The sequence below is a fragment of the Loktanella sp. SALINAS62 genome, from assembly GCF_018263905.1.
Taxonomy (GTDB): Bacteria; Pseudomonadota; Alphaproteobacteria; order Rhodobacterales; family Rhodobacteraceae; genus Loktanella.
Genome location: NZ_JAAFZU010000034.1, coordinates 19,079 through 76,749 on the forward strand (window position 1 = coordinate 19,079; position 57,671 = coordinate 76,749).

51 protein-coding genes, 1 other RNA gene and 1 pseudogene (1 of these 53 cut by a window edge) are annotated in these 57,671 nt (G+C 61.1%); 25 read left to right on the forward strand and 28 right to left on the reverse strand.

Annotation, left to right across the window (positions count from 1 at the left end):
* The 3 genes and pseudogenes from GZH79_RS19055 to GZH79_RS12150 all read right to left on the reverse strand — a co-directional run.
* Positions 1–139: pseudogene (locus GZH79_RS19055) on the reverse strand (microcin ABC transporter permease); the annotation flags it as partial.
* Between the two features lie 2 nt (positions 140–141).
* Positions 142–2,043, reverse strand: coding sequence for an extracellular solute-binding protein (locus GZH79_RS12145; RefSeq protein WP_211644050.1), 1,902 nt, complete (start codon positions 2,041–2,043; stop codon positions 142–144).
* A 153-nt stretch (positions 2,044–2,196) separates the two neighbouring features.
* A complete protein-coding gene (locus GZH79_RS12150; RefSeq protein WP_211644051.1) occupies positions 2,197–2,724 on the reverse strand; it encodes a cytochrome c family protein in 528 nt (175 codons plus the stop codon).
* A gap of 136 nt (positions 2,725–2,860) precedes the next feature.
* On the opposite strand from GZH79_RS12150, the gene GZH79_RS12155 reads away from it, so the two are divergent.
* On the forward strand, positions 2,861–3,703 hold the full coding sequence (locus GZH79_RS12155; protein WP_211644052.1) for a prephenate dehydratase: 843 nt from the start codon (positions 2,861–2,863) through the stop codon (positions 3,701–3,703).
* Here GZH79_RS12155 and GZH79_RS12160 read toward each other — a convergent pair.
* Both GZH79_RS12160 and nudC read right to left on the reverse strand, forming a co-directional pair.
* Positions 3,696–4,169, reverse strand: coding sequence for an SRPBCC family protein (locus GZH79_RS12160; RefSeq protein ID WP_211644053.1), 474 nt, complete (start codon positions 4,167–4,169; stop codon positions 3,696–3,698). The two genes, GZH79_RS12155 and GZH79_RS12160, sit on opposite strands and share 8 nt — an antisense overlap.
* Before the next feature lie 48 nt (positions 4,170–4,217).
* Positions 4,218–5,162: an NAD(+) diphosphatase gene (gene nudC / locus GZH79_RS12165; RefSeq protein WP_211644054.1), complete on the reverse strand. Its 945-nt coding sequence runs from the start codon at positions 5,160–5,162 to the stop codon at positions 4,218–4,220.
* 92 nt (positions 5,163–5,254) lie between these two features.
* Between nudC and GZH79_RS12170 the strand changes: the two genes are divergently transcribed.
* The 7 genes from GZH79_RS12170 (at position 5,255) to recR (ending at position 11,718) form a co-directional block, all read left to right on the forward strand.
* The gene (locus GZH79_RS12170; RefSeq protein WP_211644055.1) at positions 5,255–7,123 is read left to right on the forward strand and encodes a 5'-nucleotidase C-terminal domain-containing protein; all 1,869 of its coding nucleotides are present in this window, start codon (positions 5,255–5,257) and stop codon (positions 7,121–7,123) included.
* 45 nt (positions 7,124–7,168) lie between these two features.
* An RNA gene (gene ffs / locus GZH79_RS12175) (signal recognition particle sRNA small type) lies at positions 7,169–7,266 on the forward strand.
* A gap of 88 nt (positions 7,267–7,354) precedes the next feature.
* Complete coding sequence (gene rsgA, locus GZH79_RS12180) at positions 7,355–8,386, forward strand: ribosome small subunit-dependent GTPase A (RefSeq protein WP_211644056.1); 1,032 nt, start codon at positions 7,355–7,357, stop codon at positions 8,384–8,386.
* Positions 8,387–8,465: 79 nt separating this feature from the next.
* Positions 8,466–8,852, forward strand: a complete 387-nt coding sequence (locus GZH79_RS12185) for a DUF202 domain-containing protein (RefSeq protein ID WP_211644057.1) — start codon at positions 8,466–8,468, stop codon at positions 8,850–8,852.
* A gap of 47 nt (positions 8,853–8,899) precedes the next feature.
* Positions 8,900–10,651, forward strand: coding sequence for a DNA polymerase III subunit gamma/tau (locus GZH79_RS12190; RefSeq protein WP_211644058.1), 1,752 nt, complete (start codon positions 8,900–8,902; stop codon positions 10,649–10,651).
* 55 nt (positions 10,652–10,706) lie between these two features.
* Positions 10,707–11,051, forward strand: a complete 345-nt coding sequence (locus GZH79_RS12195) for a YbaB/EbfC family nucleoid-associated protein (protein WP_211644059.1) — start codon at positions 10,707–10,709, stop codon at positions 11,049–11,051.
* A gap of 73 nt (positions 11,052–11,124) precedes the next feature.
* On the forward strand, positions 11,125–11,718 hold the full coding sequence (recR, locus tag GZH79_RS12200) for a recombination mediator RecR (RefSeq protein ID WP_211644060.1): 594 nt from the start codon (positions 11,125–11,127) through the stop codon (positions 11,716–11,718).
* 97 nt (positions 11,719–11,815) lie between these two features.
* Here the strand turns inward: recR and GZH79_RS12205 are convergent, their stop codons facing one another.
* Positions 11,816–12,613 (reverse strand): cell cycle transcriptional regulator TrcR, encoded by a 798-nt coding sequence (locus tag GZH79_RS12205; RefSeq protein ID WP_211644061.1) that lies wholly within the window; start codon positions 12,611–12,613, stop codon positions 11,816–11,818.
* A 128-nt stretch (positions 12,614–12,741) separates the two neighbouring features.
* Between GZH79_RS12205 and GZH79_RS12210 the strand changes: the two genes are divergently transcribed.
* Positions 12,742–13,368, forward strand: coding sequence for a ribonuclease T2 (locus GZH79_RS12210; RefSeq protein ID WP_211644062.1), 627 nt, complete (start codon positions 12,742–12,744; stop codon positions 13,366–13,368).
* A complete protein-coding gene (locus GZH79_RS12215) occupies positions 13,368–13,739 on the forward strand; it encodes a cupin domain-containing protein (protein ID WP_211644063.1) in 372 nt (123 codons plus the stop codon). Before GZH79_RS12210 ends, GZH79_RS12215 begins: the two co-directional genes overlap by 1 nt.
* Before the next feature lie 37 nt (positions 13,740–13,776).
* On the opposite strand, the gene fmt is transcribed toward GZH79_RS12215, so the two are convergent.
* The 3 genes from fmt to GZH79_RS12230 form a co-directional block, all read right to left on the reverse strand.
* Positions 13,777–14,679, reverse strand: a complete 903-nt coding sequence (fmt, locus tag GZH79_RS12220) for a methionyl-tRNA formyltransferase (RefSeq protein WP_211644064.1) — start codon at positions 14,677–14,679, stop codon at positions 13,777–13,779.
* A 76-nt stretch (positions 14,680–14,755) separates the two neighbouring features.
* Entirely contained in the window at positions 14,756–15,721 is a 966-nt protein-coding gene (locus GZH79_RS12225; RefSeq protein WP_349291195.1) for a TIGR01620 family protein, read from the reverse strand.
* Positions 15,722–15,729: 8 nt separating this feature from the next.
* Positions 15,730–17,154, reverse strand: coding sequence for a YcjX family protein (locus tag GZH79_RS12230; RefSeq protein WP_249219148.1), 1,425 nt, complete (start codon positions 17,152–17,154; stop codon positions 15,730–15,732).
* Between the two features lie 92 nt (positions 17,155–17,246).
* Here GZH79_RS12230 and truA point away from each other — a divergent pair, with 92 nt between their 5' ends.
* From truA to GZH79_RS12245, 3 genes are all read left to right on the forward strand, one after another.
* Entirely contained in the window at positions 17,247–18,020 is a 774-nt protein-coding gene (gene truA, locus GZH79_RS12235) for a tRNA pseudouridine(38-40) synthase TruA (protein WP_211644067.1), read from the forward strand.
* Between the two features lie 130 nt (positions 18,021–18,150).
* Positions 18,151–19,953: a BamA/TamA family outer membrane protein gene (locus GZH79_RS12240; protein ID WP_249219149.1), complete on the forward strand. Its 1,803-nt coding sequence runs from the start codon at positions 18,151–18,153 to the stop codon at positions 19,951–19,953.
* A complete protein-coding gene (locus GZH79_RS12245) occupies positions 19,950–24,737 on the forward strand; it encodes a translocation/assembly module TamB domain-containing protein (RefSeq protein ID WP_211644068.1) in 4,788 nt (1,595 codons plus the stop codon). Before GZH79_RS12240 ends, GZH79_RS12245 begins: the two co-directional genes overlap by 4 nt.
* Here the strand turns inward: GZH79_RS12245 and GZH79_RS12250 are convergent.
* The 5 genes from GZH79_RS12250 to GZH79_RS12270 all read right to left on the reverse strand — a co-directional run bounded on the left by GZH79_RS12250 (position 24,734) and on the right by GZH79_RS12270 (position 30,314).
* Positions 24,734–25,744: an oligopeptide/dipeptide ABC transporter ATP-binding protein gene (locus GZH79_RS12250; RefSeq protein ID WP_211644069.1), complete on the reverse strand. Its 1,011-nt coding sequence runs from the start codon at positions 25,742–25,744 to the stop codon at positions 24,734–24,736. The two genes, GZH79_RS12245 and GZH79_RS12250, sit on opposite strands and share 4 nt — an antisense overlap.
* Positions 25,741–26,709, reverse strand: coding sequence for an oligopeptide/dipeptide ABC transporter ATP-binding protein (locus GZH79_RS12255; RefSeq protein ID WP_211644070.1), 969 nt, complete (start codon positions 26,707–26,709; stop codon positions 25,741–25,743). The genes GZH79_RS12250 and GZH79_RS12255 overlap by 4 nt, the downstream gene beginning before the upstream one ends.
* Positions 26,710–26,734: 25 nt before the next feature.
* Entirely contained in the window at positions 26,735–27,661 is a 927-nt protein-coding gene (locus tag GZH79_RS12260; RefSeq protein WP_211644071.1) for an ABC transporter permease subunit, read from the reverse strand.
* Positions 27,662–27,672: 11 nt separating this feature from the next.
* Positions 27,673–28,596, reverse strand: a complete 924-nt coding sequence (gene oppB, locus GZH79_RS12265) for an oligopeptide ABC transporter permease OppB (RefSeq protein ID WP_211644072.1) — start codon at positions 28,594–28,596, stop codon at positions 27,673–27,675.
* An 86-nt stretch (positions 28,597–28,682) separates the two neighbouring features.
* Positions 28,683–30,314, reverse strand: a complete 1,632-nt coding sequence (locus GZH79_RS12270; protein WP_211644073.1) for a peptide ABC transporter substrate-binding protein — start codon at positions 30,312–30,314, stop codon at positions 28,683–28,685.
* 257 nt (positions 30,315–30,571) lie between these two features.
* Here GZH79_RS12270 and GZH79_RS12275 point away from each other — a divergent pair, with 257 nt between their 5' ends.
* Positions 30,572–31,144, forward strand: a complete 573-nt coding sequence (locus GZH79_RS12275) for a hemerythrin domain-containing protein (protein ID WP_211644074.1) — start codon at positions 30,572–30,574, stop codon at positions 31,142–31,144.
* A 4-nt stretch (positions 31,145–31,148) separates the two neighbouring features.
* Here the strand turns inward: GZH79_RS12275 and GZH79_RS12280 are convergent, their stop codons facing one another.
* From GZH79_RS12280 to GZH79_RS12310, 7 genes are all read right to left on the reverse strand, one after another.
* A complete protein-coding gene (locus tag GZH79_RS12280; protein WP_211644075.1) occupies positions 31,149–32,618 on the reverse strand; it encodes a mannitol dehydrogenase family protein in 1,470 nt (489 codons plus the stop codon).
* A gap of 20 nt (positions 32,619–32,638) precedes the next feature.
* Positions 32,639–33,409, reverse strand: coding sequence for an L-iditol 2-dehydrogenase (locus GZH79_RS12285; protein WP_211644076.1), 771 nt, complete (start codon positions 33,407–33,409; stop codon positions 32,639–32,641).
* Positions 33,406–34,410, reverse strand: a complete 1,005-nt coding sequence (locus GZH79_RS12290; RefSeq protein ID WP_211644077.1) for an ATP-binding cassette domain-containing protein — start codon at positions 34,408–34,410, stop codon at positions 33,406–33,408. Before GZH79_RS12290 ends, GZH79_RS12285 begins: the two co-directional genes overlap by 4 nt.
* Before the next feature lie 48 nt (positions 34,411–34,458).
* On the reverse strand, positions 34,459–35,289 hold the full coding sequence (locus tag GZH79_RS12295) for a carbohydrate ABC transporter permease (protein ID WP_211644078.1): 831 nt from the start codon (positions 35,287–35,289) through the stop codon (positions 34,459–34,461).
* A gap of 13 nt (positions 35,290–35,302) precedes the next feature.
* Positions 35,303–36,169: a sugar ABC transporter permease gene (locus GZH79_RS12300; RefSeq protein ID WP_211644079.1), complete on the reverse strand. Its 867-nt coding sequence runs from the start codon at positions 36,167–36,169 to the stop codon at positions 35,303–35,305.
* A 137-nt stretch (positions 36,170–36,306) separates the two neighbouring features.
* Positions 36,307–37,629 carry a sugar ABC transporter substrate-binding protein gene (locus tag GZH79_RS12305; RefSeq protein WP_211644080.1) on the reverse strand — a complete coding sequence of 441 codons (1,323 nt, stop codon included), beginning with the start codon at positions 37,627–37,629 and terminating at the stop codon, positions 36,307–36,309.
* A 115-nt stretch (positions 37,630–37,744) separates the two neighbouring features.
* Positions 37,745–38,782, reverse strand: coding sequence for a LacI family DNA-binding transcriptional regulator (locus GZH79_RS12310; RefSeq protein WP_249219150.1), 1,038 nt, complete (start codon positions 38,780–38,782; stop codon positions 37,745–37,747).
* Positions 38,783–38,953: 171 nt separating this feature from the next.
* On the opposite strand from GZH79_RS12310, the gene speB reads away from it, so the two are divergent.
* On the forward strand, positions 38,954–39,931 hold the full coding sequence (gene speB / locus GZH79_RS12315; RefSeq protein WP_211644081.1) for an agmatinase: 978 nt from the start codon (positions 38,954–38,956) through the stop codon (positions 39,929–39,931).
* Between the two features lie 7 nt (positions 39,932–39,938).
* Here the strand turns inward: speB and GZH79_RS12320 are convergent, their stop codons facing one another.
* A complete protein-coding gene (locus GZH79_RS12320) occupies positions 39,939–40,964 on the reverse strand; it encodes a LacI family transcriptional regulator (RefSeq protein WP_211644082.1) in 1,026 nt (341 codons plus the stop codon).
* A gap of 165 nt (positions 40,965–41,129) precedes the next feature.
* Here GZH79_RS12320 and GZH79_RS12325 point away from each other — a divergent pair, with 165 nt between their 5' ends.
* From GZH79_RS12325 to GZH79_RS12365, 9 genes are all read left to right on the forward strand, one after another.
* Complete coding sequence (locus GZH79_RS12325) at positions 41,130–42,359, forward strand: ABC transporter substrate-binding protein (RefSeq protein ID WP_211644083.1); 1,230 nt, start codon at positions 41,130–41,132, stop codon at positions 42,357–42,359.
* A gap of 101 nt (positions 42,360–42,460) precedes the next feature.
* Entirely contained in the window at positions 42,461–43,384 is a 924-nt protein-coding gene (locus tag GZH79_RS12330) for a sugar ABC transporter permease (RefSeq protein ID WP_211644222.1), read from the forward strand.
* A 49-nt stretch (positions 43,385–43,433) separates the two neighbouring features.
* Entirely contained in the window at positions 43,434–44,321 is an 888-nt protein-coding gene (locus GZH79_RS12335; protein ID WP_249219172.1) for a carbohydrate ABC transporter permease, read from the forward strand.
* 4 nt (positions 44,322–44,325) lie between these two features.
* The gene (locus GZH79_RS12340; RefSeq protein ID WP_211644085.1) at positions 44,326–45,414 is read left to right on the forward strand and encodes an ABC transporter ATP-binding protein; all 1,089 of its coding nucleotides are present in this window, start codon (positions 44,326–44,328) and stop codon (positions 45,412–45,414) included.
* Positions 45,411–47,795 (forward strand): glycoside hydrolase family 2 protein, encoded by a 2,385-nt coding sequence (locus tag GZH79_RS12345; protein ID WP_349291196.1) that lies wholly within the window; start codon positions 45,411–45,413, stop codon positions 47,793–47,795. Before GZH79_RS12340 ends, GZH79_RS12345 begins: the two co-directional genes overlap by 4 nt.
* A 10-nt stretch (positions 47,796–47,805) precedes the next feature.
* Positions 47,806–48,549 (forward strand): sugar phosphate isomerase/epimerase, encoded by a 744-nt coding sequence (locus GZH79_RS12350; protein ID WP_211644086.1) that lies wholly within the window; start codon positions 47,806–47,808, stop codon positions 48,547–48,549.
* Between the two features lie 12 nt (positions 48,550–48,561).
* A complete protein-coding gene (locus tag GZH79_RS12355; protein ID WP_211644087.1) occupies positions 48,562–49,695 on the forward strand; it encodes a Gfo/Idh/MocA family oxidoreductase in 1,134 nt (377 codons plus the stop codon).
* 3 nt (positions 49,696–49,698) lie between these two features.
* Complete coding sequence (mgrA, locus tag GZH79_RS12360; protein ID WP_211644088.1) at positions 49,699–50,742, forward strand: L-glyceraldehyde 3-phosphate reductase; 1,044 nt, start codon at positions 49,699–49,701, stop codon at positions 50,740–50,742.
* A gap of 3 nt (positions 50,743–50,745) precedes the next feature.
* Positions 50,746–52,332 carry a glycoside hydrolase family 43 protein gene (locus GZH79_RS12365; RefSeq protein ID WP_211644089.1) on the forward strand — a complete coding sequence of 529 codons (1,587 nt, stop codon included), beginning with the start codon at positions 50,746–50,748 and terminating at the stop codon, positions 52,330–52,332.
* Between the two features lie 43 nt (positions 52,333–52,375).
* On the opposite strand, the gene GZH79_RS12370 is transcribed toward GZH79_RS12365, so the two are convergent.
* The 6 genes from GZH79_RS12370 to GZH79_RS12395 all read right to left on the reverse strand — a co-directional run bounded on the left by GZH79_RS12370 (position 52,376) and on the right by GZH79_RS12395 (position 56,526).
* A complete protein-coding gene (locus GZH79_RS12370; RefSeq protein WP_211644090.1) occupies positions 52,376–53,134 on the reverse strand; it encodes an ABC transporter permease in 759 nt (252 codons plus the stop codon).
* Positions 53,134–53,922, reverse strand: coding sequence for an ABC transporter ATP-binding protein (locus GZH79_RS12375; protein ID WP_211644224.1), 789 nt, complete (start codon positions 53,920–53,922; stop codon positions 53,134–53,136). The genes GZH79_RS12370 and GZH79_RS12375 overlap by 1 nt, the downstream gene beginning before the upstream one ends.
* Positions 53,923–53,974: 52 nt before the next feature.
* Positions 53,975–54,982: an ABC transporter substrate-binding protein gene (locus GZH79_RS12380; RefSeq protein WP_211644091.1), complete on the reverse strand. Its 1,008-nt coding sequence runs from the start codon at positions 54,980–54,982 to the stop codon at positions 53,975–53,977.
* Positions 54,983–55,290: 308 nt separating this feature from the next.
* Positions 55,291–55,803, reverse strand: coding sequence for a MarR family transcriptional regulator (locus GZH79_RS12385; protein WP_211644092.1), 513 nt, complete (start codon positions 55,801–55,803; stop codon positions 55,291–55,293).
* A 58-nt stretch (positions 55,804–55,861) separates the two neighbouring features.
* Positions 55,862–56,140, reverse strand: coding sequence for a succinate dehydrogenase assembly factor 2 (locus GZH79_RS12390; protein ID WP_211644093.1), 279 nt, complete (start codon positions 56,138–56,140; stop codon positions 55,862–55,864).
* Positions 56,137–56,526 carry a helix-turn-helix transcriptional regulator gene (locus GZH79_RS12395; protein ID WP_349291197.1) on the reverse strand — a complete coding sequence of 130 codons (390 nt, stop codon included), beginning with the start codon at positions 56,524–56,526 and terminating at the stop codon, positions 56,137–56,139. Before GZH79_RS12395 ends, GZH79_RS12390 begins: the two co-directional genes overlap by 4 nt.
* A 78-nt stretch (positions 56,527–56,604) precedes the next feature.
* Between GZH79_RS12395 and GZH79_RS12400 the strand changes: the two genes are divergently transcribed.
* Positions 56,605–57,671 carry the 5' portion of a pyridoxal phosphate-dependent aminotransferase gene (locus GZH79_RS12400; RefSeq protein ID WP_211644095.1) on the forward strand. Its footprint extends 136 nt past the window's final position, so the window shows 1,067 of its 1,203 coding nt (coding positions 1–1,067); its start codon is at positions 56,605–56,607; the stop codon falls past the right edge of the window.

The following is a 57,671-nucleotide window of genomic DNA, read 5'->3' on the forward strand; positions in this document are numbered from 1 at the left end:
CACCGCCGCCTTCCATGCGGGCGATGATCTGTTCGATCGGACCACCGGGGACGAACTGGATCAGGGCAAAGTTGATGATCATGATCCCCAGCAACGTGGGAATCACCAGCAACAACCGTCTTAGGATATAAGCGCCCATCGTTACTGGGTGTCGCTGCCGGTCATGATCCCAAGCTCTGCCGCGCGGTCGCTGTCATACCACCAGAAATCAAGCTCTCCGAGCGCGAAGGGGGGCAGTTCGTCGGGGTGATCGTAGATGTCATAATAGGCGACCGTATGCACCGGTTTGAACCATTGCGGGACATTGAACCGCAACGACCGCAACGCGCGGTCCAGCGCATGCACAGCGGTTGTCATGTCTTCGGTTGTCTGGGCATCCACGACCGTCTTTATCACCGCGTCGATGCCTTCGTTTTTGAGGTACATCAGGTTGCGGCTGCTGTCTTCGGCGGTTTCGCTGCCGAACCATTGATACAGCCCTTGCGACGGCTCCAGCCCCATCTGAATCCCGTGTGTCACCATATCCCAGTCACCCGACCGGCGACGTTCGGTTTCCTGTGGCGGATCAACCCGGTTCAACACCGCGTCAATACCCAGCCGCTTCAGGTTCTGGATGTAGGGGTTCAGGATGCGGTCCCAGCTGGGGCTGCTTTCCAGAAATTCGACGCGCAGAACTTCGCCATTCTTGCGCCGCATCCCGTCATCGCCCGCGATCCAGCCTGCTTCGTCCAGCAAGGCAGAGGCGCGGCGCAGGTTTGCGCGGTCCAACTGGCGGGTGGATGATGTGGCGGGCATCGTGACCTCTTCGGTCAGGATGCTGGCGTCGAACAGGCCCTGATCGACCAGCGGCTGCAGGATCGCACGTTCGCCATCGGACGGGACGCCGGTCGCTGCCAGATCGGAATTGGACCAAAATCCAGTCACACGGTCATAGATGCCGTAGAACAGCGTTTCGTTCGACCATTCGAAATTGAACATCAGGCCCAAAGCTTCACGCACCAGCGGGTCCTGAAATTTCTCGCGCCGCAGATTGAAGATGAACGATTGCGCCGAAGCAAGGCTGCCGTCGGGCAGTTCGGTCTTTATCACGCTGCCGTCCTGCACGGCTGGAAAATCATAGGCCGTGGCCCATTGCAGCGACGAAAATTCATTCCGGAACCGGTAAACGCCGGCCTTGAAACCCTCTAGCGCGACCGATGCATCCGCGAAATATTCAAAGCGGATGGTATCGAAATTGTGCCGACCCACGTTCAGCGGCACATCGGCCCCCCAGAAATTCGGGTTGCGGACGTAGGTGAACCGTTCGCCATAGCTGAAATCACCCAGCATATAGGGGCCGGTGCCCATCGGCGGGGTTTCCCATTTTTCATCCAGCCTGCGACCTGTCCGTTCCCATTCCGCCTTGGAAAATGGCGAAAAGATCGACGCCAGCCCGACACGGTCGCGCAGCGGGGCTTCGTCCGTGAACGTGTATTTGAACCGGTAGGTATCCAGCACTTCCAGATCGGAAATCTGGTCGCTGACCACGGCCAGAAATTCCGGCAGTCCCTGTTCCATAAACACGTTGTAAGTGAACGCCATGTCTTCTGCCGTCAGCGGCGTGCCGTCTGAAAACGTGATATCGTCCCGCAGGTTTATGATGATGTAGGACAGATCTTCGGGGTATTCGATCGTGGTGCACAGGTAGCAATACAGCGTCGTCGGATCGTCTGCCGTGGCGATCATGATGTCTTCGAACGGCAGGGTCGACAGCACGGCGGCGTCGCCCTTGCGCGTGAAAGAGTTGAAGCTGTCAAAGGTGCCCAGACCGGCTTGCGACATTTCGCCGCCCTTTGGCGCATCGGGATTAACATAGTCCAGATGCGTCATGTCCGGACCGTATTTGTAGTCACCGAAATACGAATAGGCATGGGTTTTGATCAGCGTATCATCCTGTGCCGCAGCATCCCCGGCCGTCAGGACGGCCCCCAGCAACAGCGTAGACCCCAGCAGGATACCGCGGGTCCGGTTGAACTGACGGCGAAGGCAGATGGCATCGGTCATTGAAATCTCCGGTCAGGGCATCGTTTTGTTACGCTAGCCCTACGGCGGTGCAGGCTTCAAGTTGAGAATATGTAATCTATCTACAAGGTGATCGGCGCACAAAAAAACCGCGCCTTGCAGGGCGCGGTTTTCGAAATAAGGTCGCGGATAAGATCAGCTTCCGGGGTTTGTCGCCAGATAGGCGATCAGATCGGCGCGATCGGCTGGGTCGGACAGACCGGAATACGACATTTTGGTGCCCGGTGCATAACCTGCCGGGTCTTCAAGGAACGCATACAGTTCTTCTTCTGACCAGACGTCGGCCGCTTCTACCAGCGCACCGGAATAAGCGTAGTCACCCACTGCGGCGACGTCACGGCCGACCACGTCGTAAAGGTGGGGGCCGACACCGTTCACACCGTCGTCCAGTGCGTGACACGCGCGACAGTTGCGGAACACGCCTTCACCAGCGGACGCGTCGGCCACAGCGAACGCTTCTTCGAACGACACGGTGACGACTTCTTCTGCGGGTTCGCCATCGCCGGCTTCGGGCACTTCAATCACATAGCCTTGTGCGTGATCTTCGCCGTGGTCGCCGCCACCGGAATAGATTGCCTCGGCAGCCCAGCCACCCAACAGGAAGACCAGTAAAGTGCCACACACCCCGCCAAGGGCCTTCGTCATCGTCATTGTGTCGAACATGTCGCGTTCTACCTCGCATTAAGTCGTTGCCGCCGTGTAGCCGTTTTCACCTCGTTAGTGCAAGGTATACTGGCGCGTCGAAACGCCCCAAACGGCGTAAGCACGTCACGCTTATCATTGCAGGAAAGATCACATCATGGCGCAGAAAATCGCGTTTCAGGGCGAATTGGGCGCCTATGGGCATCAGGCCTGCCTGGAAGCCCGCCCCGATTTCACCCCCCTGCCCTGTGCCACATTCGATGACACGCTTGCAGCCGTCAGGGACGGGCACGCCGATCTGGGCATGATCGCAATCGAAAATTCGACCTATGGCCGCGTCGCCGACGTGCATTCGCTGCTGCCCGAAAGCGGGCTGCATATCGTCGATGAAACCTTTGTGCGGGTGCATGTGAACCTGCTGGGCGTGCCGGGGGCCACGGTTGCGGATGTGAAACAGGCATTCGGTCACGTGGTGATCCTGCCGCAATGTGCGGGTTTCCTGCGCGAACATGACATCAAGGGCATCGTCAGTTCCGACAACGCCCGCGCCGCGCGTGAAGTGGCCGAAGCCCGCGATCCGTCCCGCGCCGCACTGGCATCTGCACTGGCCGCCGACATCTACGATCTGGACGTGCTGGCCGCCCATATCGAAGACCACGACCGCAACACGACACGATTCGTCGTCATGTCGCGCGACCCCGACCACACAAGACGCGGTGATGGTGTCATGGTCACGTCTTTCGTGTTTCGCGTCCGCAATATTCCTGCCGCACTTTACAAGGCGATGGGCGGTTTTGCGACCAACGGCGTCAACATGACCAAGCTGGAAAGCTACATGGTCGGCGGCACGTTTCTTGCCACGCAGTTCTACGCCGAAATCGAAGGCCACCCCGAAGACCCTGCCGTGGCCCGCGCGCTGGAAGAGCTGGATTATTTCACCGACCACCTGCGCCTGATCGGCGTCTTTCCCGCCGCGCCACGCCGGTTCGAGGTCAGCTAAGCGTCGGCTTGTCGCGGCTTTCGATGGTTTCCGCAAAATCGGCGACACGTTTCTTGAAACGGTTCGTCAGGTTGGCCTTTGCCAGTTTCAGCGATTGCAACAAGAGCCGGGCAGACAGGCTGGTCGCGCTTAGTTCAATCGACATCGACATACGTGTCTTGCGTTGCGACAGCGGCAACAATTCAACGCGGCTTTGCCCGTTCAGACCGTTGGCGACAATCGCGATATCCAGCAGGTTCGGCTTTTCCAACCGGGCCACTGTTGCCTGAACCCGGCGCGCCCTGCCGCGAAACGTGAAACTTATATCCCATGATGTGCCAACCGCGGCAGCGCCGCTTTCGGCCGTCGTGCGCCGAACTTCTGCGCCGCGCCGGATCATCTGGCGCTCAAATCCATCAAAATCAGTGACTTGTGCAAAAACGACGTCGATCGGTGCATTGATGTCTTCACGGGCGCTGAATTTCATGGAATTTCCTTTGTGGGTGCACTGCGTTCGACCTGGCCCGATGCTGCGTCAGTCAAGCGTATCGGCCAGCCAGCTTTCCAACAAAAAATGTGCAATTGCACCGGGGCGTGCAGGTTTGATGTCGCTGTGTTGCCCCGCGAATACATCCGCCATCTCTTCGCGTGTGACCCAGCGCGCGTCTTCAATTTCGACGGGATCAATCTGGATATCGCGGGTCAGCGCCACGCCGCGCATGCCGCACATCAAAGACGCGGGAAAGGCCCAGGGCTGGCTGGCCAGATAATCCACCTCGCCCACACGCACGCCGGATTCCTCGAACACTTCGCGGCGCACGGCGGCTTCTAGCGTTTCACCCGGTTCGACAAAGCCCGCCAACAGCGAATACATCCCGTCTGGCCAACCGGGCGAACGCCCTACCAGCACAGCATTGCCATGGGTGATCAACATGATGACGACCGGATCGGTGCGCGGGAAATGATGCCGTCCACAGTCCGGGCAGTTGCGTTGCCACCCCGCCGACGCCACGGTGGTTACAGCACCGCAGTTGGCGCAAAACCCGTGCGACCCATGCCACGCGAACATCGACCGTGCCATCGCGGCCAATTCCGCATCGGTCCGCGACAGGACGGTCATCGCTGCACGCAGTTCGACGAACCGCGCGTCATCGGTCAGTGCCGGATGGGTCTGTTCGGTCTGGTCAAGAAAACTGTCCAGATGCGTGCCGTCCAGATCGGCGGGTGTCCAGCCCGACAGGTCGGCGGCAAACACCGCGCGCCCGGCGATCCGCGCCAACAACAGATAGAACGGTCCCGCATCCGATAGGACGGGATGATCCGACCGCAAACGCACAAGCGCGCCATCCGCGATCAAAGGTTTGCCACGCCAAAGCGCGACCACATCCGAATCGTTGTAGTGGCTTTCCCACTGGGCGCGCCATTCAGCGGCGCGATCCAGATGCGCACCGCCGAATGTGACTGTCTCTGCTCTTTTCATAGGCTATGGAATGACACGCACCGGAACAAAGCTCAATCGAAACAGGTCATTGTCCACGATTTCGACACAGTTAACACGCAAGGGTTGCGGTCATGATGATACCGGTTCTTGTTCAGTCTATGATCGATCCGACACGCGACATTGCACAGGCGCGTTTGCGCGTCCTGCTGACGACCGATCTGCACATGCGGCTTGGCAGTTACAACTATTTCACCGGGCAGGAAGATCCGGGTGCGGGCTTGTTCTACCTTGCACCACGGATCGAAGCGGCGCGCGCCGCCGTTGACGCATCGCTGTTACTAGACGGTGGGGATTTTTTGCAAGGCACACCGCTGGCCGACGAAATCGCAGCCATGGGCACGCTTCCGCACCCCATGATAGCAGCGTTCAATCACCTGCGTTACGACGCGGTGACGCTGGGCAACCATGAATTCGAATATGGGCTGGATTACCTGCAAAAGGTCATCGACGACTGCCACGCGCCCGTGGTGTCCACGAATGTACGCACAGGCCCGACGGACAGCTTTGTCGCGCCGTGGGCGTTGATCAAGCGGTCGGTGGCGTGTTCTGACCGGCAGACCCGCGATCTGACCATCGGCATCATTGGGTTTGCCCCGCCCCAGATCACGGAATGGAGCGCGGACATTCTGAACGGTGTGCTGCACATCGAAGATGCCATATCCGCAGCTTTGACGCATATACCGCAGGTGCGGCGCGCTGGGGCCGATATCGTGATCGCGTTGTGTCACGGTGGGCCTGATACGACCACACACCGGACCCGGATGGAAAATCCTGCATCTGCGCTGGCCGGATTGCAGGGGATCGACGTGGTCCTGATGGGGCATCTGCACCGGACCTTTCCCGGACCTGAATTCGCCCATATGCCCGGCACCGATTGTGTGCGGGGCACCATCCACGGCACGCCTGCGATGATGCCGTCCTGTCATGGGAAAGCGTTCGGTCAGATGGACCTGAGTTTGACGCTGGATGGCGGCGGGAACTGGGCGGTGGCCGATCACACGGTCCAGATGATCGGTGCGGAAAAAGGCTTGACCGTTGGCGCGTCAGACATGGCGCGGGCGTTGATGCCGCAACTTGCCGCGCCCCACGCGGCAACCGTCAAGCGGCTGGCAGAACCGATCTGTGATACCCCCATTGCGCTGACCAGCTATTTTGCGGCGATCGGACGGGACGAAACCGCAGATCTGCTGGCGCGGGTGCAGGCCGACGTGATCCGCAACCATCTGCGCGGCACCCCGTTTGCGGACTTGCCCGTGCTTTCCAGCACAGCCCCGTTTGCGGCAGGCGGTCATGGCGGGCCCACGAATTATCTGAACATCCAGCCCGGTCCGGTCCGGCTGCGCGACTGCACTGCAATGGCCCCATTCGACAATCCGGTCTGCGCGGTCCTGCAGCGGGGCTGGCAAATCCGTGCCTGGCTGGAACGTTCCGCCGCCTATTTCAATCGGCTGGAACCGGGCCAGGCGGATCAGCCATTGGTGTCGGGTCACATCGCGTCTTATCATTTCGACACCATACACGGGCTGGAATACGTGATCGATCTTCAGTGCGATGCGCAGGCAGCGCCGCTTTTGAGTTTCGAAAAAGGACGCATCCGTGATCTGACCCTGAACGGTCAGCGCCTGAATGACGATACATTGGTCGTGGTGGCCACCAATGCCTATCGTGCGCGTGGGGGTGGATATCTGGTGACAGCCGACGAAAACGATATCGTTCATACCAGCCGCAAAGGCCTGCGCGAATTGCTGATCACAGCCCTGACGCTTGGTCAGGTCACCCCGCGTTCGCCCCGTAGGGTCTGGCGTTTCGCACCGATGCCCGGTGCGTCAGTGCTGTTCGGCAGCAGCCCGCGGGCCAAAGCATTGGCCCATCACATCCCCGGACTGACCGCGTTGGACATCACCACGGACGGTTTCGCGCAATTTCGACTTGCACTTTGACAGCCGCCGGGTTGCGCAGCATGTTTCCCCGGCCTATATCGGGTTCGAGGGGTTGATGCGGGCGAGTGCTTCGCCAACCTGGTCAGGACCGGAAGGTAGCAGCCACAACGAATTCCGCTTGGGTCGCTGTCAACCTCTCACCCACCGTCATCGCGCCACGCGGACCGAAGGAGGCCGATCTTGTTCATCGCTGTCCCCTTTGTCCGACTGCACTGATTGCCGGGGCGTTCTGTGTCCGACCCGTTAACACTGGAAACACTGGGTTGGACCGACCATTTTGCCGATCAGATCAGCGACGCCACAGGCACCCCGGCGCGTATCGCATCCGTGCACCGCAAACGTCTGGCTGCACTGACCGTCGATGGTCCGCTTAATCTGGTTCTTGACCCCGGCCTGTCGACCGCCACCATCGCTGTGGGTGATTGGGTGCTGTGCGATCCGTCAGCTGCGCGCGTGCTGCACCGTCTGGACCGTCAGACATCGCTGCAACGCGGCAAGGAATATGCCACCGGCGAACGTCAGTTGATCGCGGCCAATATCGACACGCTGTTCATCACCACGTCCTGCAATGCGGATTTCAACCTCGCCCGTCTGGAACGTTATCTGGCGCTTGCCCATGACGCAGGGATCACACCCGTGATCCTGCTGACCAAGGCCGATCAGGCGATGGATGCCGCACTCTATGTGGCAGAGGGGCGGACGCTGGGCGCGGACCTGCCCGTCGTTGCATTGAACGCCAAGGGCCGCGACGTGGCACAGGTACTCGCCCCGTGGTGCAGGCCCGGCCAGACTGTCGCGATGGCGGGATCGTCGGGCGTTGGCAAAACCACCATCGCCAACGCGCTGACCGGTGCCAATGCCGCCACCCAGGACATCAGGGAAGACGACGCACGCGGACGCCACACCACCACCGGGCGCAGCCTGCACCGTTTGCCCAATGGCGGCTGGCTGATCGACACGCCCGGCATGCGCGGTCTGGGGGTCGCGGATGTGGCGTACGGGATCGACGCGACATTTCCCGAAATCAGCGCGCTGACCGATCTGTGCCGGTTCCGTGATTGCAAACACGAGGCAGAGCCGGGGTGCGCCGTGCTGGCCGCAGTCGATGCAGGTGACGTGTCCGCAGACCGTCTGTCGCGTTACCGCAAACTGCGCCACGAAGATCACGTCGCAACCGAAACCACCGCCGAAACCCACGCGCGCAAGAAACGCCTGTCAAAAGCCGTCAACAGCCCGGAAAAAGGCCCAAAGAAACGTCGTTAAATCGATCTGTTTCAGGAATTGGCACCATGCGGACCGTCGTGATGCTTTTCTTTCTGCGTCGCCAATCTAAAATTCCTGCATGGCCAAGGACAACACAAAATCGGCGCAGGATCGCACCCAGTGGGCAGAGGACCGGACTGACTGGGCCGAAGACCGCACGATCCTCGCAGCAGAACGCACCTATGCGTCATGGTTGCGAACGGGGCTCACGTGCATCGCGATCGCGCTGGGGCTTCAGGCCGTCTTTGGTGCAGTGCAACCCCTTGGGCTGGCCAAGCTGGTGGCGTCGATTTTCCTATGCGCCGCGCTTGGCATTTTCTGGAATGCGTATCGCCGGGCCCGCGCCACGCTGAAAATCCTGCAAAGCCGCGATGCGACGCCGCAATCGACGCGCACATATACTGTAATGACGATCATCTTGATGGCTGGAACACTCGCAACAGGTGTCGTCCTGTGGTTGCTCTAGCACGGGCCGGCGCGTAGGTTCATCGCAGACCCAACCGAAAGCGTCCCATGTCAGATCAGCCCGCCTATCAGGTGCTCGCCCGTAAATACCGGCCGGAAACCTTTGCTGACCTTGTCGGGCAGGATGCGATGGTCCGCACGCTGAAAAATGCCTTTGCCGCCGACCGGATCGCGCAGGCCTTTATCATGACGGGGATTCGCGGCACCGGTAAAACGACGACCGCACGGATCATCGCCAAAGGCATGAACTGCATCGGGCCGGACGGCAACGGCGGGCCGACGACCGAACCCTGCGGCATCTGCGAACATTGCACGGCGATCATGCAGGGCCGCCACGTCGACGTCATCGAAATGGACGCAGCATCCAACACCGGCGTGCAGAACATCCGCGACGCGATCATCGAAACGGTCAGCTACCGCGCGGTTTCTGCCCGTTACAAAATCTTTATCATCGACGAAGTGCACATGCTGTCGAAATCGGCGTTCAACGCGCTGCTCAAGACGTTGGAAGAACCGCCAGCGCACGTCAAATTCATCTTTGCGACGACCGAAATCCGGCAGGTGCCGGTTACGGTCCTGTCGCGCTGCCAGCGGTTCGACCTGCGCCGGATCGAACCCGATGTGATGATCGGCCTGTTGCGCCGGATCGCGGGTGCCGAAAACGCCAATATCGCGGACGATGCGCTGGCCTTGATCACCCGTGCCGCCGAAGGGTCGGCGCGCGATGCCACGTCGCTGCTGGATCAGGCGATCAGCCATGGTGCCGGTGAAACCACCGCCGATCAGGTCCGCGCGATGCTGGGGCTGGCCGACCGGGGCCGCGTGCTGGACCTGTTCGACATGATCCTGCGCGGCCACGCGGCAGACGCGATGCTGGAACTGTCCAACCAATATGCCGAAGGCGCCGATCCGATGGCGATTCTGCGTGATCTGGCCGAAGTCACCCATTGGGTCAGCGTCATCAAGATCACCCCCGACGCCGCCGAAGACCCGACCGTCGGGCCAGATGAACGCACCCGCGGTCTGGCGATGGCGCAGGAACTGCCGATGCGCGTGTTGTCGCGGATGTGGCAGATGCTGCTGAAATCGCTCGAAGAAGTGGCGATCAGCCCGAACGCGATGATGGCCGCCGAAATGGCCGTGATCCGCCTGACCCACGTGGCCGACCTGCCCACCCCCGAAGAACTGGTCAAACGGCTAAAGGACGCGACACCGCCGCCCGCTGGCCCCGGCGGCAGCGGTCCGCGTGCGGCAGGCGCCGCCCCGTCTGCGACCAGCGCCGTGTCGCGTACGCACGCCCCGACCCACAGCGGCCCGTCCGGTCCATCGGCCAGTCTGGCCCCGCAACTGGCCGCCGACGCCTTGGCCCATTATGCCCGGTTCGAGGATGTGGTCGATTTGATCCGCCACCACCGCGACGTCAAATTGCTGGTCGAGGTCGAAACAGGCCTGCGGCTGGTCGCCTATCGCCCTGGCCGGATCGAGGTCAACCCAACCGCCGATGCGGCAGCCGATCTGACGCAACGTCTGGGTGCGCGATTGCAGGCCTGGACCGGTAATCGCTGGGCGATCAGCGTAACCAGCGACGCCGGAGAACCCACCATCGCCGAAGTGCGCGACGCCGCCGACAGCGCGCGCACCACAGCCGCGCGGGCCCATCCGCTGGTTCAGGCCGTCTTTGACGCCTTTCCCAACGCGCGTATCGCCGAAATCCGCACCGAAGAGGACCGCGCCGCCGAAGCGGCAGGCGATGCCCTGCCCGAAGTCGACGAAGAGTGGGACCCCTTCGACGACGACTGACCTTGCGGCGCCACCCAGGCACCCCTAGCTGATAATGAACAAAAGGAGGCACACGATGCTTAAAGGACTAGGCGGACTTGGCGATATGGCCAAAATGATGAAATCCGCGCAAGAAATGCAGGCCAAGATGGCCCAGATGCAGGACGATATGGACAGCATCATCGTCACGGGCGAATCCGGTGCCGGGCTGGTCAAGGCCACAGCCACTGCAAAGGGCGAATTGACGGGTCTGGACATCGATCCCAGCATTTTCAACGGCGACGACAAGGAAGTGGTCGAAGATCTGATCCTTGCCGCGATCAAGGATGCACAATCGCGCGCAAGCGCCCGCGCCCAAGAAGAAATGGGCAAAATTGCAGAAGATTTGGGCCTGCCGGCTGGCATGAAACTGCCGTTTTAGGACCATCACGCTGCAACACCCCGTCCTGTATACGCTTGTCAAAGGCGCGGCTTTCGTCCGCGAACGCCGCTAGATGTCAGACACGCCCCCAGAAATTGACGACCTGATCGCCCTGATGGCCAAGCTGCCGGGGCTGGGGCCACGGTCTGCCCGGCGCGCCGTGCTGCATCTGGTGAAAAAACGTGCCATGCTGCTGGTGCCACTGGCGGATGCGATGCAAAAGGTCGGCGCAACGGTGCGCGAATGTCTGAACTGCGGCAATATCGCAACTAGCGATATCTGCACGATCTGCGCGTCGGAACGTCGGGCCACCGGCGAAATTTGCGTGGTCGAAGATGTCTCCGACCTGTGGGCGATGGAACGCAGCCAGCAATTCAAAGGACGCTATCATGTCTTGGGCGGCACACTGTCGGCACTGGATGCCGTCGGGCCAGAGGATCTGCGCATCCCACGGCTGTTGGATCGGATCAAATCCGAAAACGTGACGGAAATCATTCTGGCGCTTGGGGCCACCATCGACGGCCTGACAACGGCGCATTACATCGCAGACCAACTGCCGGAAATCACGGTCACGTCGCTCGCCCAAGGTGTCCCCGTCGGCGGAGAGCTGGATTATCTTGACGACGGGACGATCACCGCCGCCCTGCGCGCGCGCCGCGCATTGTAACCCCCCGCCGCTTGGCAAAGGCCCAGCAAACAAAAGACCCGCCTGCGTGATGCAGACGGGTCATTATCATTGAGGTCTTGGAAACAAGCCGCTGTTGTCAGCGCCGCATATCGCTGTCGTCGTCATCCTCGTCTTCGTCGTCGTTGCGCGCATCGACGTCGTCGGGCAGATTGAAAAAGCTGTCGGCATCACGCACGTCGCGGTTATCGGCGACTTCTTCTTCTTCTTCGGGCTGTTCCGTCAGGGTAAAGGTTTCCAACCCGGCGATAGAGGTCGGCATCCGCGCGTCCGGTGCCGCGCCAAGACTGCTTTCGGTGCTGACCAGCTTGCGACGTTCATCATCGGTCATTGCCCCACCTTCGGCCGCGCGCTTTGCGTTAGCTTTTTGCACAGCGGCGTCCAGTTCGGACTGCTTGCACAGGCCCAGCGCCACGGGATCAATCGGTTCAAGGTTGTTGATGTTCCAATGCGTGCGTTCGCGGATCGCCTGAATGGTCGGCTTTGTGGTCCCGACCAGCTTGCTGATCTGTCCGTCCGACAATTCGGGATGGAATTTCACCAGCCAGTAGATCGACGCGGGGCGGTCCTGCCGCTTTGACAGAGGGGTGTAGCGCGGACCGCGGCGTTTTTCTTCACCGACGGCGGCCTTGTAGAATTTCAGCTTCAGCTTGTGGGACGGGTCCGCCATCGCGCGGTCCAGCTCGTCCTGCGCCAACTGGTTGTTGGAAATCGGGTCAAACCCTTTGACGCCCTGCGCCACGTCACCATCCGCGATGCCCTGCACTTCCAGTTCGTGCATGCCACAGAAATCTGCGATCTGCTTAAAGGTCAGCGTGGTGTTGTCACACAGCCAGACAGCTGTTGCCTTGGCCATGATCGGTTTGTTGTCAGCCATCGTCTTTCTCCTGCATTTGACAAGCCTGTCCCGCGCCCTTGAGGGGGCTGACCGCGTGGGCCGGGTTCGCATTGTCGGGGAACTTGGCTGCTATATAGTCGGCACGAGGCAAATTGGAAAGACCGCAAATGTTCAAATGGATGACGGCCCTGACTTTGCTTGCGCAGCCCCTAGCGGCGGATGAAGCAGGTGATTTCGATTACTATGTGATGGCGTTGTCGTGGTCGCCAAACTGGTGCGATCAAGAAGGCCGCGCACGCAATTCCCCGCAGTGCGCGCCCGACGCGGATTACGGCTGGGTGCTGCACGGACTATGGCCGCAATACGAAAACGGTTATCCGCAGGATTGTCAGGTCGCTTACACCCCGCCGTCGCGCCGCCAGACTGCCGCGATGGCCGACATCATGGGGACCAGCGGGCTGGCGTGGTATCAGTGGAACAAGCACGGTACCTGTTCGGGATTATCGCCGCAGGCCTATTTCACGCTGGCGCGGGACGCCTATGACAGCATCGCCATTCCGCAAGCGTTTCGCGCGTTGACCCGCGACGTCACCCTGCCCGCATCATTGATAGAGGAGGCATTTATTGACAAGAACCCCGACCTGTCGCCCGACGGCGTGACAATCACGTGCCGCAGCGGTGCCATTCAGGAAGCGCGGATCTGTTTGACAAAGGATCTGACCCCACGTGACTGCGGCGCGGATGTGGTGCGGGATTGCACCCTGCAAAGCGCGGCTTTCGGGGCGATCAACTGATGTGGCATCTGCGCCCCGGCGATGATGTGGGTCCGCTGGATGACTGGCCCTTTGACAGCCCCGTCAGCGATTACGTGATCCTGTCCGGCACACCGCGCGCCAGTGGGCGGCTGTTCGACGGCGGGCCGGGTCACGTGACCCGCGCCGGGATCTGGCGCTGCACGGCGGGCGCATTCACCTGCACCGAACAAGGGACAGAGATGATGACGATCCTGTCCGGCAATGGCCAGATCCGCGACCACGCGACCGGCACCATCACCGCATTCGCCGCCGGCGACGTGCTGTTCAGCATGGATGGCCGCCGTGTCACATGGAACATCGACAGCGATGTGACCAAGGTTTTTTACGCCATGAAACCGGGCGGTTACTGATTGAAGTTGTGCCGGAATTTCCGTCGCAAATTTAGCCCTATTGCACAAAAGGACCGGGATCGAACGCGTGCAGTGCCCTGTCCGCGTCCATCGGTGTCTTGCCCGCGCGTTGCAGCCGTGTGATCCGCACGGCACCGTTTCCGCAGGCGATGGTCAGGCCGTCCCCCAGCACCTGCCCCGGCTCGCCCGTTGCATCGACAACCGCGCTGCCCAGCAGTTTGACCCGTTCCCCGCCGATGTCGCACCACGCGCCGGGTGCAGGCGACAACCCCCTGATATGGGCGTCGATGTCTGCTGCGGGGCGGGTCCAGTCGACACGCGCCTCTGCCTTGTCGATCTTGGCGGCATAGGTCACGCCGTCGTCGGGTTGCGGTGATTGGCGCAGGTCAGCAAGTGCGGCCAAGGCTTCGACAATCAGGCGCGCACCCATGGTGGACAACCGGTCGTGCAGCGTGCCAGTCGTGTCATCGGGTGTAATCGGTGTCGCCTCGCGCAACAGGACGGGACCGGTATCCAGCCCTGCCTCCATCTGCATGATGCAGATGCCGGTCTGCGCGTCGCCCGCCATGATCGCCCGGTGGATCGGGGCAGCCCCACGCCAGCGCGGCAACAGCGATGCGTGGATATTCAGACAGCCGTGGGTGGGCGCGTCCAGCACCGCCTGCGGCAGGATCAAACCATAGGCCACGACAACCGCAACATCCGCCCGCAAAGCGGCAAAATCCGCCTGTGCTGCGTCCGATTTCAGCGACACCGGATGGCGGACCGTCAGGCCAAGCTGTTCCGCACGTTGTTGCACCGGGCTTGCACGTTCCTTTTTGCCGCGTCCGGCAGGGCGTGGCGGTTGGCTGTAAACGGCGACCACATCATGTCCGGCATCAACCAGTGCCTGCAGCACCGGGACCGAAAAATCCGGCGTTCCCATAAAGACAATACGCATATGACGCCCCCCGTTGCCCGTGTTGCGGCCAACCTAGCGTGTCGTGCAGCGATGGCTAGCGGCGAAGTGATCGGTTCTAGCTGCCAAACAGCCCCGTCAGCGCGCGTTGCACCAGCCCCGTGACCGACGGACGTTTGACCGCCTGAAACGGCAGGGGGCGGCAGACCTCTATCGCGGCGACACCGACGCGGGCGGTCAGCGCGCCGTTCACGATGCCTTCGCCGAACCGGCGCGACACCTTTGACAACAGACCACCACCCGCGACAGAGCTGATCAGGTCGTCACCCACCGCGACGGCACCCGTCGCCACCAGATGCGACAGAACCGTGCGGACCAGCCGCAGACTGCCCAGCGTGCCGGACCGCCCGCCATAGATTTCCGCAATCCGCCGGATCATGCGCACGTTTGCCGTCAGCGCGGTAAACACATCCGCCAGCGCCAGCGGCACCACCGCTGTCACCAGCGCCACCTGCCGCGCTGCGGCCTGCACCTCTGTCACCGCGCGGGTGTCCAGCGGGACCAGCAGGCTGCGTTCGGCCAGTTCTAGCAAGCCGTCGGCATCCATCATTTCAGGCGCGCGGTTAGCCAGCTGCGCGCGGCCCCAACTGGTGTCGGGGCGGCCAGCGTAAAGCCCTGTCAGGTGGTCCACGACCTTGCGCGCGGCTTTCAGATCGTGGCCCGCATGGGCGGCGGCGGCTTCGGCCTGCACCCGGTCGATGCGACGCAGGCGGCTAAAGGCCTGCAATTCGCGCAGTACGACGGCAATGCAGACGCAGGCGAACAACACCAGCAGGCCGGTGAACAGCATCCCCAGAATAGGGTTGGCCGCGATCAAGCCGTTGATGTAATTCCACGCCGCCAGCGACACCATGAACCCCAGAATGGCCAATAGCAGCGACCAGAACCAGCGGGCCAGCGGGCTGCGCCGCCGGGTGCCCAGCGCCACGACGGTCTGCATCGCAGCACCCTGTGGCGCGTCATCGACAATGGCCGGTGCGGTCGCCGGGGTCTGGTCCGACGGCGCGTCAAGGTCGATCAGCACCGGCCCCTTCACAGCCGGTCCCCGATCAAAAACTCTGCCGCCTTGTCCAGCCGGATATGCGGCGGGCCCTCGCCCGGTTTCAGTGTCAGATGCGCGGGCGCAAAACGCATGACCTTGTAATCGCCTTCACCCCAGGTTTCTGCCCCCGAACGCGCGGGCGCCAGCAGATGCGCGGGATCGGTCGGCAATTCGCCGGGATGGAACGCGGCCTGTTTGCCGCCGTCCAGCAGTCGCCCGCGCACAACATCCAGCGTGCCGCCCTGATGGTCGATGGTTTCCTCGACCGTGGTGCGCAGTGCCGCGATCGACATTGCCTCTGTCCGCGCACCTGCGAAATCGGCGCGGTCCTGCGCGTCGCGCAACAGCGCCTTTGTGATCGCGGTCAGTTGCGGGTGCTGGCTGTGGTGCAGATGGTCGGCCTTGGTCGCGGCGAACAGGATGCGTTCGACACGGCGGCCCTGAAAGATGCGACTGATAAAGCTGTTTCGCCCCGGATTGAACGCGGTCAGAATCTCGGCCATCGCGCTGCGCAGATCGTCCAGCGCGCGCGGACCTGCGTTGATCGCACCCAGCACGTCGACCAGCACGACCTGCCGGTCGATCTTGGCGAAATGATCACGAAAGAACGGGCGGACGACATGCTTTTTATAGGCTTCGAACCGGCGGGCAAATTCACGCGCCAGCGACCCGCGCGGCGTGTCGCCCGCTGGCAACGGCGCAAAGGTCAGCACCGGGCTACCCGCCAGATCGCCGGGCAGCAAAAAGCGGCCCGGCGTGCAATCCGAAAATCCGTCGGCGCGGGATGCTTGCAGATGGGCGGTATAGGCATCGGCCAGCACCCGTGCCGCGGGTTCATCCAGTTTGGCGGCAGGATCGGCAGCCGCCAGCGCCGCCAGATAGGCATCGCCCAGCGGGCGTCCCTTGGCGCGGGTCAAGGCCGCCTGCGACCATTGATCATAGTCCTGATCGAGCAGCGCCAGATCCAACAACCATTCGCCCGGATAATCGACGATATCCAGATGCACGGTGCGCGGTCCCTGTATCCCCGCAAGCAGCCCCGACGGCTGCACGCGCAACGACAACCGCAGTTCCGAGATATGGCGTGTGCCGTCCGGCCACTGCGGGTCGGCGGCGGTCAGATCGTTCAGATGGCTTTCGTAGTCAAAACGCGGCAGCGTATCGTCAGGCTGCGGTTGCAAATAGGCGGTCTGGATCGCACCCGTCGTCGCCGCACGCAGTTGCGGCATCCGCCCCCGGTTCATCAGGTTCGCCACCAGTGACGTGATGAACACCGTCTTGCCCGCCCGCGACAGGCCAGTGACGCCCAGCCGGATGACGGGATCGCTGAACGGGGCCGTCAGGGGCCGCGTCACCGCGCCCGCCATGTTGCCCATGCCGCGCGCAATCTGGTCGGTAAAATCGGTCAGGCCCAAACGTGTCCCCTTCTGCTGCGCCCACAGATAGGGGCTGCGGCGGGGATTGGGTAGGGATTGATTTACCTGACGGCGGCTCTTACGACCGGGACATGCCACGATATGCGTTGAAAATCGAATACAACGGCGCGCCGTTTTCAGGCTGGCAGCGGCAGGCGCAACAGCCATCCGTGCAGGCCGCGATAGAGCATGCGCTGGCGAAACTGGAACCCGGCCCGCATACCATCGCGGCGGCGGGTCGGACCGATGCGGGCGTCCATGCCACGGGTCAGGTGGCACAGTGCGATTTGTCCCGCGACTGGGACCCGTTTCGGCTGTCAGAGGCGCTGAATTATCATCTTAAACCGCATCCCGTCGCGGTGCTGGATTGCGCTGTGGTGGACGACAGTTGGCACGCGCGGTTCAGTGCCGTTGAACGCCGTTATCTGTTCAAGCTGATGGCACGCCGCGCGCCGCTGACCACGGACGCAGGACAGATGTGGCGCGTGATGCAGCCGCTGGATATCGCGGCCATGCAGGCGGGGGCAGATCACCTGCTGGGACGGCACGATTTCACGACGTTTCGCGCGGCAGGCTGTCAGGCCGACAGTCCTGTGCGGACCTTGGATGAGCTGACGATTGCGCAACAGCCAACCCATAGCGGCCAGCTGATCCATATTCACGTGCGCGCGCGGTCTTTTTTGCACAATCAGGTCCGCAGTTTTGTCGGGACGCTGGAACGGGTTGGGTCCGGGCAATGGGAACCTGACGATGTGCGGACCGCCTTGCTGGCAAGGGATCGCAGCGCCTGCGGTCCCGTCTGTCCGCCGTCTGGATTGTATCTGGCGGGCGTCAAATACCCGGTGGACCCCTTTGCAGCGGACTGACACGCAGGCGAACGCCACACACACATTCCCGTGTAATCCGGCGACGCCCTGCTGCCATGACATACCAGTCATTTGCGTTTGCTGTTCGATGCACTAAAACCATGGGTAATTCTGGGGTTGTGGGTCGGACATGATGAAACGGATTTTGCTGGCCGCAGGCCTTTGGGCGGTTTCGACCGTGGCCGCGCAGGCACAGACAATCACCCTGAACGCCCCGGCAGCCGACGACGACCTGACGACCTTGCTGCGCGATGCATCGCTGTCGCTGTCCATTCAAGCGGACGAAGAGAGCGAAAAGGCACCGCAGGATTATGTCGCCGCCGCCCGTGCCGATTACCGGCGGCTGCTGACGGCGCTTTATGCAGCCGGTTATTACAGCCCTGTCATTTCCATCGCCGTCAACGGTGTTGAAGCGTCGCGTATTCCGCCGCTCGACGGACCGTCGGTCATCAATACCGTAACGCTGGACGTACAGCCCGGCCCGCTATTCACCTTTGGTCAGGCCGACATTGGCCCGGTCGCACCGGGCACCGAATTGCCCGAAGGCTACGCCGTCGGTGAGGATGCAAAGGCCGACGTGATCCGACAAGCCGCCAGCACCGCGCGGACCCGCTGGCAGGAACTGGGCTATGCCAAGGTGCGTGTCGCGGATCAGCAGATTACCGCGCTGCACAGCCAGAACCTGCTGAATGCTGACGTGCGTCTGGACACAGGCCCACAGCTGACCTTTGGCGACCTGACCATCGTGGGAAACGAAGACGTGCGCACCGCAGCCATCCGCCGGATCGCGGGTCTGCCCGTAGGGGCCGTCTATTCCCCCGAGACACTGACCGAAGCGGCGAACCGCCTGCGCCGCACCGGCGCCTTTGACAGCGTCGCCCTGACCGAAGCCGAAGAAATCGGCCCGAACGACACCCTGCCGATCACCGCCACAGTCGCGGAAAGCCTGCCGCGCCGGATCGGTTTCGGTCTGGAATTGTCGTCGGTCGAAGGGGTGCGTGTCTCGACGTTCTGGATTCATCGCAACGCGTTTGGAGGGGCCGAAAACTTTCGCGTCGATGCCGCCGTGGCAGGTATCGGCGGCACCACGGGCGGGACCGATTACACCCTGTCAACCGCGCTGAAAGTGCCAGCCATCTATGGCCCAAAGACGGATTTCACCTTTACCACATCACTCAGCCGCGAGGACGAGCCGGAATTTCTGGCAGATCAGTTCGCGACGCAGGCGCTGGTCAGCCGCCTGATAACCGACGATCTGGAAATCGAAGGCGGTCTGGGTCTGCTGGTCGCACGCGAAGAAACCAATTTCGGTGACCGCGATTACGTGCTGGCGACCGCACCGCTGGCGGCGACCTATGACAGGCGCAACAGCGAAACCGACGCTACATCGGGCTATTATCTGGCCGCATCCGCCACACCGTTCATCGCACTTGATGGCGGCGAAAGCGGCGCACGGGCATTTCTGGACGGACGCGGCTACGTCAGTTTCGGCACCGACGACCGTTTCACGATTGCAGGCCGGGCGCAGGTCGGCACGGTCACCGGACCGGACATTGATCAGGCACCGCAGGATTTCCTGTATTATTCAGGCGGCACCAGCACCGTACGTGGTCAGGGTTATCAATCGCTGGGCGTGCCGCTGGTCGTCAACGGCGAGGACGTGCTGGTTGGCGGCAAGTCCTTTGCAGGCGCCCAGATCGAGGCACGGGTCGGCGTCACCGATGCGATCAGCGTCGTTGGATTTTACGATTACGGCTATGTCGGGGCCACGTCCACGCCGTTGCAGGACGGGGCCGACCATTCAGGTGTCGGGCTGGGTGTGCGCTATGACACCGGCATCGGCCCGATCCGTCTGGACATCGGGACACCGGCCAGCGGTGACGATCAATTCAAGTCAGTCGAAGTCTACATCGGGATCGGGCAAGCGTTTTGAAAAAGTATCTTGTTATCGCAGCCGTCACAGCCTTGCCCTGTACCGCCATCGCGCAGGATGACGAGGGCGAAGGTTACCTGACCCGTCTGATTCAGGAAAATTTATCCGGCGACGACCGGATCGTCGATATCCAAGGCTTTGAAGGGGCGTTGTCGTCCGAAGCGACGGTCGAACGGATCACGGTGGCCGACAGCGAAGGGGTATGGCTGACGCTGGAAGACGTCACGCTGGACTGGAACCGCAGCGCGTTGCTGCGCGGACGGATCGACGTGCGGGAACTTAGTGCGGAATTGATCCGCGTGGACCGCGGGCCGATCACCTCTGCCGTAGACGATCTGCCCGACGCAGAGGCACAGCCGTTTTCGCTTCCAGAGCTGCCTGTGGGGATCAATCTGGATACACTGGATATTGCCCGCATCGAATTGGGCGAACCCATTCTGGGCGAAGCGCTGGCACTGTCGCTGCAAGGCTCTGCCGCGCTGGCGGGTGGTGAAGGCACGGCAAATATTACCGCCACACGGCTGGACGGTCAGACCGGCGTGTTTGAAATCGAAGGGTCGTACGACAACGAAACACAGATCCTTGGCCTGAACCTGCGGATCGAAGAAGGCGACGACGGACTGATTGCAACACTTGCCGATATTCCCGACACCCCGCCGTTGTTGCTGACGCTTCAGGGCGAAGCGCCGATCAGCGAATTTGCCGCCGAACTGACCCTAGCCACATCCGGCCAAGACCGGATCACCGGCAATTTCGCGATTGACCAGACCGATACGCAAACCGGGTTCGCGCTGGATATCGGCGGCGACATCACGCCGCTGCTGGCCCCCGATTATCAGGACTTTTTCGGCAACGACGTGTCGCTTGTCGCAACCGGTGCGCGGTCGGAAAACGGCGCGTTCTTTCTGTCCGACCTAAATCTGCAGGCGCAAAAACTGAACCTGCAAGGCGAGGTCCGTGTCGGTCCCGATGGCTGGGCGGAATTCATCGACCTGACCGGCACCGTGGCGGATAGCAGTGGCGAAAGCGTGCTATTGCCCATCGGCGGTCCGCGCACGTATGTCGACAACGTCGATCTGTCGATCCAGTTCGACGACAGCACCGGCGATGACTGGACCGCTGCATTCGACATCGACGGTTTCGACCGTCCGGGTCTGGGCATCGGCCAGATCACCCTGAACGGCGGCGGCACCATCCGCGAAGAAACCCCGACCGACGGCGGGCTGTTCACGGCCGACCTGCAATATGCGGCCAGCGGGCTGCAATTGGACGACGCAGGCGCGGCAGAGGCGTTTGGCGACAGCGTGAACGGCCGGATCGAAGTGATCCACAATGACGACGACCCGATCGAAATTCCAACCCTGACGCTGACCGGACCCGGCATCGAACTGGACGCCGAAGCGACCATCGACACCAGCGGCGATACGCCAGTGGTGCAGACACGATTGACGTTTGACGCCGATGCCATCGGTCGTTTTTCCACCCTTGCCGGGCGCGATTTGAACGGTGCGGCGCAGGCGACCGTCAATGCGATGCTGCAGCCGCTGGACGGCATGTTCGATGTGACCATCGACGCGCAGACCGAAGATCTGGCCGTGGATATCGCACAGCTTGACCCGGTCCTGTCCGGGCCCGGTACAGTGCGTCTGAACGCCGTGCGCGACACCGAAGGCACGCGTATCCCCACCCTGCGGATCGAAACGCCACAGGCATTGGTCACGGCCCGCGCAAATCTGACCAGCACGATCAGCACCGGGACATTCGACGTATCCGTCCAGAATGTCGGGCTGATCGTCGACGGGTTGAACGGGCCTGCGCAGATCACGGGCGACGCAGACCGCGATGACACGGGCACCGTCAATTTTGACATGCGGGGCAGCGCACCCGATACCACATTCAACGCAAGCGGCACGGTCGTCCCGTTCGACGAAACCCAACAGGTGAACGCCACCATCAATGCGACGCTCGGCGACCTGTCGCTTTATCGTGACATCAGCGGTCAGGATTTGTCCGGTGCTGTTCAACTTGCCGTCGATACCACACTGCTGGTCGATCTGACCGATTACACAGCGCAGATCGATGCCACGACGCAAGACCTGCAAACCGGATTCGATCAGGTCGATCCGCTGCTGATGGGCGATGGATCGCTGTCGGGCACGGTCGGCTACACCGCGGATACGCTTTACAGTGTCGACGACCTGAACCTGCAAACGCCGCAACTGTCGCTGACCGGCGATCTGTATGGCGGGCTGACGGGACCGGCAAATGCGGATGTGGACCTGCGGATTTCGGACGTGGGACTGATTGTCGACGGGCTGACCGGCCCGTTGTCCGCATCGGTCGAAGCGGACCGCGCGGCGGATGACACCGCACGCGTCGTGCTGGATGCCACTGGCCCCGGCGTGGACGTGGACGCCGATGTGCAGATCGCAGCACCACAGGACGACTACCGCATCACCGGCATCATCGACGCCGCGATCCCCGACCTTGCGCCCTATGCCGCGCTGGCGGGGCAGGACGCCATTGCGGGCGGCGTTGACCTGCGGGTCGACGGCACGCTGCTGCCGGACCTCAGTCTGTTTGACGTGACGCTGAATGGCACGACACAGGATATCGCCACCGGCATCGCGCAGGTCGATCAATTGATGGCCGGACAGGGCCGCATATCTGGCGGGGTGGCCCGCACGGGGCCGGATGCATTTGCCGTGGACGATCTGGATGTCGCAACACCGCAATTCACGCTGGCTGGCAATGCCGCTGGCGGCCTGACAGGGCCGCTGAACGCGGATATTCAGGCGACGCTGAACGACGCCGGCGCCTTGGCCCAGGGGCTGAACGGCGCGCTGGCGCTGGACCTGACCGCATCGCGTAACGCGGCAGGTACGGCGCAGGTCGATCTGACAGCGGATGGCAGCGGCACCGATGTGGCCATCAACGCCAGCATTGCCCCGCAAGAGGACGACTATCGCGTGGCGGCGGACATCGACGCCGATATCACCCAACTGTCCCAATTCGCCGGACTGATCGGTCAGCCCGTGTCTGGGGGGCTGTCGGTCACGGGCAACGTCGAACTGCTGCCCGACCTGTCGTTCGTCGATGTGCAGGCCCGCGCCGAAACCCGCCAATTGGCCATCGGAAACCCGCAGGTTGATCAACTGCTGGCAGGCAGCGGCACCGTCACGCTGGATGCGACAAAGCAGGGTGACGACATCAGCGTGCGTGCGTTCGATGTGCAGTTCCCGCAGGTCAGCGCATCCGGCGCATTGACGGCCGGTGCCGGCGGATCTGCCACTGGCCAGATACAGGCCCGGCTGGCCGATGTGGGACTGTTCACCGACGCGCTCAGCGGACCGGTCACGGCCGAAGGCGAGATCGGGCGCACCGACGGCGGTGCCTATACGCTGGATCTGGACGCCACGGGACCGGGCGGTATTCAGGTCAGCGCAGACGGGCAGATCGCCCCGGATTTCACCCTGAATATCGACGCGGATGGCAGCGTTCCGTTGGGCCTAGCCAATCCGTTCATCGACCCACTGCGACTGGCGGGGACCGCAACCTTTGACCTGTCGGTCAACGGCCCCCCTGCCCTGACGTCGGTGTCCGGGCAGATCGCGACCTCCGGGACCCGGCTGGCCATTCCTGCGATCTCTCAGGCACTGGAAGACATTTCCGGCACCGTTGCACTGAATGGCACGACGGCGCAGGTCGACATCACAGCTGCGGTGCAGTCGGGCGGCCAGTTGACGCTGACAGGACCCGTGGCACTGTCGGACGGTTACGATGCCGGGCTGTCGCTGGCGCTGCGCGCCGTCACGCTGCGTGATCCAAACCTGTATGAGGCGATCCTGAACGGGCGTGTGACGGTTGATGGCCCACTGGCGGGCGGGGCCGTCATCGGCGGCGACGTGCAGTTGAGCGAGGCGAATATTCAGGTGCCGTCCTCTGGCGTCGGGGGCTTGGGCGAATTGCCAGAGGTGCGCCACCTGAATGCCAGTCCCGCCGTGCGGCGGACGCTTGACCGGGCTGACGTGGCGCTGTCGGGTGAACCGGTGACGGAAAACGGCGGCGATGGCGGTACCGGTCCGGTCTATCCACTGGCCCTGACCGTCACGGCGCCGAACCAGATCTTTATCCGGGGCCGCGGTCTGGATGCCGAACTGGGCGGGGAACTGACACTGGGCGGAACCACCGCCGATATCGTGCCGGTCGGACAATTCGACCTGATCCGGGGCCGCATCAACATCCTGCAACAGCGCTTTGACCTGACCGAAGGGTCCGCCAGCTTGCAGGGCGATTTCGTACCCTATCTGCGGCTTGTCGCGGCGACGGAAACCGACAGCGGCACCGTCGTCCGGATCATCGTCGAAGGCCCGGCTGACGATCCCGAAGTCCGGTTCGAATCCACCCCAGACCTGCCCCAGGACGAGGTGCTGTCACGGCTGATCTTTGGTCGTGACCTGTCCGAAATCTCGCCTTTGCAGGCGGTGCAACTGGCCGCCGCCGTGGGCGAGTTGGCTGGACGCGGCGGCGGCGGGTTGATTGACGGCTTCCGGTCCGATCTGGGGCTGGACGATTTCGATGTGACGACGGATGCGGATGGCAACGCTGCGCTACGCGCGGGGAAATACCTGTCGGACAACCTGTACACAGACGTCACGATCGGCAGCGACGGATCGACGGAAATCAACCTGAATCTGGACATCACCGACGAGATCAAAGCCAAGGGCACCGCAGGCGCCGATGGCGAAACCAGTATCGGGATCTTTTTCGAACGGGATTACTAGGCGCTGACCGCCAGCACGTTTTCCGGTTCGTGATACGGACAGGCGACAAGATGGCCCGGCGCGACTTCCAGCATCGGGGGGATCGCCTTGGCGCAGCTTGGCTGTGCCTTGGGGCAACGGGTGCGGAACACGCATCCCGATGGTGGGGAAATCGGTGACGGCAATTCCCCGTCCAGCGTCCTGCGCGCGCGTTTGCGTTCCAGTACAGGATCGGGGATCGGCACCGACGCAATCAGCGCCTGCGTATAGGGATGTTCGGGCCGCATCGTGATTGTTTGCGCCTCGCCAACTTCCATCTGACGGCCCAGATACATCACGACGACGCGGTCGCTGATATGTTTTACCACCGACAGATCGTGCGCGATGAAAATCATCGACAGCCCCATGTCGCGCTGCAATTCGCGCAGCAGGTTCACCACCTGCGCCTGCACCGACACGTCCAGCGCAGAAACCGGTTCGTCACAGATCAACAACTTTGGCTTCAGGATCAGGGCACGCGCGATGCCGATGCGCTGGCACTGACCACCGGAAAATTCGTGCGGATAGCGGTTCACAAGGTTCGGCAGCAGGCCCACGCGTTGCATCATGTCCTGCACCCGCGCCTTGCGGTCGGCACGGCTGACGTTCGGTTCATGTGTGACCAGCGGTTCGGCGATGATGTCCCCCACGGTCATGCGCGGGTTCAACGCCGCCAGCGGGTCCTGAAAGATCATCTGCACATCACGGCGATGCACGCGGCGCTGGCGCGGGGTCATGTCGGCCAGATCGTGGCCTTCGAAATTGATCTGTCCGCCAGACGACGGCACGGTGCCGACGATGGCACGGGCCAGCGTTGATTTGCCAGACCCGGATTCACCCACCACGCCCAGACATTCGCCCGGTTGCAGATCGAAAGACATATCACTGACCGCGTGCAATTTCAGCGGCTGGGTCCAGGGCCAGGCACCACGCGGACGGATGTCGAATGTCACGGACAGGTTGCGGAGCGACAAGATTGGATCGGTCATGCTGACACCTCCTCTTTGGACACGTGGCAGGCGCGGCGGCGGTTTCCATCAAAGGCCAGCAATTCCGGCGGGATACGGGGACAGACGTTCTGGACGTATCCACAGCGTGCCGAAAACGGGCAGCCCTGCGGCAAACGCGACATATCAGGTGGTTCACCGGCGATGGTCAGCAATTCATCGTCGTCGCGGTCCAGACGCGGCACCGCGCGCAAAAGACCCTTGGTATAGGGGTGTGTCGGATCGGCAAACACAGGATCGGTGGGTCCGTCTTCCATGATCTGGCCGCCATACAGGACCAGCGTCCGGTCGCAAAATCCCGCGACGACGCCCAGATCGTGGGTGATCAGGATGATGGCGGTGCCGAAATCGTCACGGATTTCGGCCAGCAGCTGCATGATCTGCGCCTGCACCGTCACGTCCAGCGCGGTCGTCGGTTCATCCGCGATCAGCAGACGGGGGCGGCACAGCAGCGACATGGCGATCATGATCCGCTGACGCATCCCGCCGGAAAATTCGTGCGGATAGGACCGGATGCGGTTGCGTGCATCGGGAATTTTCACCGCGTCCAGCATCCGCACGCTTTCGGCGATCGCGTCCTTTTTCGACACACCGTTATGCAGGGTCAGCACCTCGGCCATCTGGTCGCTGATCCGGATATAGGGGTTGAGTGACGTCATCGGGTCCTGAAAGATCATGCCGATCTGTTTGGACCTGACCTTGTTCATCTGGCGTGGCGTCAGCGACAGCAGGTCGGTGCCGTCGAAATTGACCCGGCCAGACGCCCTGCCGTTGCGCGCCAGCAGTCCCATAAGTGCAAAGGCGGTCTGGCTTTTGCCTGACCCGCTTTCGCCGACGATGGCCAGCGTTTCGCGTTCGTCGAGCTGAAAGTTCACGCCGTTTACGGCATTCACATCCCCGTCCGCGGTCGAAAAGGTCACCCGCAGGTTGTCGATATCTAAAAGCATCGGCGGTCCTAAAAGTCCTGTGTTGTTACCGATCCTTGGGATCGAGTGCGTCGCGCAGGCCGTCGCCCACAAAGAAGAAGCCGAAGATCGTCAGGACGAAGAACCCTAGCGGAAAGAACAGCTGCCACAGCACGCCATAAGCCATGTTCGACGCCCCCTGAGAGATCAGCGCCCCCAGCGACGTGTTGGGTTCCTGCACGCCCAGCCCCAAAAAGCTGATGAAGGATTCAAAGATGATCATCTGCGGCACCAGCAGCGTGGCATAGACGATCACGATCCCCAGCAGGTTCGGCACGATGTGGCGCATGATGATCTTGAACGGGGCGACGCCAGTGGCGTGGGCGACCTCTACGAATTCCTTGTTCTTGATGCTCAGTGTCTGGCCACGCGCGATCCGTGCCATATCCAGCCACGAAATCAGACCGATCCCCAGAAACAGCATAAAGATAGACCGCCCGAAGATCACCAGCATCAGGATCAGCACAAACATGAACGGGATCGACATCAGCACGTCGACAAGCCGCATCATCACATCATCGGTGCGCCCGCCCGCATAGCCCGCAACCGCGCCGTAAAGCGTGCCGACGATGACCGCGACCAACGCACCGACGATGCCGACCATCAACGAAATCTGCGTGCCCTGCACCACGCGCGCAAACAGGTCGCGCCCACTGGAATCGGTGCCGAAATAATGACCGGTTTCGATGGACGGCACACCTTTTTGCATGTTCGCACCGATCAGCGTGAAATCGATCATGTCGCGTTCGTATTGCGCGATCAGCTGACCGAACAGCGCAAAGAACGCGATCACGATCAGGATAAATGCCCCGGCCATCGCGGCCTTGTTGCGCACGAACCGGCTGCGCGCATCGGCCCACAGCGACCGGCCCTGCACTTCGGCCAGATGGGACACCTCGATCAGGCGTTCGGCGTCGGATGAATAGGCTGGCATCGGTGCCTCCCTCAATACCGGATTTTCGGGTCGATCCACGCGTAAAGGATATCGACCACGAGGTTGAACAGGATCGTCAAAGCACCGACCAGAATGGTGATGCCCATGATGACGGAATAGTCGCGGTTAAACGCGGAATTCACGAAAAACACCCCGATCCCACCGGTGGAAAAGAAGATGTCGATGATGACCGATCCGGTGATCATGCCCACGAACGCCGGTCCCAGATAGCTGATGACGGGCAGCATCGTGGGCTTCAGCGCGTGCTTGAAAATGACGCGCCGCATCGGCAGCCCCTTGGCTTTGGCCGTGCGGATAAAGTTCGAATTCAGCACTTCGAGCATGGACGACCGCGTGATCCGCGCGATGGACGCCATATAGGATGTCGACAGCGCGATGACGGGCATGACCAGATATTCCCATTGCCCGCCGTTCCAGCCGCCGCCCGGTAACCAGCCCAGCCATAGCGTAAAGATCAGCAGCAGGATCGGCGCCATCACGAAGTTCGGCAAAACCTGCGCGCCGATGCTGATGCCGACGGCCAGATAATCCAGCCAGCTGTTCTGCTTGATCGCCGCCGCAGCCCCCAGACCGACGCCCACGACCACGGCCAGCAGGAACGACCAAAAGCCATAGGTCAGCGTCACGGGAAAGCCCTGCGCGATTACGTCGTTGACGCTGCGGTCTTCGTATTGGAACGAGGGTCCGAAATCGAAATGGACCACCACGTTCCAGACGTAGTTGACGATCTGTTTCCAAAATGGCTGATCCAGCCCGTATTTCGCTTCGATATTCGCCAGCACCTGTGCGGGCAGCGGGCGTTCGGAATTGAACGGGCCGCCGGGGGCCGCGTACATCAGGATGAACGACAGGACGACAAGGATCAAAAGCGTTGGAACCGCAATCGCGAGCCGTCGAAGGATAAAGCTGAACATGCGCCGGACATCCCGCGAATTGTTGCCATAAAACAGTTACGCCGTGCCCCCGGCTTGCGAAGGCACGGCGTTCAGGTAGCGCGGGATTATTCCGCTGCGACCTTGTACAGATCCTTGGAATACCAGTTCTGTTCAAAGTTGTTGACCGGCCAGTTCTTGATCTGCTCGTTCAACATGTCCACGGCGGCGTAGTGATAGATCGGAATCACCGGCGTTTCTTCGGCGATGATTTCTTCGATTTCCGTATATTGGACGTTGGGGTCTTCGGACGTTTTGGCGGTGGCCAGCAGTTCGTCGACCCGTTCGTTGACATATTTGGAATCGTTGTAGCCCGATCCGGACTGCATCAGATCAAGAAAGGTCGATGCTTCGTTGTAGTCGGCACACCAGCCACCACGGGCCACGTCAAAGTCACCGGTGCCACGCGCATCCAGAAACGTCTGCCATTCCTGATTGGACAGCGTGGTTTCGACACCCAGCGTCTGTTTCCACATCTGGCTGATCGCCACGGCGACGGCCTGATGCGATTCAGACGTATTGTAGACCAGATCAACCGTCAGCGGGTTGTCGGGACCGAAACCAGCGGATTCCAGCAGCGCCTTTGCTTCGGCGTTGCGTTCTTCCTGCGTCATGTCGGCCATCGGGATGGTGGGCGGTTCAAACCCGGCAGTGGCCCAATGCGTGAAGTAATAGGCAGGCTTTTGTCCGCCAGCCAGCACGGCATCCACGATGATGTCGCGGTCAATGGCCATCGACAGCGCATTGCGCACGGCGGGGTCCTTGAATTCTTCTGGTCCGTTGTCGCGCAGGTTGAACATATAGTAATAGCTGCACGCCTCTGGCACGCTCATGGCTTGCTGGGGGTATTGTTCGGACAGGCGCGGGAACTGGCCTGCGGGCACGTCGGTGCGGTCCAGCTCTCCGGCCAGATAACGGGTCAGGGCCACGTTTTCATCCGCGATCACCAGCTTTGTGACGGAATCAAGCGTGGTGTTTTCGTTGTCCCAGTATTGGTCGTTGCGCGTGCGGACCAGACGTTCGCCGGGAACGAATTCGGACATCACGTAGGCGCCGTTCGACACCATGTTGCCGGGGCGGGTCCAGTCCGACCCGAATTCTTCGACGTTCGACTGCAACACCGGGAATGTCGTGCCATGCGTCAGCATCTGCGGGAAATACGGCAGCGGCTGCGACAGGCGGACCTCTAGCGTGGTATCGTCGATGGCGGTGACGCCCAACGCATCGGGTTCCATTTCACCCGCGATAACGGCAGAGGCATTTTCCAGCGACATCAGTTCGATGAACCACGCATAGGGACTGGCCAATTCGGGCGATGCAGCGCGTTTCCACGCGTATTCGAAATCGGCAGCGGTCACCGGTTCACCGTTCGACCATTTGGCATTATCGCGCAGGTTGAACGTATAGGTCAGGTTGTCGTCGGATACGGTGTGATCCAGCGCCACACCCGGCACCAGTTCGCCGGCTTCGTTCTGATTATACAGACCTTCAAACAGGTCACGCACGACGTCAGCGCCGTCGACGTCTTCGACTTTGCCGGGGTCATAGGACGGGCTTTCGTCACCGACGCGGTAGATAAAAGTTTGCTCTGCGGCCAGTTCCGTGCCTTCGGGAACAGCGTTCTGGGCAAAGCCTGCGGTGCCTGTCAGCATCAGCACGGCGGCGGTGGAAGCCATCAGTTGGCGTTTGGTCATGGTCATGGGATTCTCCCCTGTCAGCGGGCTGTTATTCGCCCTGTGTCGGATGGGTCGTGCACGAATTGGTCGCGGCGATGGGTTATCTTTTGACCATTTGGACAAGGTTGCAAGCCCTGGTTGATCGCATCGGCGTGACTGCGCCCTGACGTCGCGGCACTTATTTTATTGCACATCAGATGAATGATTTTTCGCAATTTACGCTCTTAATTCGACCACATAGATTAATGATCTTACTCTTCTGACCACGGACACATTCTGCAATGACCGATCTTTCGCTCGAATCCCGCGACGGACTGCCCGATGCGCTGCGCGTACTACTGGACAGCTACCCCCGCGAAGGCTGGACACGCGACCCCGGGTTCAACGGATTGATCAGCTTTTGGCTGGACCGTCACATGATGTTCCGCCGTCTGATGGCTGAAATGCAGTCGGGCACGGAACGCCTGTTGGATCGCAAGGACGACCCGCAGGGGTTTGCCCGACAGTTGTCGCGCTATGGCGGGATGTTCGTGAACGGGCTGCACGAACACCACATGATAGAGGATTCTCATTACTTCCCCCGGCTGCAACTGAAGGATGATCGCATCGCCAGAGGATTTGAAATTCTGGACGCCGACCACCACGCGCTGGACGGACATCTGAACGCCTTTGCCGAAGGCGCGAACGCAACCCTTCGCCAGATCGACGACCGCGACCGCCTGCAAAACGAGGCGGGCGCGTTTCGTGACCGCCTGAACGAAATGGCGCGCCTGCTGAACCGCCATCTGGTCGACGAAGAAGAACTGATCGTGCCGGTGATCCTGAAATTCGGCAGTGACGATCTCGGCGGCTGACGCGCTAAACCCCGGTGTAGCGCGCCAGTGCTGCGGCGGTCCCGTGTTCGTGGATGAAAGCCAGCCACGCGCCGAAGGCTGCGGCGAACGCGGCGTTTTGCGACAGGTCGCCGTAAAACCGCGTCTGCGCCAGCCAAGCCTGCGGGTCCAAACGTGCCGCCTGTGCCGCGATCACCAGCGCGTCCCAATGCGGATCGTTGGCGGCGATTGTGCTGCCATCCTCGCGGGTGCCTTCGCACATCCGCGCCCACAACGCCTCGACCAGGGCCAGACCGTCGATCGATGTGCCGGTTTTCAATGCGTCACGCACAACGGGCAGCAGAAAACCCGGATGACGCGATGATCCGTCAAAGGCGACGCGGCGCACCGTGTCGTGGATTTCGGGATTGGAAAAACGGCGGTCGATCAGATCCACGTATGCCTGCGGGGTCATGCCCGGCACGGCTGCGACGTGCGGCACGATCTCGTCTTCCTCTACCTTGCGGAACAGGGCGTGAACCTGCGGGTTGGCCATACATTCGGCGATGGTTGCAAGGCCCAGCAATTCGCCCGCGTTGGATATGATCTGATGACCCGCGTTCAAGAGGCGCAGCTTCATCGCCTCGAACGCGTGCACATCGTGGGTAAAGGTCGCGCCGACCTTGTCCCAGTCGGGCCGTCCGGCGCAAAACGCGTCTTCGATCACCCATTGGCGAAAGTTTTCGTGCGTGACCGGCGCATTGTCCGCGACACCGAATTCGCGCACCAGCGCCAGCTCTGCCGGGCCGGTCGCGGGCACGATACAATCCACCATCGCATTTGGGAACGTGGCGTTCGTGTCGATCCAATCGGCAAGGTCAGTGTCGGTCATACGCGCCAGCCCGACGACGGTCCGGCGCAGGATATGGCCGTTGCCCTGCAGGTTGTCGCAGGACTGACAGGTGAACGCCCCTGCCCCCGCCGCACGACGCGCACGCAGGGCCGCCACCATCGCGCCAAAAGCGGTGCGCGGGCTATCGGGATGCGCCGCATCATGTCGTATGTCGTCATGGTCCGCATCGAATCCGCCATCGGCAGTCTGGTAATAGCCGCCTTCTGTCACGGTCAGCGATACGATCCGAATGACCGGGTCGGACATACGCGCGATCAGCGCGCCGTTGCCGTCCTCGACCGGCAGAAAATCAATCATCGACCCAATGACTTCGGCAGATTTGCCGGCGGGGTCCAGTTCGATCAGTGTGGTCAGACAGTCCTGGCCCAGCAAACGGTCGCGCTGTGCCGCGTCGGGCGCACGCACACCGGCGCCGACGATGGCCCAGTCGTGCGCCAACCCCATGTCCATCAGACGGTGCAGATACCACGCCTGATGCGCACGGTGAAAATTGCCCAGCCCGATATGCACGATCCCCGGCGTCAGCGCGGCACGGTCATAGGTCGGGCGCCGCACGCTTTCGGGCAAATCGGAAAGTGCTGCATCGGACAGTTGAATGGTCATGGGAATGGTCCTTTCCGGCGTCAGCTCATCCACTGGCCGCCGTCGACGTTGTAACATTGGCTTACGATGTAATCGCTGTCGGCGCTTGCCAGAAAAACCGCCATCGGCGCAAGATCGGATGGCTGTGCATAGCGACCGGCAGGCACGCCGGCCTCGACCTCTGCGCGTTTTTGGCCTTTGGCCTTGCCTTCTAGTGTGGCGAACATGGCGTCGACGTGATCCCAGTGGGCACCGTCCACGACGCCGGGCGCGATGGCATTCACGTTGATGCCGTGGCGGATCAGGTCCAGTCCTGCGCTTTGCGTCATGGAAATCACCGCCGCCTTTGTCGAACAATAGACCAGCACCAGCGGTTCGCCCCGCCGACCGGCCTGCGACGCCATGTTGATGATTTTCCCGCCGTGACCCTGTGCAATCATCTGTTTCGCGGCGGCCTGCATGGTGAACAGCGTACCTGCGATATTGACCGCGTATAGCCTGTCAAAACTGTCGCGTGTGATATCGACAGTGCGGGCGGCGTCGAACAGGGCGGCGTTATTGACAAGGATATCCAGCTTGCCAGTGCGGTCCACGACCGCGGCGATGGCTGCGTCGATGCTGGATTGATCGCTGACGTCCAACTGCACCGCATAGGCGCCCGCACCGATCCCGGCGGCCGCTTCGCGTGCTGCGTCAAGGTTGATGTCCGCAATGGCCACGACCGCACCTTCGGCAACATAGGCTTGTGCGAACCCCAGGCCGATTCCGCGCGCGGCACCGGTAATCAGGGCAGATTTGCCGTCAAGTTTCATGCGATCCGCAGCCCCTGTGCATCGAAACGATGGATTTTGTCGGCTTGCGGTTCCAGATGGATCGTGTCGCCATGTGTCAGGCCGATCTCTCCGCCCGCGCGCACAGTCATCGGTTCGGAAATGCCGTCCACATGCACGTGAAAGAACGTGTCCGACCCCAGATGTTCAGCGATGCCGACACGGCCGCTAAAGGTGCCGCCGCCATCGACGACATCCAGATGTTCGGGCCGGATGCCCATCGTGGCGCAGTCGTGCCGGTCCGCATGCGCGCCCGCGAGCAAGTTCATCTTGGGGCTGCCGATGAAGCCCGCGACAAAGACATTGCGCGGTGCCTTGTACAATTCCAGCGGGCTGCCGACCTGTTCGATATGACCCGCACGCAGCACGACGATCTTGTCGGCCATGGTCATGGCTTCGACCTGATCGTGGGTCACATAGATCATGGTGGTTTCCAGCGACTTGTGCAGTTCGGAAATTTCCATCCGCATGCCGACACGCAGCGCCGCATCAAGGTTCGACAGCGGTTCGTCGAACAGGAACGCGGCCGGTTCGCGCACGATGGCCCGCCCGATGGCGACGCGCTGGCGCTGGCCACCCGACAACTGGCCCGGACGGCGGTCCAGATAATCGGTCAGGTTCAGCGCCGTGGCCGCCTTGGCGATGCGGCGGTCCTGTTCGGCCTGATCCATGCCCGCCATTTTCATCGGAAACGCGATGTTTTTGCGCACCGACATATGTGGATATAGCGCGTAGCTTTGGAACACCATCGCCAGCCCGCGTTTGGCGGGCGGCAGGTCTGTGGCGGGTTTGCCATCAATGCGGATTTCGCCACCCGTCACGTCCTCTAGCCCCGCGATCAGCCGCAGCAGGGTGGATTTGCCACAGCCCGATGGACCGACGAATACGACAAATTCGCCGTCCTCGATCGTCAGGTTCAATGGCGGGATGACTTCGACGTCGCCAAATTTCTTCTGCACGTTTTCAAGTGTGATACGACCCATGAGCGGTGCTCCTTTTGCTAACTCTGGCGCTTGCGCGACATCAGGGTGTTATTTGACGGCGCCAAAAGTCAGACCCCGGACAAGTTGTTTCTGGCTGAACCAACCCATGATCAGGATCGGTGCGATGGCCATCATCGAAGCCGCCGACAGTTTGGCGTAAAACAGTCCTTCGGGGGCGGAAAAGCTGGCGATGAATTTTGTCAACGGTGCTGCCGACACGGTGGTCAGCAGGATCGTCCAGAACGCTTCGTTCCACGCCAGAATGATGTTCAGCAGAATGGTCGATGCGATCCCCGGCAGCGCCATCGGCGTCAGCACATACAGGATTTCCGACTTCAGGTTCGCCCCGTCCATCCGTGCCGCTTCCAGAATGTCGACCGGGATTTCGCGGAAATAGGTGTACAGCATCCAGACGATGATCGGCAGGTTGATCAGCATCAGGATCACCACCATCAGAATCCGACTGTCCAGAATACCAAAGTATTTTGCGATCAGCACCAGCGGATAGAGCACGCCGACGGCGGGCAGCATCTTGGTCGACAGCATCCACAGCAGCACGTCCTTGGTCCGTTTGCCGGGCACGAACGCCATGGCCCATGCGGCAGGGACGGCGATGATGATGCCCAGCAGCGTGGAACCCAATGCGATGATGATCGAATTTGTCAGCGCCAGCGGATAATTCGACCGCTCCAGCACGTCGGTGTAGTTCACCGTCGTCCAGTCGAACAGAAACCAGACGGGCGGGTCCGCGATGGCCGTCGCTTCGGATTTGAAGCTGGTCAGAAACGTCCAAAGGATCGGAAAGAAGATCAGCAGGCCGATGCCCCATGACAGGGCGGTCCACATGATCTTTTTGCGTGTCGTGATTGCGCGTGCCATGATCCGGTTCCCTTCAGTTATCGAGGTTCTTGCCGACGATACGCATCAGGAACAGCGCAACGATGTTGGCAAGGATGACAGCGATGATGCCCCCGGCAGAGCCCAGACCGATGTTCTGGCTTTCCAGAACGCGCTGATAGACAAGATAGGTCAGCGTGCGGGTGCCGAATGCGCCATTGGTCGTCACAAAGATTTCCGCAAAGATCGACAGCAGGAAAATCGTCTGGATCAAGATGACCACGGTGATCGCGCGCGACAGGTGCGGCAGGATGATATACCAGAACCGCGACAGGCCCGGCGCGCCATCCATTTCGGCGGCTTCCAGCTGTTCGGATGACAGCGACTGCACCGCCGTCAACAGGATCAGCGTGGCAAACGGCAACCATTGCCACGCGACGATCACGATGATCGACAGCAGCGGCGCCTGTGACAGGAAATCATAGGGCTGCAGGCCCAGTGCCGCGTAAAGATAGGAAAACAGACCGTTATCGACGTTGAAAAACATGTTCTTCCACACCAGTGCAGACACGGTCGGCATGACGAAAAACGGCGCGATGACCAGAATACGTACGATCCCCTGCCCGAACATCGGCTGGTCCAGCAACAGTGCCAGCAGGACCCCCCCGACAATCGTGATGCACAGGATGCCGCCCACCATCTGCAATGTGGTGACTACCGACGATATGAACGAAGACGACGTGAAGAACGAGACATAGTTGTCAAAGCCGATCCACGGCTCGAACGTTGCGCGCAACGGTCGGTAATCGGCGAACGAAAAATACAGCGTCATGCACAGCGGCACCAACATCCACACCAGCAGCACGAAAACGGCTGGGGCGATCATGATCCGTGCGGCTGCCTTGGAATGTTCTGTCGCCATGATGGCCTCCTCCGACAGAATGGGTCAGGACCTTGCGAAGGCCATGGCGACGGCCTGCGAAAACACCTGAATTTTTGCTGCTAAGCATGTGCCGGGGGCAGACAAAGCCGCCCCCGGACTGGTGATGAAACTGCGGCTTAGTAGCCCGCTGCTTCCATTTCTTCGGTGGTCAGCTGTTGTGCGGCTGCCAGCGCTTCCTCGGCGGACTGCTGTCCTGCCAGCGCGGCAGAGAACTGCTGACCGACCTGCGTGCCGATGCCCTGGAATTCAGGGATCGCGACGAACTGCACGCCGGTATACGGGACCGGATCGACAGTTGGGTTGGTCGGATCAGCCGAATTGATGCTGTCCAGCGTCATCTGTGCAAACGGGGCAGCGGCCAGATACTCTGGGTTCTCGTAGAGAGAGGCGCGTGTACCCGGTGGGACGTTGGCCCAGCCTTCGTTTTCAGCAACCAGTTCCGAGTATCCCTGACCCGTGGCCCAAGAGATGAAGGTCTTGGCAGCATCGACGTTGTCCGAAGACGACGGGATCGCCAGCGACCACGCCCAGAGCCAGTTGCTACGCTTGCCCAAACCGTTGTCGGGTGCCAGTGCGAAACCGACCTTGTCCGCAACCTGAGAGTCGTCGGGGTTGGTCACGAAAGAGGCCGCGACAGTCGCATCAATCCACATGCCGCACTTGCCCTGCTGGAACAGCGTCAGGTTCTCGTTGAACCCGTTATTGGCAGCACTGGCGGGACCGGATTCTTCCATCATGTCCAGATAGAAGTTCAGGGTGTTCGACCATGCTTCGGAATCGAACTGAGCGTTCCAGTCTTCGTCGAACCAGCGTGCCCCGAAAGAGTTCGCCATGGCGGTCAGGAAGGCCGCGTTTTCGCCCCAGCCGGCCTTGCCACGCAGGCAGATGCCGTTGATGTCGTTTTCGCGGTCGGTCATGGCTGCTGCAGCTTCGCGGATGAATTCCCACGTTGGCGCATCGGGCATTTCCAGCCCGGCCTCTTCCATCAGGTCGGTACGATACATGACCATCGACGATTCACCGTAGAACGGTGCGGCGTAAAGTTCGCCGTCGACGCTAAGCCCGCTTGCGACGGCAGGCAGCAGATCGCTTTCGTTCCAGTCTTCGGACATGCCGTCGGACAGCGACACCAGCCAGTCGTTTTGTGCCCAGATCGGAACTTCGTAGGTGCCGATGGTGATCACGTCATACTGACCGCCACCGGTCGAGATGTCGGTGGTCACGTTCTGGCGCAAAACGTTTTCTTCGAGTGTCACCCATTCAAGCTGGATGTCGGGGTTCTGTTCGCTGAAATCGTCAGTCAGACCCTGCATCCGGACCATGTCGCCGTTGTTCACGGTCGCAATGGTCAGCGTGGTGGACTGTGCCGCAGCCGCCGACGCCAGACCGACAGTCAATGCCAGACCTCCGGCAGTACCGAGCAAAAAGTGCTTTGTCATTTTGGATTCCCTCCCAAGAATTTTTTACACGCGTTAAGACTAAGCGGGCGGCCAAGCGTGCGTCAACACAATTTTTGGCCGTGAAGGTGCTGCAACGCCCGTACGGCAGCTGCCATCAGGCGGATTGACGGATCTTCAATTCGCTGTCTATCAACCTAACTTCTTGTTCAAGCGGTAGGTTCCGGTTCTGCATTTTGTAAATCAGACGCTCTATTGCGGCCTGCCCGATGGCACCGACATTCTGCGCCACCGTGGTCAGCGCAGGGACCGTGAACGGGCAAAGCGGGTAATCATCATGCCCTGCGATTCTCAGCCCGCCGCGGCGCTGCGCGCCCGGTTCCAAACCGTATTGCGCCGCGGCACGCAACGCACCGATTGCCACACGGTCGTTCACGCACAGGATCGATTGATCCAGATACTGCCCTTTGGAAAAGGCCGCGCCAAGCGCTGCAAGCCCGTGTTCTTCGTAATGCGACAGATCGTCGATCTGGGTCTGCGCGAACACCACGGGTTCGTGGCCCAGTTCGGTCATGCGCTTGCGATAGGCACGTTCACGTTCGCCTGCGTTAAAGTTGCCCGGTGGCATCGCCAGAAAAACCGGCGGCGGACCCACCCGGCACAGGTAATCCACGATGGCGCCAGTGGCCTGCAGATGGTCCGACCCGACATAATCAACATCCATCAGCGTTTTCGGTCGCGAATCCATCAAAACAAACGGCAGCTTCGCCTTTAGCCGCGCATAGGCCCGCAGGTCGGTCTGTTCCCCCAATGGGGTGACGATCGCGCCATCCACGCTCATGGATAGCAGCGTTTCGACGGCCCGGGATTCGGTCAGTGGGTCCGAATGGGAACACTGCGTGATGACGGTAAAGCCCGCATGCATCGCCGCACGTTCGACCGATTCCAGCAGTTGCGTAAAGAACAGGTCGTTCAGATAAGGGATGATCACGCCGATGATGCCCGTCGATTTTCGATTCATCCGCGTCGCAAAGAAGTTGGGCACATATTCGACCCGCGTGAGCCCGCGTTCGATCTTTTCGACAGAGGATCGGCTGACGCTGGTAGGGTCTTGGAAATAGCGCGACAAGGTGGGACGCGACACGCCAATGGCGACTGACAATTCTTCCATCGTGTGAATTTCGGGGCGATTCATGGCGCGGACTCCTTTTGGCGTGGATAAAGGAACCACGACGGCAAAACAAATCTCATTCCATTTTTTTACGCCAGTAAAGTAATTTCCTGCGCGCCCGGCTCGGCCTTTGTTGCTGCGGGCGTCGACCTTTGCCAGACTCGCGGCCAGCAGACCCTGACAAGGCAGAGAACGATGACTGACCACAACCAGCCGCTGGGTGGCAATGCCATGCCACGTTTCGGCGGCCCCGCCACGATGATGCGCTTGCCCGCACAGGACAGCGCCGCCGGACTGGACGCCTGTTTCATTGGTGTGCCGCTTGACACCGGTACATCCAATCGCCCCGGCACACGTCTGGGACCCCGCCAGATCCGCGATGAAAGCCGGATGCTGCGCCCCTACAACATGGCGACGGGTGCGGCACCATTCGACAGCTTGCAGGTTGCCGACATCGGGGATGTGCCGATCAATACCTTTGATCTGAAAAAGTCCGTCCAGATCATCGAAGACCATTATCAGTCGATCCTGACCCATGACGTGATCCCGCTGACGCTGGGCGGCGATCATACGCTGACCTGGCCGATCCTGCGCGCGATCAAGGACAAACACGGGCCTGTGGCCCTGATCCACGTTGATGCCCACGCCGACACAAACGCCGATATGTTCGGTGAAAAAGTGGCGCATGGCTGCCCGTTCCGCCGCGCCCACGAAGACGGATGCCTGATCGACGACAAGGTGTTTCAGATCGGCCTGCGCGGGACCGGATATGCGCCTGCCGATTTCGACTGGGGCCGCGACCGGGGGTGGTCCGTCATCCCGGCAGAAGCGTGCTGGTTCCGATCGCTTGCCCCCCTGATGACACAGATCAGGGACCGGATCGGCAATGCGCCTGTCTATCTAAGCTTTGATATCGACAGTCTGGACCCCGCCTATGCACCCGGCACGGGCACGGCGGAAATCGGTGGGCTGACATTGCCGCAGGGCATGGAAATTGTGCGTGGTTGCGCGGGCCTGAACATCGTCGGGGCCGATCTGGTCGAAGTGTCGCCACCCTACGATATGGCTGGAAACACTGCCGTCGCGGGTGCGGGCCTGTTGTTCGAAATGCTGTGTGCCCTGCCGGGTGTGCCGCGCACGGCCACGACACCACGGTCCGATATCGTGTTCTAATCCGGCTTCAATCGCGGCAGATATCGGCCATGGTCGGCTTGTCCAGATACTGCATCAGCCGGGCATCCGGGTCCATGACCTGCGCCATTGCGGCCCGCGCCAGAAAATCACCGGCGGCGGATACATCTTCGGAAATTGCCAGAACCTCTGGCCAGACCCGCCGCATGAAATTCAGCGCCTCTTTGGTATAGATATCAACGTCGTGCCCCATGGTCAGGCCATTGGCCAGCAGCGCGGCACCGACGGCCAGCGCCGAATTGGTCGATCCGGTGATGACGCCATCGGGCACGTCCTTGCCTTGCAGCAGCGCGCCGAATTTTGCCTGCACGTCTGTGACGGGCGAATCACTGTTGAAACCGGTGACGACCATCAGATCGACGCCCTGTGCTGCGGCCTCGGCCTTGCATCCGGCCACCATCGCCTGCGCATAGCTTTGATCAATCGGCGGTGCGACCAGCGCAAGTTTGCGCCGCCCCCGCCGCGCCAGTGTGCGCACGCCCAGTTGCCCAAACGCGGCATTGTCGAAATCGAACCACGCATGTTCATCGCAGCGCGCGGATCGGCCATGGGTCGCAAACGGGAATTTGCGGTCCAACAGATACTGGACGCGCGGATCTTCCGGTTTGATCTGGTTGAAGATGACGGCATCCGCCGACCCGGTTTCCACGATATAGCGAATCGGCTTCATCGGGTCTTCGTCCGCAAAATATGGGGTGATGATCAGATGGAACGGGGTGTTGCGCAGTCCGGCTGCAACCGATGAAATCAGTTTGGCGGTGTGGTTCATCACGTCATGTTCGGTCGACATGACCAGTGACACGACATTCGTGCGCCCGGTCCGCAGCCGCACCCCTGCCCGGTTCGGAACATAGCCGATTTCATCCGCGACGGCGCGCACACGGGCGCGGGTATCTTCGCTGATATCCAATGCGCCCGACAGCGCACGCGACACGGTCGGGACTGCAAGACCCGTCAGGCCCGCGATCGTTTTCAGCGTCGGTGATCGCCGTTTTGAAGGCGTCAGATCGTCCATGCGGCACCCCTCTGGTTCACCGTCCATATCAGTCAGGCGCGGACATTTGCCAATTTTTCATGTGCTTCTTCATATTTTTTATAGTTGCTAAAAAATAGTCTTGTTTGCGCAAACAACTTCAGAGTAGCCTTCCTACAACGATTTAGATTCTGGGAGGAGACAATCGTGAAGCTGACTACAAAGTTACTTTCTGCGACGGCCATCTGTGCCGCGACCGGCGTCAGCGCCGCCGATCTAGAGGTGATGCACTGGTGGACGTCAGGCGGTGAAGCCGCTGCCGTGACCAAGTTTGCAGAAGCCTGGTCCGCGACCGGCAATACATGGATCGACGGCGCAATCGCCGGTGGCGGCGATACCGCGCGTCCGATCATGGTCAGCCGGATCATCGGTGGCGATCCACCCGCTGCATTTCAGTTCAACCACGGTCGACAGGCCGAAGAACTGATCGAGGCCGGTCTGCTGCTTGACCTGACCGACGTCGCCGAAGCCGAAGGCTGGGCCGATATCGTGACCCCCCCAGCATTGCTGGATGCCTGCACCGTCGATGGCCGCATCTATTGTGCGCCGGTCAATATCCATTCCTGGCAGTGGATGTGGCTGTCCAACGACGCCTATGCCAACGCCGGGCTGGACGTGCCGACCACATGGACGGAATTCGCTGAATCCGCCCCAGCCCTAAAAGAGGCAGGGATCACCCCGCTGGCGATGGGCGGTCAGTCCTGGCAGCAGAACGGTTCGTTTGGCGTGATGGCGCTGGCACTGGCCGGAGAAGAGGCATGGCTGGAAGTCAACCGCGACAAGAACGCGGAAACAGTCATGGGACCGGACTATGCCCGTGTTTTCGAAGCGTTTGGTGCCGCACGTGAATTTTCCGACGGTCTGAACGTGCAGGACTGGAACCAGGCGACTGCGGCCGTCATCAACGACACCGCAGGCGCGCAGATCATGGGCGACTGGGCACAGGGCGAATTCGCCATGGCCGGTGAAGTCGCGGGCGAGGATTATTCCTGCCTGCCCGGTCTGGGCGAAGTCGCGATTCTGGATACCGGCGGCGATGCGTTCTACTTTCCAAAGCAGGACGACCCCGAAATCGAAGCCGCACAAAAAGAGCTGGCAGCCCTGCTGCTCAGCCCCGAAGTGCAGGTTTCGTTCAACTCTGCCAAGGGATCGCTGCCGATCCGCGGCGATGTCGACCTGACATCGGTGAACGAGTGCACGCAAAAGGGTCTGGACCTGCTGGCCAATGGCAACATCGTCCCGAACGGTGAAACCTTCCTTGCACCGGACACGATCACGCAGCTCAACGACCTGATGACCGAATTCTGGAACACACCTGCCATGACCCCGGCAGAAGTTCAGGAACAGTATTCCGACATCATCGCGTCTGCGGAATAACGACACCGCACCGGAACGGGCCGCCATTTGCGGCCCGTTCTTTCCTTGACGGCGCGATGCCCATCGGCCGATCCAGCCAACCCTTGGAGGGTTCCATGACCATGACTGACAGCCGCCCCGACGCCGGGCGCAGCGCGGTGACGCGCAGGCCTATGCGCCTTTTCCGCAATCTTTCCTCCAAGCTCGCGCTGATGCCGCTGATCTTTACAGCCGTCGTGATCTTTCTTGGCGGCACGATCTGGACCATCGTCTATTCATTCACAAGCTCTGGCCTGTTACCCCGACTGAACTGGGACGGGCTGTCACAATACGAACGCCTGTGGTCGTCGCGCAAATGGATCGTGTCGATCGAAAATCTGGCGATCTATGGGTTCTTTAGCCTGATCGGCACGCTGGTCGTGGGGTTCACCCTTGCAGCCCTGCTGGACCGCAAGATCCGCGGAGAGGCCGTGTTCCGGTCGATCTTTCTGTATCCCTTTGCGCTGTCGTTCATCGTCACCGGGTTGGTTTGGCAGTGGATTCTGAACCCCGAACTGGGGTTGCAGAACGTGGTGCGCGAATGGGGCTGGACGTCATTCAATTTCGACCCGCTGAACAACCCCGAAATCGTCATGTTCGGCCTGCTGATCGCCGGGCTGTGGCAGGGAACCGGGCTGATCATGTGCATCATGCTGGCCGGTCTGCGCGGCATCGACGAGGATATCTGGAAAGCCGCCCGCGTCGACGGGATCGGCACCGTCAAAACCTATATCCGGATCATCATCCCGATGATGCGCCCGGTCTTCGTGACCTCTCTGGTGCTGATCGGGGCAGGAATCGTGAAACTGTATGATCTGGTCGTCGCCCAGACATCCGGCGGACCCGGCATCAGTTCCGAGGTGCCCGCCAAATACGTCATGACCGCGATGTTCGGCGGTCAGAATCTGGGACAGGGCTTTGCCGCATCGACCATGATGCTGGTGATGGTCTTTATCATCCTGATCCCTTGGGCTTATCTCGAATTCGGAGGCCGCAAGAATGGCTGATATCGGTATCCTTGCCGCCACCAAATCGGCGGAACATCCCGTCTATCGCATGATTGATGGCCCGCGCGGCGCGAAACCCAAAAACCGGTTCAGCCGCGCCAATATCATCGTCTACGGCACGCTGTTCGTCGTGGCACTGTATTACGCGCTGCCGCTTTACGTGATGATCGTGACATCGCTGAAAGGCTTGCCCGAAATCCGTGTGGGCAATATCTTTGCCCCACCGCTAGAAGTGACGTTCCAGCCCTGGGTCAAGGCATGGCAAGAGGCTTGCACCGGGATTAACTGCGATGGCCTGTCGCGCGGGTTCTGGAATTCGGTGCGCATCCTGATCCCGTCGCTGATCCTGTCGGTGGCGATTGCATCGATCAATGGCTATGCGCTGTCGATGTGGAAATTCCGCGGGTCAGAGGTGTTTTTCACCATCCTGATGATCGGTGCCTTCATCCCCTATCAGGTGATGCTGTACCCAATCGTGATCCTGCTGCGCGAAGCGGGGCTTTACGGGTCGCTGACCGGGCTGGTGCTGGTGCACGTGGCCTTTGGCATGCCGATCAACACGCTGTTGTTCCGTAATTATTTCGCATCCATCCCCGAAGAGTTGTTCAAGGCCGCCCGCGTCGACGGTGCCGGGTTCTGGGCGATCTTTTTCCGGATCATGTTGCCGATGTCGCTGCCGATCTTCGTGGTGGCCGTGATCATTCAGGTGACGGGCATCTGGAACGACTTCCTGTTTGGCGTGACCTATATTTCGTCGCCCGATCGCTACCCCATGACCGTGCAGTTGAACAACATCGTCAACTCTGTCCAAGGGGTCAAGGAATACAACGTGAACATGGCGGCGACCCTGCTGACCGGGCTTGTGCCGCTGGTCATCTACTTCGCCTCCGGCAAACTTTTCGTGCGCGGCATCGCTGCGGGTGCTGTCAAAGGATAATGCAATGACCGTCGAAAACGCTTCTGTTTCCATCAAGAACCTCGATCTGTCCTTTGGGGCGGTCAAGGTTCTGCAAAACCTGAACCTGGATATCGTCGACGGCGAATTTCTGGTTCTGCTGGGGTCGTCCGGCTGCGGAAAATCTACACTGCTGAACGTTATCGCAGGGCTGCTGGAACCCACCGACGGCCAGATCTGGATCAAGGGCAAGAACGTCACATGGGCCGAACCCAGCGAACGCGGCATTGGCATGGTGTTCCAAAGCTACGCGCTGTACCCGCAGATGACGGTCGAAGGAAACCTGACATTCGGGCTGCGCAATGCCCGCGTGCCCAAGGACGAAATCAAGCGCCGCGTCGCCCGCGCCGCCGAAATTCTGCAGATCGAACCGCTGCTGAAACGCAAGCCAGGCGCGCTGTCGGGCGGCCAGCGTCAACGGGTCGCCATCGGTCGCGCGCTGGTGCGCGATGTCGATGTGTTCCTGTTCGACGAACCGCTGTCCAACCTTGATGCCAAACTGCGCGCCGATTTGCGGGTCGAACTAAAGCTGCTGCACAACAACCTTGAAAATACGATGATCTACGTGACCCACGATCAGGTCGAAGCGATGACGCTGGCGGACCGCATCGCGATCATGAAGGGCGGCAAGATCATGCAGCTTGGCACGCCCGCCGAAATCTACGGCACGCCACAGAACAAATACGTGGCCGATTTCATCGGATCCCCGTCGATGACGTTTTACGATGGCACCGTCGACGGCACCGTGATGAAGATCGAAGGCCACGATCTGCCGCTGGGTGCGTATCAGTTCACCAACCGCCCCGGTCCCGGCACACCGGCGACCATCGGCATCCGGCCCGAACACGTCATGACCGGGGACAATCTGCGGTCCGCCCCCTATCAGACCGACATTACCGTCGATCTGGTCGAACCGATGGGATCGGATACACTGATCTACTGCCATCTTGCAGGGCAGCCGTTCCGGTTCCGCATGGACGGGTCAGCCGTGGTCCGCAAGGGCGAGCGCATCACCATCGGCATCGACCCCGCGCGCGCGTCGATCTTTGACAAGGACACCGAGGAGCGTTTGTGACCCTTACCCCATTGCACGGGATCTGGTCCGTGCAGTCATCCGATGGCGTTTATCGGGCCGATATGGCGCTGCCCGGCGACATCGTAACCGGACTGCACGACGCCGGGCTGATCCCCGATCCCTATGCGGGACAGAACGAATACGATCTGCGCTGGATCTGCGAAACCGACTGGACCGCGCGCCGCAGCGTGACCCTGACCGATGCCGACATCGATCTGGTGCTGTCGGAACTGGACACGGTGGCGCAGGTCCACGTCAACGGCACACTGGTGCTGGACGCGGCCAACGCATTCCGCACCTACCGCGTGCCGTTGGGCGGCGTGGCGCAGGTGGGCGACAACGACATCGCAATCACCTTTCGCTCGCCCGTCGCGGCGGGCAAGGCGGTGTCGGATGCGCACCCTTTTCCGGTGCCGTGGTCCAAGAACTGCCCGATCCCCTATGGCAACTTTTTACGCAAACCGGCCTGCGATTTCGGCTGGGACTGGAACATCGCACTGGCGACGTCCGGCATCTATGGCGCCATGCGGCTGGAACCCAGTGCCGCCGCCCGCATCGACCGTCTTGCCATCTCGCAGGACCACAGCGACGGGGTGTCCGTCACGATCAGCGTGTATACCGCCAACCATGACGGCGCGGTGACGGTCGCACTGGCCGAAGAAACCGTAACCGCCCATACCACAAACGGCGTCTGCACGGTCACGATCACGGTCGCAAACCCGCAGTTGTGGTGGCCCGCGGGTCAGGGCGCGCAGCCGCTTTATGATCTGACGGTCACGGCAGGCGATGCGGTGGCGACCCGCCGGATCGGGTTGCGCCGGATGGAATTGCTGGCCGAACCCGACGCCGCAGGTCTGGGGTTCAAGATCCGGGTCAATGGCCGCGACATATTTTGCAAGGGGGCCAACTGGATTCCCGCCGATGCGCTGCCGGGCCGGATCACTGACGCCAAGACGCGCGATCTGCTGCAATCCGCCGTGGACGCCAATATGAACATGGTCCGCATCTGGGGTGGCGGGCGGTATGAGCCTGACAGCTTTTACGACGCCTGCGATGAACTTGGCCTGTTGGTCTGGCAGGATTTCATGTTCGCCTGCAATCTTTACCCGTCCGATCCGGTCTATCTGGCCGAAGTGCGGGCAGAGGTGCATGACAACGTCGCACGGATGCACCACCACGCCTGTCTGGCGCTGTGGTGCGGCGACAACGAACTGGTCGGCGCGCTGACGTGGTATGATGTCAGCGTGGCCGACCGCGACCGTTACCTAGTGAACTACGACCGGCTGAATCGCTGTATCGAGGATGCGCTGCGCGACACCGATCCAGACGCGAACTGGTGGCCGTCGTCACCGTCCACCGGCCCGCTGTCGTTCGGCGACGCATGGCACGACGACAGCAGCGGCGACATGCATTTCTGGTCGGTCTGGCACGAAGGGCGCGATTTCGACCACTACCGCGATGTGTCGCCCCGGTTCTGTTCCGAATTCGGATTCCAAAGCTATCCGTCGATGGATGTGATCCGCCAGTTCGCCGATCCGGCGGATTTCAACATCGCCGCACCCGTGATGGAAAGCCACCAAAAGAACGACGGCGGCAATGCGCGGATTGCCGAAACCATGTTCCGCTATTTCCGCTTTCCGGTGGATTTCGAAAACTTTGTCTATGTCTCTCAGGTCCAGCAGGCGCTGGCGATCAAGACCGCCGTCACCCATTGGCGCGGGCTGAAACCGCATTGCATGGGCACGCTGGTCTGGCAGTTGAACGATACATGGCCCGTCTGTTCTTGGGCGTCGCTAGACTATGGCGGCGGCTGGAAAGTCCTGCACCATCTGGCACGCGAATTTTATGCGCCTGTCACGGTAGTCGTGATGCCGGACGGGGATGAACTGGTATTGCGCGCTGTCAACGACACAGGTGCAGCGCTTGACGTCAGCGTCACCGCCCATGCCTGCGCGATGGACGGGACAGCGCGCGAACTGGGCCGGGGATCGGCGCAGGTGGATCACGACGCCACCGAACTGATGCGCGTCGCCGCCAGCGACCTTGGCCCGCAGGACATGCTCGCCTTTGGCTGGACCAGCAGCGATGGGCAAAAGGGCGGCGATGTCTTTGCCCCCCGCCCCTACAAGGCTTATGACCTGCTCCCCGCCCGTCTGGCCTGTGACACGCTGTTCGACGGCCAGCACTGGACCGTGTCGATCACGGCGCAGGCGATGGCGTTTTTCGTCACGGCAGAGGCTTCTGTGCCGGGCCGTTTCGACCGCAATGCCGTCCACCTTGGGCCCGGCCATACCGTCACACTGCGGTTCACCCCGGCGGACGCCGACGCCACCCCCACATTCACGCTGCGCGACCTGCACAGCGCCACTTACCAAACCTGAAGGACCCGACATGACCGGATTTTCCTACCAACTGTATAGCTCGCGCAATTTTGGCCCACTGGCCGAGACGCTGAAAATGCTGGCCGATCTGGGCTATGCCCACGTCGAAGGCTACGGCCCCGTCTACGAAGACATCGACGCCACGCGTCAGGCGATGGCCGACACCGGACTGACCATGCCATCGGGGCATTTTGCCTTTGACCTTGTCGAAAACAACCGGGCAGAGGTGACGCGCATCGCGCGCGGTCTGGGGATTAACAAGATCGTCGTTCCATTCCTGATGCCCGCCGATCGTCCCACCGATGCCGCAGGCTGGACCGAGTTTGGCCAGCGTCTGGCAGCGGCGGGCAAACCGTTGCAGGATGACGGGTTCGCATTCGGCTGGCACAACCACGATTTTGAATTCGTGCCCCTGCCCACCGGCGAACGCCCCATCGACCTGATCCTGGCCGATCCTGCCGTCGGTTTTGAATTCGACGTGGCGTGGGCCGCCGTCGCGGGCACCGATCCGGGCAGCGTCATTGACCAGTATGGCGACCGCCTGATTTCCGCCCACGTCAAGGACCGCGCGCCCGCCGGTGAAAACGCCGACGAAGACGGCTGGGCCGACGCGGGCCACGGCACGTTGGACTGGCCCGCGCACTACGCCGCACTCAAGTCTGCAGGCTGCGATCTGTTCATCATGGAACACGACAAGCCCGCATCCGACAAACGGTTCGCCGAACGCGCGCTGACCTATATGAATTCGCTGTAAGGACATCACCCCATGACCATGAACATCGGTCTGATCGGCTGTGGAAACATCGCTGCCGCCTACCTTGGCCTTGCGCCGACCTTCAGGGATATCCGCTTTGTCGCGGTATCCGACATGAACGAAGACACCGCCCGCGCCCGCGCCGAAGAATTCGGCGTTGAGGCACGGACCGTCACCGACCTTTTGGCGTCCGACGACATCGACATCATCGTCAACCTGACCATTCCGGATGCGCATTACGACGTGACCAAGCGCATCCTTGACGCAGGCAAGCATGCCTATACCGAAAAACCGTTGGTCCTGACGCTGAAGCAGGGCAAATCCCTGACCGATCTGGCCGCAGCCAAAGGTTTGCGCATCGGGTCGGCACCCGATACGTTTCTGGGCGGCGCGCACCAGCAGGCCCGTCACATCATCGATGACGGCGGCATCGGTCGCGTGACATCCGGCACCGCCCATTTCATGGGGCCGGGCATGGAAATGTGGCATCCCAACCCGGACTTCTTTTTCATGCCGGGTGGCGGTCCCGTGCTGGACATGGGGCCGTATTACATCACCAACCTTGTGCAATTGATCGGCCCGGTGAAACGGGTCGCTGCACTGGCGTCGTCTGCGCAGACCGAACGCACCATCACATCGCAGCCGCGCGCGGGTGAAACGATTCCGGTGCAGACGCCGACCACGATCCACGCGCTGCTGGAATTTGAAAACGGCGCCGCGATCACGCTGAATGTCAGCTGGGACGTCAAGGCGCACCGCCACGCGAACATGGAACTTTATGGGACCGACGGCACATTGTTCGTGCCCGACCCCAACCATTTCGGCGGCACACTGGAACAATCCGACGCCAGCGGCACCATTACCGAAGTGCCGGTCTGGGATCATCCGTTCGGAAAAATCAACTGGGAACTGGACGGCAAGATGCCGCGCGCCAATTACCGCACTGCGGGTCTGGCCGACATGGCCGCCGCGATCACGGCGGGACGACCCCACCGCTGCGGGCTGGATCTGGCCGTGCATGTGACCGACGTGATGACCAGCATCCTGAAATCCGGCGAAACCGGAAAATTCGTCGATATGACCACAACCTGCGACCGGCCCGTGGCCCTTGGCCCCGACGACGCCCGCGCATTACTGAAAGACTGAACCATGACCTATGTCCCCGCCGAAGACCGCTATGACCGCATGACCTATCGCCGTTGCGGGCGATCCGGGCTGAAATTGCCTGCTGTGTCGCTGGGGCTGTGGCACAACTTTGGCGGGGACACACGGCACGACATCAAACGCGATATGTGCCGCACCGCATTCGACCACGGGATCACCCATTTCGATCTGGCCAACAACTATGGCCCGCCCCCCGGCAGCGCCGAAGAAGCATTCGGTGAAATCCTGCGGACCGATTTCGCAGGCTACCGGGACGAGCTGATCATCAGTTCCAAGGCGGGGTACAATATGTGGGACGGCCCCTACGGCGAATGGGGCAGCCGCAAGTACCTGATCGCATCCTGTGACGCCTCTTTGAAACGTATGGGGCTGGATTACGTCGATATTTTCTATTCGCACCGCTTCGACCCCGACACCCCACTGGAAGAAACGCTGGGCGCCGTCGCGGACATCGTGAAATCGGGCAAGGCGCTTTATGCGGGCATTTCCAGCTATAACACCGAAAACACGCGTCAGGCCGAACAGATCCTGCGCGACATGGGCGTGCCCCTGCTGATCCACCAGCCCAGCTACAACATGTTCAATCGCTGGGTCGAAACAGACGGGTTAAAGGACACGCTGAACGATCTGGGCGTCGGGTCTATCGCGTTCACCCCACTGGCGCAGGGGATGCTGTCGACGAAATACCTGAACGGGATTCCCGACGACAGCCGCGCCGCGCAGGACAAATCGCTGGACAAGGGGCTGATCACCGAACGCGCGCTGGACAGCATCCGCGGCCTGAACGACATCGCCGCCGCGCGCGGTCAGACGTTGGCACAGATGGCCATCGCTTGGGTGTTGCGCGACGGCGGCATCACAACCGCCCTGATCGGGGCCAGCAAACCATCGCAAATCGAAGATTGCGCCGGGGCGACAGCCAACCTCGACTTTACCGCAGACGAACTGGACCGGATCGACGCACTTGCGGGCGATCAGGCGATCAACCTTTGGGCACAGTCCAGCCTGTCCGACAACGCACCGGAGTAACCCATGATCCGCAATCCCATCCTGCCGGGGTTCAATCCCGACCCGTCGATCTGTCGGGTCGGCGATGACTATTACATCGCCACATCGACCTTTGAATGGTTTCCCGGCGTTCAGATCCACCACAGCCGCGATCTGGCGAATTGGACGCTGGTGGCCCGCCCCCTGAACCGGGCCGCGCTGCTGGACATGCGCGGCAACCCCGACAGCGGCGGCATCTGGGCGCCGTGCCTGTCCCACGCGGACGGCAAGTTCTGGCTGGTCTACACCGACGTCAAACGGCTGGAAGGCGACTGGAAGGACGCGCACAACTATATCACGACCTGCGATACCATCGACGGCGACTGGACCGACCCGTGGTATATCAATTCCAGCGGTTTCGATCCGTCGCTGTTTCACGACGATGACGGCCGCAAATGGTTCGTCAACATGCAGTGGAACCACCGCTGGGCCGGGTCAGGGGTGAACCCGGCCAATGACCGCTTTGACGGTATCCTGTTGCAGGAATGGACGCCAGATCGCGGGTTGTTCGGCCCCGTGACCAATATCTACCCCGGCACCGACCGTGGCCTGACCGAAGCGCCGCATCTGTTCCGCCGCAACGGCTGGTATTACCTGACAACCGCCGAAGGCGGCACCGGTTACGACCATGCCGTCACGCTGTCCCGGTCCCGCCAGATCGACGGCCCGTATGAAGATCACCCCGACAAGCATGTCATCACGACCCAGGGTGCCACGGATCATCCGATCCAGCGCGCAGGCCACGGGCAATACGTTGAATCCCCCGACGGCACGGCATGGCACACCTATCTGATGGGGCGCCCGGTGATGCACGACGGCAAACCGTTCTGCGCCACGGGCCGCGAAACCGGCATCGCGCGCTGCGTCTGGCGCGACGATTGGCTGTATCTGGAAAACGGTGGATTGCTGCCGTCCGCGACGGTCGACCACAGCGCCGACAGCACCCCGCGCGTGGCACTCGCCTACGACCGGTTCGACAGTCTGCCGCCGGAATTCCAGTGGTTGCGGAGCCCGAACCCCGACCGTCTGTTCCGCTGTGCCGACGGCGCACTGATCCTGACGGGCCGCGAAAGCATCGGCAGCTGGTTCGAACAATCGCTTGTCGCGCGCAGGCAAGAAGATCAGGCCTATGACGCTGCAACCACCGTGGATTTTACGCCGACCGTCTATCAGCAGGGCGCGGGGCTGATCACATATTACAACCGGCATAAATTCCACGGTGCCTTTGTAACGTGCGAGGACGGGCAGCGGTGCCTGACCCTGATCTCTTGCAACGGTGACTGGCCAGCGGGGCATCTGGATCATCCGATCGCGCCCGTCCCGATCCCTGATGGGCCGGTCACGCTGTCGGTGCAGGTGAACGGTGCCGCGCAGCAGTTCTACTATGACATGGGCGACGGCCCGCAAAAGCTGGGCCCGGCCCGCGATGCGTCGCATGTGTCTGACGAAGGCGCGCAGGGTGAACATGCATCGTTCACGGGCGCATTCGTCGGCATGATGGCCTATGACATCACCGGACAGGGGGTAGAAGCACGGTTCACCCGGTTCGCCTATACCCCGCGCGGGGTGTGATGCAGCAGGGGCGGTCCATCGCGTCCGCCCCTGCCCCTGTGACCTATCCCGGCGCGCGTTCTGCCCATCCGGCAAAGATTTTTTCCAGAAATACCACTGCGTAATACAAAACGATGCCCAGCACCGCGAGCGCGATCAGCACCGCGAACATCAGCGGATAATTCCCGTTGGTTTCCCCGGATTTGAACAACGCGCCCAGTCCCCGCCCGTGCGGGCTGACGATTTCCACAAGGTTCGTGCCGATAAACGCCAGCGTCGCCGCGACCTTGAGCGCGCCAAAGAATTCCGGCAGCGTCTTGGGCAGGGCAATCTTGCGAAAGATGGTGAAATTCGACGCACCCAGCGCCCGCAGGATATCGCGATATTCCGGTTCCAGTGTCGACAGACCAATACCCACCGACACGGCGATCGGAAAGAACGAAATCATAAATGCCATCAGCACCGTGTTGAAATCATGCTGACCGATGAACAACAACGCGATGACCGGCACCAGCGTCGCCTTTGGCACAGCGTTGAACCCCACCAGCAGCGGATACAACGCGTCACGCGCGACCCGCGAAAACCCGATGATCATCCCCAAAAGCGTGCCGAAAACCACCGCCAGCAGCAGCCCCACGACCGTCCGCCACAGCGTCTGCCAGCCCATGATCAAAAACAGGTCGCGGTATTGCCAGAACGCCGGCGGCAAATCGGATGGTGACGCCATTTTGTAATTGGGCCAGCCGTTCGCCCAGACCAAAAGCTCCCACAGGCCCAGGAACACAAGGATGGACATGACCGGGACGGCAACCTTGTTGAACATCAGTGCGCCCCTTCGTGCCGGCCTTGGGCAATCTTGATCTGGTCGCGCAGGATGTGCAGCATATCCGCGACCTTTGGCGTATAAAGCACGTCCAGCGTGCGGTCTTCGGGCAGGTCCACGGGCATCACGTATTGTGTCCGCGCAGGCCGTCCCGACAGAACGATCACCTGATCACCCAGAAACACGCTTTCGCGCAGATCATGTGTGATCAAGACGGTGGTGAACGGTTCCGCCCGACGCAGATCGCGCATCGTTTGCCACAGGTCTTCGCGGGTAAAGGCATCCAGCGCGCCGAATGGTTCGTCCATGATCAACACCTCTGGCTTGTGCACCAAAGACCGGCACAGCGACGCGCGCTGGCGCATGCCGCCGGACAGTTCGGACGGGCGTTTGTTTTCAAAACCCGTCAGTCCGACCATGTCGAGCAGGTCCATCGCCCGCGCCACCCGGTCCGCGCGCGACATGCGCGTTGCCACGATTTCCAGCGGCAAAATGACGTTTTCAAGAATGGTGCGCCATTCCAGCAGAACGGGGTTCTGGAACGCCATGCCGACCGTCTTGCGCGGTCCCTTGACCAGTTCGCCATGCAGATAAACCTGCCCCTCATCGGGCTTCATCAATCCCGCGACCAACCGGGTCAGCGTGGATTTTCCGCAACCCGATGGGCCGACGACAGCGGCGAACGTGCCCTTTGGCACAGCGACATCCAGACCATCCAGCACGGGCAAAGGTCCGCTCGCGGTCGCATAGGCGTGTTTCACGCCTTTGATTTCAATCAGGTTTTCGATTTCAATTCCCCCGGTGCGATCCGGGCCACCCATGCGGGCGGCCCGGTTGCGATCAGTTCAGCATGCGCGCATCGGACGCCGGCAGATAGCCGGGGTCGAAATACAGCGCGGCATCGGGGGCGTTGACGAATTCGTAAACGCTTTTGGTTTGTTCGATCGCGCTGGCCATGCGGGCGTCATCAATCCCGCCAATGCCATTTTCAGCCACGTAATCGGTCAATACGTTGGCATCGATCGCCATTTGCAGGCGTTGCGTTTCCAGTGCCGCATCGGCTGCCGGATTACGTTCCATCAACGCTGCAATCGCAGCATCAGGTGTGGCGATGGCATCTTTCCACCCCATTGCAATGGCGGTCAGAAAGCCGGTCACTGCTTCAGGATTTTCAGCCGCGAAATCGGTATTCACGATCACCGCGTTGCCATAGAGATCGACGCCGTGGTCGGCCATCAGCAGGGTGGTGATATCGTCCTCTGCCACACCCAACCGGGTCAGGTTCAGCACGGATGAGAATGAAAAGCCTGTGATTGCGGCGACGTTACCTTCGGCAAGCATCGGTTCCCGGGTTGGGAAACCGACCGGTTCAACGGTGATCGCGTCCATATCAAGGCCTGTTTCCGTGGCAAAGATCGGGAACTGCGCCCAAGCGCCGTCGGGCGGCGGGGCGCCCAAAACCTTGCCTTCCAGATCGGCGGGCGTCTCGATGCCCAGCGATTTGCGGCCGACCACGGCAAAGGGCGGCTTGTCATAGATCATCATGACGGCCGTCACCGGGGCGCCGGGGTTCTGATCCAGAAACCGCATCAGCGAATTGATGTCGGCAAAGCCCACGGGAAATGCGCCGGTCGCGACCTTGGGGATCGCATCAAGCGATCCCGCACCTTCGCTGATTGTGACGGTCAAACCCTGATCCGCGAAATACCCGGCATCCAGTGCGTGAAAATACGGTGCGGCCGGGCCTTCGAATTTCCAGTCCAGCGCAAAGGGCATATCGGTCTGCGCCAAGGCCGGACCTGCCAGAAGCGTTGCCGCCACAGCCAAAAATGAATTGTGAAATGTCATGTCATGTCCCCGATTGATAAAGTCAGACTGAACGCTATCGGCGGCGCGATAGGGGCAAAAGTATCGCCGCACCCGCGCTTCAACATTTGGCCAGCTGAAAGTTTATTGCTTAATTTATAATACGATTAAGCAGATGATGCCGCTATTTTAGGCATATTGCAAGCGCGCCGCCCTGCATGATCCACTGCGATTGCGGCGTCCGGTCCGGAATCTTCGCGCTGCGTATCGGAACGCTGCGCCATTTTTTCCGACGCCCGTCCCCCAGCAATGTCCGCGCAGATCGTCGAACCCGGATGCCCGAACCGTCATCAGTAGATATAGCGGATCTGTTCAGTCCAATAACGTTCCATCCGGCGCAATGATGCATTGATGTCGTCGATCCGGACCTGATCCATCACGCCATCATCCAGGAGCCCTGCGGAATGTGCGGCAAACAAACCGGCCACCACCCGGTGGATATCACGCCCCTTGTCGGTCAGGCGCACCCGGACGGACCGGCGGTCAATTTCGGACCGCTGGTGGTGCATGTATCCATATTCCACCAATTTTTTCAGGTTATAGCTGACGTTCGACCCCTGATAGTAGCCGCGCGTTTTCAGTTCCCCGGCGGTGACTTCGTTGTCACCGACATTGAACAGCAACAAGGCCTGCACCGGGTTTATTTCCTGCACGCCGATCCGTTCAAATTCGTCTTTGATCACGTCCAGCAGCAGCCGGTGAAGCCTTTCGACCAGCAAAAGGCTGTCCAGATAGCTCTCCATAAACGACATCGACGCGGACGGGCGCTGCGGTCCGGTTTCAAGTTTGGCATGCAAGGTCATTATGCGGTTCCCGAAGGCAGGTTTCGCAACACCGTCCGCCAAAAGATGAAAATTTCCGTTAAGCGTGGCGGGGACTTGTCAATCCGTGCGCCAGTTCGGCAATATCCGCGACCAGCGATGCAAACCGTTGCGGAGGATCTTCCTGACGGGATACCCAGCGATAGATGTCCAGATCACTTTCATCCAGCAGGGCGTCATAGCGTTGCAAATCCGCCATGTCATAATCCGCCAGCTTTTCGGCGGCAAAGGCCGACAGGATCAGGTCCATTTCCTTGATGCCCCGGCGCATCGAACGCATGGCAAGCCGTTTGCGGGCCGTGTCCGCGGTTTCGGTCATCGTGCGATATCCAGCACGCGGCGCAGGCGCTTTTCAAGCCGCGCCAAGGTTTCTGCGTCGCGGGCCATCGACACCCGCAGTTCGCGCATCTGCGACAGCAGCGTGCCAACTTCGGCGGGCAGTTCGCTGCCTTCTTCGGGGGCGGACACGCCTTCACCTTCGCCAGACAGCAGCCAGCGCAGCGACACGTTCAGCATCCCCGCAAGCATCTGTAGCCTGTTCGCGCGTGGTTCCTTAAGGTCTTCTTCCCAAGCTGCCAGCGTCGATGTTTTCACGCCCAGCTTCTTGGCAAGATCCTCGCCCGTCATGCCTGCCGCATCGCGTGCGGCGGTGAGACGGTCACCAAAGGTTGCGGCATCGTCGCTGTACCACTGATTATCGTCCATCATTTCCATCCTTTGCTTGCCTCTGTCCTTATCGGCAACCTATGACATGAAACGGACCACGACACCACCGGAGCGGCTATGAAACTGTTGTCTGCGACGCTCGACCGCGTCAAACCATCCCCCACAATCGCCGTCACAACCCGTGCCGCCGAACTGCGTGCGCAGGGCCGCGACGTGATCGGTCTGGGTGCCGGTGAACCCGATTTCGACACCCCCGATCACATCAAGGCCGCAGGCATCGCCGCGATCAATGCGGGCAAGACGAAATACACCGCCGTCGACGGTATCCCGGAACTGAAACAGGCGATCTGCGACAAGTTCCGCCGCGATAACAATCTGGATTATGTGCCCGCGCAGGTCAGCGTCGGTTCGGGCGGCAAACAGGTGATATATAACGCGTTCATGGCGACCCTGAACCCGGGGGACGAGGTCATCATTCCCGCCCCCTACTGGGTCAGCTATCCCGATATGGTCAAACTGGGGGGCGGCGATCCGGTGTTTGTCGCAGGCACGCTGGACCGCGGATACAAGATCACGGCAGACCAGTTGGAATCTGCGATCACACCGCGCACCAAATGGTTTCTCTTCAACTCTCCCAGCAACCCGACCGGCGCCGGTTACAACTGGTCAGAGCTGAAGGCGCTGACCGACGTGCTGCTGCGGCATCCGCATGTCTGGGTGCTGACCGATGACATGTATGAACATCTGGCGTTCGATGACTACCAGTTCTGCACGCCCGCGCAGGTGGAACCGCAGTTGTATGACCGGACCCTAACCATGAACGGCGTCAGCAAGGCCTACGCCATGACCGGCTGGCGGATTGGCTACGCGGCAGGCCCGCTTCAGCTGATTGCGGCGATGCGCAAGGTGCAGTCGCAATCGACGTCGAACCCCTGCACGATCAGCCAGTGGGCCGCCGTCGCGGCGCTGAATGGCACCCATGATTTCATCGCGCCGAACAACGCCATGTTCATCCGCCGCCGCGATCTGGTGGTGGATGCGCTGAACGCCTGCCCCGGCATCGTCTGCCCCCGCCCGGAAGGCGCATTTTACGTCTATCCGTCCATTGCGGATTGCATCGGCAAGACCAGTGCCGGTGGCACCCTGATCGACAGTGACGAAGCGTTCGCCACCGCATTGCTGGA

Coding starts and splice junctions, on each gene's coding strand:
- GZH79_RS12145 (WP_211644050.1), bottom strand. CDS start 2,043: ATGACCGATGCCATCTGCCTTCGCCGTCAGTTCAACCGGACCCGCGGT.
- GZH79_RS12150 (WP_211644051.1), bottom strand. CDS start 2,724: ATGTTCGACACAATGACGATGACGAAGGCCCTTGGCGGGGTGTGTGGC.
- GZH79_RS12155 (WP_211644052.1), top strand. CDS start 2,861: ATGGCGCAGAAAATCGCGTTTCAGGGCGAATTGGGCGCCTATGGGCAT.
- GZH79_RS12160 (WP_211644053.1), bottom strand. CDS start 4,169: ATGAAATTCAGCGCCCGTGAAGACATCAATGCACCGATCGACGTCGTT.
- nudC (WP_211644054.1), bottom strand. CDS start 5,162: ATGAAAAGAGCAGAGACAGTCACATTCGGCGGTGCGCATCTGGATCGC.
- GZH79_RS12170 (WP_211644055.1), top strand. CDS start 5,255: ATGATGATACCGGTTCTTGTTCAGTCTATGATCGATCCGACACGCGAC.
- GZH79_RS12185 (WP_211644057.1), top strand. CDS start 8,466: ATGGCCAAGGACAACACAAAATCGGCGCAGGATCGCACCCAGTGGGCA.
- GZH79_RS12190 (WP_211644058.1), top strand. CDS start 8,900: ATGTCAGATCAGCCCGCCTATCAGGTGCTCGCCCGTAAATACCGGCCG.
- GZH79_RS12195 (WP_211644059.1), top strand. CDS start 10,707: ATGCTTAAAGGACTAGGCGGACTTGGCGATATGGCCAAAATGATGAAA.
- recR (WP_211644060.1), top strand. CDS start 11,125: ATGTCAGACACGCCCCCAGAAATTGACGACCTGATCGCCCTGATGGCC.
- GZH79_RS12205 (WP_211644061.1), bottom strand. CDS start 12,613: ATGGCTGACAACAAACCGATCATGGCCAAGGCAACAGCTGTCTGGCTG.
- GZH79_RS12210 (WP_211644062.1), top strand. CDS start 12,742: ATGTTCAAATGGATGACGGCCCTGACTTTGCTTGCGCAGCCCCTAGCG.
- GZH79_RS12215 (WP_211644063.1), top strand. CDS start 13,368: ATGTGGCATCTGCGCCCCGGCGATGATGTGGGTCCGCTGGATGACTGG.
- fmt (WP_211644064.1), bottom strand. CDS start 14,679: ATGCGTATTGTCTTTATGGGAACGCCGGATTTTTCGGTCCCGGTGCTG.
- truA (WP_211644067.1), top strand. CDS start 17,247: ATGCCACGATATGCGTTGAAAATCGAATACAACGGCGCGCCGTTTTCA.
- GZH79_RS12240 (WP_249219149.1), top strand. CDS start 18,151: ATGATGAAACGGATTTTGCTGGCCGCAGGCCTTTGGGCGGTTTCGACC.
- GZH79_RS12250 (WP_211644069.1), bottom strand. CDS start 25,744: ATGACCGATCCAATCTTGTCGCTCCGCAACCTGTCCGTGACATTCGAC.
- GZH79_RS12255 (WP_211644070.1), bottom strand. CDS start 26,709: ATGCTTTTAGATATCGACAACCTGCGGGTGACCTTTTCGACCGCGGAC.
- GZH79_RS12260 (WP_211644071.1), bottom strand. CDS start 27,661: ATGCCAGCCTATTCATCCGACGCCGAACGCCTGATCGAGGTGTCCCAT.
- oppB (WP_211644072.1), bottom strand. CDS start 28,596: ATGTTCAGCTTTATCCTTCGACGGCTCGCGATTGCGGTTCCAACGCTT.
- GZH79_RS12270 (WP_211644073.1), bottom strand. CDS start 30,314: ATGACCATGACCAAACGCCAACTGATGGCTTCCACCGCCGCCGTGCTG.
- GZH79_RS12275 (WP_211644074.1), top strand. CDS start 30,572: ATGACCGATCTTTCGCTCGAATCCCGCGACGGACTGCCCGATGCGCTG.
- GZH79_RS12280 (WP_211644075.1), bottom strand. CDS start 32,618: ATGACCATTCAACTGTCCGATGCAGCACTTTCCGATTTGCCCGAAAGC.
- GZH79_RS12285 (WP_211644076.1), bottom strand. CDS start 33,409: ATGAAACTTGACGGCAAATCTGCCCTGATTACCGGTGCCGCGCGCGGA.
- GZH79_RS12290 (WP_211644077.1), bottom strand. CDS start 34,410: ATGGGTCGTATCACACTTGAAAACGTGCAGAAGAAATTTGGCGACGTC.
- GZH79_RS12295 (WP_211644078.1), bottom strand. CDS start 35,289: ATGGCACGCGCAATCACGACACGCAAAAAGATCATGTGGACCGCCCTG.
- GZH79_RS12300 (WP_211644079.1), bottom strand. CDS start 36,169: ATGGCGACAGAACATTCCAAGGCAGCCGCACGGATCATGATCGCCCCA.
- GZH79_RS12305 (WP_211644080.1), bottom strand. CDS start 37,629: ATGACAAAGCACTTTTTGCTCGGTACTGCCGGAGGTCTGGCATTGACT.
- GZH79_RS12310 (WP_249219150.1), bottom strand. CDS start 38,782: ATGAATCGCCCCGAAATTCACACGATGGAAGAATTGTCAGTCGCCATT.
- speB (WP_211644081.1), top strand. CDS start 38,954: ATGACTGACCACAACCAGCCGCTGGGTGGCAATGCCATGCCACGTTTC.
- GZH79_RS12320 (WP_211644082.1), bottom strand. CDS start 40,964: ATGGACGATCTGACGCCTTCAAAACGGCGATCACCGACGCTGAAAACG.
- GZH79_RS12330 (WP_211644222.1), top strand. CDS start 42,461: ATGACTGACAGCCGCCCCGACGCCGGGCGCAGCGCGGTGACGCGCAGG.
- GZH79_RS12335 (WP_249219172.1), top strand. CDS start 43,434: ATGATTGATGGCCCGCGCGGCGCGAAACCCAAAAACCGGTTCAGCCGC.
- GZH79_RS12340 (WP_211644085.1), top strand. CDS start 44,326: ATGACCGTCGAAAACGCTTCTGTTTCCATCAAGAACCTCGATCTGTCC.
- GZH79_RS12350 (WP_211644086.1), top strand. CDS start 47,806: ATGACCGGATTTTCCTACCAACTGTATAGCTCGCGCAATTTTGGCCCA.
- GZH79_RS12355 (WP_211644087.1), top strand. CDS start 48,562: ATGACCATGAACATCGGTCTGATCGGCTGTGGAAACATCGCTGCCGCC.
- mgrA (WP_211644088.1), top strand. CDS start 49,699: ATGACCTATGTCCCCGCCGAAGACCGCTATGACCGCATGACCTATCGC.
- GZH79_RS12365 (WP_211644089.1), top strand. CDS start 50,746: ATGATCCGCAATCCCATCCTGCCGGGGTTCAATCCCGACCCGTCGATC.
- GZH79_RS12370 (WP_211644090.1), bottom strand. CDS start 53,134: ATGTTCAACAAGGTTGCCGTCCCGGTCATGTCCATCCTTGTGTTCCTG.
- GZH79_RS12380 (WP_211644091.1), bottom strand. CDS start 54,982: ATGACATTTCACAATTCATTTTTGGCTGTGGCGGCAACGCTTCTGGCA.
- GZH79_RS12385 (WP_211644092.1), bottom strand. CDS start 55,803: ATGACCTTGCATGCCAAACTTGAAACCGGACCGCAGCGCCCGTCCGCG.
- GZH79_RS12390 (WP_211644093.1), bottom strand. CDS start 56,140: ATGACCGAAACCGCGGACACGGCCCGCAAACGGCTTGCCATGCGTTCG.
- GZH79_RS12395 (WP_349291197.1), bottom strand. CDS start 56,526: ATGGACGATAATCAGTGGTACAGCGACGATGCCGCAACCTTTGGTGAC.